The organism is Acinetobacter sp. 'aerobic (ED)' (assembly GCF_904886855.1).
In the GTDB taxonomy this organism is placed as follows: domain Bacteria; phylum Pseudomonadota; class Gammaproteobacteria; order Pseudomonadales; family Moraxellaceae; genus Acinetobacter; species Acinetobacter courvalinii.
Genome location: NZ_CAJHGI010000009.1, coordinates 115,343 through 158,676 on the forward strand (window position 1 = coordinate 115,343; position 43,334 = coordinate 158,676).

At 45.5% G+C, this 43,334-nt stretch carries 41 protein-coding genes (1 of these 41 cut by a window edge); 26 read left to right on the plus strand and 15 right to left on the minus strand.

Annotated elements, in window-relative coordinates; all coding sequences use genetic code 11:
• Positions 1-86, plus strand: partial view of a LysE family transporter gene (locus JO943_RS16615; protein ID WP_009510468.1) — the 3' portion only. It extends 538 nt beyond the left edge of the window; 86 of the gene's 624 nt are visible here — the last part of the coding sequence; the start codon falls outside the window, past its left edge; it ends in the stop codon at positions 84-86.
• Between the two features lie 8 nt (positions 87-94).
• Here JO943_RS16615 and znuB read toward each other — a convergent pair whose 3' ends face one another.
• The 3 genes from znuB to JO943_RS16630 are packed head-to-tail and all read right to left on the minus strand — an operon-like array spanning position 95 to position 2,166.
• Positions 95-904, minus strand: a complete 810-nt coding sequence (znuB, locus tag JO943_RS16620; RefSeq protein WP_202741352.1) for a zinc ABC transporter permease subunit ZnuB — start codon at positions 902-904, stop codon at positions 95-97.
• 3 nt (positions 905-907) lie between these two features.
• Positions 908-1,696 carry a zinc ABC transporter ATP-binding protein ZnuC gene (gene znuC / locus JO943_RS16625; protein WP_202741353.1) on the minus strand — a complete coding sequence of 263 codons (789 nt, stop codon included), beginning with the start codon at positions 1,694-1,696 and terminating at the stop codon, positions 908-910.
• Positions 1,669-2,166, minus strand: a complete 498-nt coding sequence (locus tag JO943_RS16630) for a transcriptional repressor (RefSeq protein WP_005228375.1) — start codon at positions 2,164-2,166, stop codon at positions 1,669-1,671. The genes znuC and JO943_RS16630 overlap by 28 nt, the downstream gene beginning before the upstream one ends.
• Before the next feature lie 220 nt (positions 2,167-2,386).
• On the opposite strand from JO943_RS16630, the gene JO943_RS16635 reads away from it, so the two are divergent.
• The 11 genes from JO943_RS16635 to JO943_RS16685 all read left to right on the plus strand — a co-directional run bounded on the left by JO943_RS16635 (position 2,387) and on the right by JO943_RS16685 (position 11,181).
• Entirely contained in the window at positions 2,387-3,226 is an 840-nt protein-coding gene (locus JO943_RS16635; RefSeq protein WP_005281233.1) for a metal ABC transporter substrate-binding protein, read from the plus strand.
• 170 nt (positions 3,227-3,396) lie between these two features.
• The gene (locus JO943_RS16640; protein WP_004773236.1) at positions 3,397-3,795 is read left to right on the plus strand and encodes an ATP synthase subunit I; all 399 of its coding nucleotides are present in this window, start codon (positions 3,397-3,399) and stop codon (positions 3,793-3,795) included.
• Positions 3,796-3,894: 99 nt separating this feature from the next.
• Positions 3,895-4,770: a F0F1 ATP synthase subunit A gene (gene atpB, locus JO943_RS16645; protein WP_004773235.1), complete on the plus strand. Its 876-nt coding sequence runs from the start codon at positions 3,895-3,897 to the stop codon at positions 4,768-4,770.
• Between the two features lie 82 nt (positions 4,771-4,852).
• Positions 4,853-5,098: a F0F1 ATP synthase subunit C gene (gene atpE, locus JO943_RS16650; protein WP_000424060.1), complete on the plus strand. Its 246-nt coding sequence runs from the start codon at positions 4,853-4,855 to the stop codon at positions 5,096-5,098.
• Positions 5,099-5,137: 39 nt separating this feature from the next.
• Complete coding sequence (locus tag JO943_RS16655; protein WP_005228377.1) at positions 5,138-5,608, plus strand: F0F1 ATP synthase subunit B; 471 nt, start codon at positions 5,138-5,140, stop codon at positions 5,606-5,608.
• 11 nt (positions 5,609-5,619) lie between these two features.
• On the plus strand, positions 5,620-6,156 hold the full coding sequence (locus JO943_RS16660; protein ID WP_004773231.1) for a F0F1 ATP synthase subunit delta: 537 nt from the start codon (positions 5,620-5,622) through the stop codon (positions 6,154-6,156).
• Positions 6,157-6,198: 42 nt separating this feature from the next.
• On the plus strand, positions 6,199-7,743 hold the full coding sequence (gene atpA, locus JO943_RS16665; RefSeq protein ID WP_004773229.1) for a F0F1 ATP synthase subunit alpha: 1,545 nt from the start codon (positions 6,199-6,201) through the stop codon (positions 7,741-7,743).
• Between the two features lie 77 nt (positions 7,744-7,820).
• A complete protein-coding gene (atpG, locus tag JO943_RS16670) occupies positions 7,821-8,690 on the plus strand; it encodes a F0F1 ATP synthase subunit gamma (protein WP_004773227.1) in 870 nt (289 codons plus the stop codon).
• 30 nt (positions 8,691-8,720) lie between these two features.
• Positions 8,721-10,115, plus strand: a complete 1,395-nt coding sequence (atpD, locus tag JO943_RS16675; RefSeq protein WP_004930535.1) for a F0F1 ATP synthase subunit beta — start codon at positions 8,721-8,723, stop codon at positions 10,113-10,115.
• Positions 10,116-10,143: 28 nt separating this feature from the next.
• On the plus strand, positions 10,144-10,563 hold the full coding sequence (locus JO943_RS16680; protein WP_005228378.1) for a F0F1 ATP synthase subunit epsilon: 420 nt from the start codon (positions 10,144-10,146) through the stop codon (positions 10,561-10,563).
• 132 nt (positions 10,564-10,695) lie between these two features.
• A complete protein-coding gene (locus JO943_RS16685) occupies positions 10,696-11,181 on the plus strand; it encodes a DUF2846 domain-containing protein (protein WP_150956757.1) in 486 nt (161 codons plus the stop codon).
• A 61-nt stretch (positions 11,182-11,242) separates the two neighbouring features.
• Here JO943_RS16685 and JO943_RS16690 read toward each other — a convergent pair whose 3' ends face one another.
• From JO943_RS16690 to JO943_RS16710, 5 genes are all read right to left on the minus strand, one after another.
• The gene (locus JO943_RS16690) at positions 11,243-11,839 is read right to left on the minus strand and encodes a hypothetical protein (RefSeq protein WP_005228381.1); all 597 of its coding nucleotides are present in this window, start codon (positions 11,837-11,839) and stop codon (positions 11,243-11,245) included.
• A 173-nt stretch (positions 11,840-12,012) separates the two neighbouring features.
• On the minus strand, positions 12,013-12,558 hold the full coding sequence (locus JO943_RS16695) for a glutathione peroxidase (RefSeq protein ID WP_005281224.1): 546 nt from the start codon (positions 12,556-12,558) through the stop codon (positions 12,013-12,015).
• A gap of 118 nt (positions 12,559-12,676) precedes the next feature.
• Positions 12,677-13,450, minus strand: coding sequence for an AraC family transcriptional regulator (locus tag JO943_RS16700; protein ID WP_032871001.1), 774 nt, complete (start codon positions 13,448-13,450; stop codon positions 12,677-12,679).
• Between the two features lie 16 nt (positions 13,451-13,466).
• On the minus strand, positions 13,467-14,681 hold the full coding sequence (locus tag JO943_RS16705; protein ID WP_202741354.1) for an MFS transporter: 1,215 nt from the start codon (positions 14,679-14,681) through the stop codon (positions 13,467-13,469).
• 321 nt (positions 14,682-15,002) lie between these two features.
• Positions 15,003-16,223: an MFS transporter gene (locus JO943_RS16710; RefSeq protein ID WP_202741355.1), complete on the minus strand. Its 1,221-nt coding sequence runs from the start codon at positions 16,221-16,223 to the stop codon at positions 15,003-15,005.
• Positions 16,224-16,359: 136 nt separating this feature from the next.
• Between JO943_RS16710 and JO943_RS16715 the strand changes: the two genes are divergently transcribed.
• Entirely contained in the window at positions 16,360-17,013 is a 654-nt protein-coding gene (locus JO943_RS16715; protein WP_165569319.1) for a TetR/AcrR family transcriptional regulator, read from the plus strand.
• Between the two features lie 104 nt (positions 17,014-17,117).
• Positions 17,118-18,038 carry a DMT family transporter gene (locus JO943_RS16720; RefSeq protein WP_202741366.1) on the plus strand — a complete coding sequence of 307 codons (921 nt, stop codon included), beginning with the start codon at positions 17,118-17,120 and terminating at the stop codon, positions 18,036-18,038.
• A gap of 393 nt (positions 18,039-18,431) precedes the next feature.
• Here JO943_RS16720 and JO943_RS16725 read toward each other — a convergent pair whose 3' ends face one another.
• Genes JO943_RS16725 through JO943_RS16735 form a run of 3 tightly spaced genes read right to left on the minus strand, consistent with a single transcriptional unit; the run spans position 18,432 to position 21,329 of the window.
• On the minus strand, positions 18,432-19,001 hold the full coding sequence (locus JO943_RS16725) for an L-threonylcarbamoyladenylate synthase (protein ID WP_032871008.1): 570 nt from the start codon (positions 18,999-19,001) through the stop codon (positions 18,432-18,434).
• Between the two features lie 37 nt (positions 19,002-19,038).
• Positions 19,039-20,169, minus strand: coding sequence for a DNA-processing protein DprA (gene dprA, locus JO943_RS16730; RefSeq protein ID WP_032876250.1), 1,131 nt, complete (start codon positions 20,167-20,169; stop codon positions 19,039-19,041).
• 8 nt (positions 20,170-20,177) lie between these two features.
• Positions 20,178-21,329, minus strand: a complete 1,152-nt coding sequence (locus tag JO943_RS16735) for a LysM peptidoglycan-binding domain-containing protein (protein WP_005228394.1) — start codon at positions 21,327-21,329, stop codon at positions 20,178-20,180.
• Positions 21,330-21,452: 123 nt separating this feature from the next.
• Between JO943_RS16735 and def the strand changes: the two genes are divergently transcribed.
• The 4 genes from def (at position 21,453) to JO943_RS16755 (ending at position 25,886) form a co-directional block, all read left to right on the plus strand.
• Positions 21,453-21,983 carry a peptide deformylase gene (def, locus tag JO943_RS16740; RefSeq protein ID WP_005228396.1) on the plus strand — a complete coding sequence of 177 codons (531 nt, stop codon included), beginning with the start codon at positions 21,453-21,455 and terminating at the stop codon, positions 21,981-21,983.
• Positions 21,984-22,002: 19 nt separating this feature from the next.
• Positions 22,003-22,440, plus strand: a complete 438-nt coding sequence (locus tag JO943_RS16745; RefSeq protein WP_202741356.1) for a DUF2946 family protein — start codon at positions 22,003-22,005, stop codon at positions 22,438-22,440.
• A 73-nt stretch (positions 22,441-22,513) separates the two neighbouring features.
• Positions 22,514-24,634: a TonB-dependent copper receptor gene (locus JO943_RS16750; protein ID WP_202741357.1), complete on the plus strand. Its 2,121-nt coding sequence runs from the start codon at positions 22,514-22,516 to the stop codon at positions 24,632-24,634.
• 64 nt (positions 24,635-24,698) lie between these two features.
• Positions 24,699-25,886: a hypothetical protein gene (locus JO943_RS16755; protein WP_202741358.1), complete on the plus strand. Its 1,188-nt coding sequence runs from the start codon at positions 24,699-24,701 to the stop codon at positions 25,884-25,886.
• 47 nt (positions 25,887-25,933) lie between these two features.
• Here JO943_RS16755 and JO943_RS16760 read toward each other — a convergent pair whose 3' ends face one another.
• Positions 25,934-26,695 (minus strand): hypothetical protein, encoded by a 762-nt coding sequence (locus tag JO943_RS16760; protein ID WP_005228405.1) that lies wholly within the window; start codon positions 26,693-26,695, stop codon positions 25,934-25,936.
• A 315-nt stretch (positions 26,696-27,010) separates the two neighbouring features.
• Positions 27,011-30,505, minus strand: coding sequence for a PAS domain-containing hybrid sensor histidine kinase/response regulator (locus JO943_RS16765; RefSeq protein WP_171067680.1), 3,495 nt, complete (start codon positions 30,503-30,505; stop codon positions 27,011-27,013).
• 184 nt (positions 30,506-30,689) lie between these two features.
• Between JO943_RS16765 and JO943_RS16770 the strand changes: the two genes are divergently transcribed.
• A complete protein-coding gene (locus JO943_RS16770; protein ID WP_005228407.1) occupies positions 30,690-31,022 on the plus strand; it encodes a DUF485 domain-containing protein in 333 nt (110 codons plus the stop codon).
• Position 31,023: 1 nt separating this feature from the next.
• Positions 31,024-32,739 carry a cation acetate symporter gene (locus JO943_RS16775; protein WP_032876238.1) on the plus strand — a complete coding sequence of 572 codons (1,716 nt, stop codon included), beginning with the start codon at positions 31,024-31,026 and terminating at the stop codon, positions 32,737-32,739.
• A gap of 50 nt (positions 32,740-32,789) precedes the next feature.
• Here JO943_RS16775 and JO943_RS16780 read toward each other — a convergent pair whose 3' ends face one another.
• The gene (locus JO943_RS16780) at positions 32,790-33,998 is read right to left on the minus strand and encodes an oxygenase MpaB family protein (RefSeq protein ID WP_202741359.1); all 1,209 of its coding nucleotides are present in this window, start codon (positions 33,996-33,998) and stop codon (positions 32,790-32,792) included.
• 85 nt (positions 33,999-34,083) lie between these two features.
• Here JO943_RS16780 and JO943_RS16785 point away from each other — a divergent pair, with 85 nt between their 5' ends.
• Together JO943_RS16785 and JO943_RS16790 are read left to right on the plus strand one after the other, a co-directional pair.
• Entirely contained in the window at positions 34,084-34,680 is a 597-nt protein-coding gene (locus JO943_RS16785; RefSeq protein WP_202741360.1) for a TetR/AcrR family transcriptional regulator, read from the plus strand.
• A gap of 46 nt (positions 34,681-34,726) precedes the next feature.
• Positions 34,727-35,410 (plus strand): ion channel, encoded by a 684-nt coding sequence (locus tag JO943_RS16790; protein ID WP_005228414.1) that lies wholly within the window; start codon positions 34,727-34,729, stop codon positions 35,408-35,410.
• Here the strand turns inward: JO943_RS16790 and JO943_RS16795 are convergent.
• Positions 35,404-36,360 carry a LysR family transcriptional regulator gene (locus JO943_RS16795; RefSeq protein WP_202741361.1) on the minus strand — a complete coding sequence of 319 codons (957 nt, stop codon included), beginning with the start codon at positions 36,358-36,360 and terminating at the stop codon, positions 35,404-35,406. The two genes, JO943_RS16790 and JO943_RS16795, sit on opposite strands and share 7 nt — an antisense overlap.
• A 229-nt stretch (positions 36,361-36,589) precedes the next feature.
• Here JO943_RS16795 and JO943_RS16800 point away from each other — a divergent pair, with 229 nt between their 5' ends.
• The 4 genes from JO943_RS16800 to JO943_RS16815 all read left to right on the plus strand — a co-directional run bounded on the left by JO943_RS16800 (position 36,590) and on the right by JO943_RS16815 (position 42,788).
• Positions 36,590-37,798, plus strand: coding sequence for an acyl-CoA dehydrogenase (locus JO943_RS16800; protein WP_005228422.1), 1,209 nt, complete (start codon positions 36,590-36,592; stop codon positions 37,796-37,798).
• A 225-nt stretch (positions 37,799-38,023) separates the two neighbouring features.
• The gene (locus JO943_RS16805) at positions 38,024-39,340 is read left to right on the plus strand and encodes an MFS transporter (protein WP_202741362.1); all 1,317 of its coding nucleotides are present in this window, start codon (positions 38,024-38,026) and stop codon (positions 39,338-39,340) included.
• 16 nt (positions 39,341-39,356) lie between these two features.
• The gene (locus JO943_RS16810) at positions 39,357-40,577 is read left to right on the plus strand and encodes a CaiB/BaiF CoA transferase family protein (protein WP_202741363.1); all 1,221 of its coding nucleotides are present in this window, start codon (positions 39,357-39,359) and stop codon (positions 40,575-40,577) included.
• 234 nt (positions 40,578-40,811) lie between these two features.
• Positions 40,812-42,788 (plus strand): BCCT family transporter, encoded by a 1,977-nt coding sequence (locus JO943_RS16815; protein ID WP_202741364.1) that lies wholly within the window; start codon positions 40,812-40,814, stop codon positions 42,786-42,788.
• The last annotated feature ends 546 nt before the right edge of the window (positions 42,789-43,334 follow it).

Here is a 43,334-nt window from a genome sequence, read left to right on the forward strand (position 1 = left end):
CACAACAAAAGTATTTAAATCGTGGGTTTGCCGTGATGTTTAGTGGTGCAGCACTCCTATTAAGTGCGATCCAACAATCAGGTTAACAGCCTGATTAGGCTGTTTGAGTCTGGCTTTTGAGTTTTTGCACAATGAAAATCGCGGCGAAGCATAGCGACATACATAGCACAATGCTTAAGCCGGTGGAAATATTCAGGGCCGCACTCGACCAGAGACCGACGGTCACGCCGATCTGAGCCATTACAAAGGCCCAGATCACCATTTGTTTTGGAGAGTGGGCCAGCAGGCGAGCGCTTAATGCTGGAATCACCAATAGGGCGCCCATCAGTAAGGAGCCCACTGCACGTAACGCCAGAACGGTAAATAAAGCCAGTAATAACATAAAGATCAGGCGCTGCCAGTTGGCACTGACGCCTTCACTCATGGCAATATCGGGGTCAATCGCAATCTGGATCTGCGCTGACCATGAACGGTACAGCACGACCAATGCAGCTGCAATGACCACAACGAACATCGGCAAGTCAGCCCATTCGATACTAAGCAGATCACCAAATAAATAGCTCAGTAACTCTGGGCGCAAGCTTGGCACCTGCTGGATCAACAGCAGGCCAGAACAGAGCAGGGTGGCAGAGCTTAAAGCCAGCAGTGCGTCATTGGGCAGGCGCGAGTCGTGCAATACCCATAAAATCGCCACCAATAAGCCTGCCAGAAAGGCCACGCCCAGCCACAACGGTAAATTCAGGATACCCGCAATCGCGACTCCAAGCAGGGTGCCGTGGGCCATGGTGTCGGCAAAGAACGACATTCTGCGCCACAGCATCAGGCAGCCGAGTGGCGCGGTCAGGAACACCAGCAATGACCCCATGATCCAGGCGGGTAACAGGAGTTGTAACCATTCCATCATGGCTTAGACCTTTGGCTCAGGGTGAATATGGGGGCGTGGATCATGTGAGCAGGGCTCGGCATGGTCGCTGTGTCCGCAATGATTGTGATGATGCTGATAGAACATCCGTTGGGTGCCAAAAATGGCCTGGTATTCGGGATGTTGCTGAATGCTTTCAGGTAAACCGCTACAGCAAATATGTTTATTCAGGCAGACTACACGATGCGTACCTTGCATGACCCACTGTAAATCATGCGACACCATCAATACGGCACAGCCATAGCGTTCTGGCAGGCTGCGTACATATTCGTAGAGTTCCGCCTCAGACTGGATATCCAGACCTTGCATCGGTTCATCCAGTACCAGAATGTCAGGCTGGCGTAATAGCGCCCGTGCCAGTAAAACCCGTTGCCGTTCGCCGCCAGATAGTTGCTGTACTTTAGATGACTGTAATTTCTGGATGCCCGTATCATGAATAATTTCTGCACGAAGCGATGCCTCGCAAATTTCTAGATCCAGTAAGTCCTGTACCCTTAAAGGCAAGCTGGCAGAAGGATTAAACTTTTGCGGCACGTAAGCCAGCTTTAATTTCTTTGAGAAATGTATTTTACCTTTGGTCGGCGACATGATCCCGAGTAGCACTTTAATTAAAGTCGACTTACCTGCGCCATTGGGACCAATCAGCGTCACAATTTCTTTTGGATGCAGCGAAAAATCGACATTTCTTAAAATATCCCGTTCATCACGTTGAACTGAGATACCCTCCAGTTGAATAAGTGGAGTGCTTACTGAAGTGTGCTGCACTGATGACATTTTCCAGAAATTTCAATAATGCTATGTTGAGCAGAAAACTGGTCTGAGGCAGCAAGTTGATCCAGTTGTTGAATCAGTCCCTGCGCAGAAGCTTCTTTGACAGAATGGCATTCGGTGCAAATCAGAAAGGCAGCCTGGTGTCCTTCTCGCGGATGACAACAGGGAATATAGGCATTAATAGAGGTCAAACGGTGAATTAGACCTTTTTCCAATAAGAAGTCTAAAGTGCGGTACACCGTTGGCGGTGCAGCAGGGCGGTCGGCCTGACCTTTTATCTTGGCCAATAAGTCATAGGCACCCATTGGTGCAGAGGCATTCAAAATGAGTTCAAGCACTTCTTTACGCAAAGGTGTCAGGCGTGCGCCAACCGCAGTACATAAAATCTCTGCTTCAGCAAGTCGCGCTTTAATATCGTGATGACCGTGCACACCATGTAAAGCATTGTCATGTTCGTGTGAACAAGAACTCATAGATTGACCTCATTATTTTTGTAGAGCCTATTGATTCTTCACTGGCACCTAATGGCTCGCTGATGTTTCAATAGCCCTATTATCATAACATGCAATTTAGGATAACTAGCTATATAAGTGAAAGGCACGACGGATCGTACGGCAAATCTGAAAATAGACATAGGTATTTTACAACTTTTGTTATATTATAACATGCTTCGCCAAACTGAGTAATCTTGTGATGTCCCGCCTAATCGTTCTCGTCTTGTTTTCAATGTTAAGCACATGGGGCTGGACACAAAGCTTGGTGGTTTCAACACATCCCATTTACCTGATTGCAAAAGAAGTCACAGAAGGAGTAGAAGAGCCGGTTCTTCTGCTAAAAGACCAAAGTGGTCACGATGTACAACTGACCCCGGCGCACCGTAAAGCAATTCAGGATGCCTCTTTGGTGATCTGGCTTGGCAAGTCGCACGAAGCACCACTGGAAAAGATGTTGAGTCACAACCGTAAGGCGATTGCCTTGCTGGACTCGGGGATCTTGACGGTGTTGCCGCAACGTAACCTGCGTGGCGCATCATTGGCCAATACCGTAGATAGCCATGTCTGGTTAGAACCGAATAATGCAGTGCGGATTGCTTTCTTTATCGCGACCTTGCGTTCACAGCAAAATCCGGAAAATAAAGCCAGATATATGGCCAACGCCAAAGCATTCTCACAGCAGATGCTGCAGGCATCACAACAATATGAAAGCTCAAGCAAGGCCAAAAGCTACTGGTCTTATCATGATGCCTATCAATATCTGGAAAGAGCGTTAAATCTGAAATTTGCAGGGGCTTTGACCGATGATCCGCATATTGCACCGACCGCAGCGCAAATTAAGTACTTAAGAGACAATCGTCCGCAGAATAAAATGTGCTTATTGGCCGAAACGACAGCAAGTTCGAGTCAGTACCAAAAAATGAACCCGGTAGTTTTCCAGTCCGTTGATGAAAGCATGCGCGGTGAGGACAATTTTGTAACAGCGTGGAAAAAATTGGCTTCAAAAACCGATAAATGCGTAATAAGTGCACAAAATTGATGAAAAAAATAAAAATCAATTGACTCTAGCGTCAAAAAATATGGTAACGAAAAAACCAGACTTAAGTCGAGAAAAGATTGCATGTTCAGGGGTGTAACTCTATAATGCCTGCGATTCGAAACGATCATGATTAAAACTTGTCAAGCAGTTCTGCTGTAAGTGGGTAAAAAATGAGCCAAACTAGTCGCATGATTGACCGACGATTAGCAAAAGCTTTGGTCTTCTTACAAGCATGTATGATTCCCGTTGCCGCTTTGCTGGCATGGGCAATGAAAGACACAACTGCTGCTTTGAGTGCTGCGCTTGGGGCTTTGGTATGTTGGTTGGCACATTGTTATTTTGCTTGGCAGTCGTTTAGAACGGCAGGCGCAAGAGCATCAAAACAAGTCATGCTGAATATGTACCGAGGGATGCTCGGTAAGTTTGCGATTGTGATCGTGGGTTTTATATTAATTTTGAGCAATGTTAAACCGCTGTCACCGGTTGCATTGTTTTGTGGATTTATTCTCGTACAAGCGATGTCGTGGGTCGCGCCATTTTGGGTGGCGCGTCTACAAAAGCGAGTGTAAGACACATTTTAAGATTTTTGGAAGTAGAAGCGGAATCATTGCCATCCGCACGATTCGTTTCTCTTCTTTTTAATGATTGACATTGACCAGGTGTGATTTATGGCTGCTGAAGAACATGCCCTGACTTCGACCGAGTATATCAAGCATCACTTGACCAATATGACCTATGGCAAAATGCCTGATGGTACATGGAAATTGGCTGAGACTGCTGAAGAAGCTCAATCGATGGGGTTCACTGCAATTCACTTGGATTCAATGGGTTGGTCTATCGGACTTGGTGTTATTTTCTGTTTGATGTTCTGGATTGTTGCCAAAGCTGCTAACGCAGGTGTGCCAACAAAATTCCAGTCAGCAATTGAAATGATTATCGAGTTTGTTGACTCAAGTGTTCGTGATACTTTCCACGGCAAATCACGCTTAATTGCGCCATTGGCATTAACCATTTTCGTGTGGATTTTCCTCATGAACTTAATGGACTTAATCCCGGTTGACTGGGTTCCTTACCTAGCTCAACAAATTGGTGCAAGTGTGTTTGGTATGGACCCTCACCACGTGTATTTCAAGATTGTTCCATCTACTGACCCTAACATTACTTTAGGTATGTCTTTGTCAGTATTTGCCTTGATCTTGTTCTACAGTATTCGTGAGAAAGGGATCGGCGGTTTCGTCGGTGAATTGGCACTTAACCCATTCAACCCAAGTAACAAATTTGCAAAAGCGTTATTGATTCCAGTGAACTTAGTTTTGGAATTAGTAACTTTCCTTGCTCGTCCAGTTTCGTTGGCTCTACGACTGTTCGGTAACATGTATGCGGGTGAGTTGATCTTCATCTTGATCGCATTATTACCGTTCTGGATCCAGTGGGCGTTATCTGTGCCTTGGGCTATCTTCCACATTCTCGTAATCACGCTGCAAGCATTTATCTTTATGATGCTGACCATCGTTTACTTGAGCATGGCAAGCGAAAAGCATTAATGGTATTGCCTAACTGTCACCTGATGGTTGGGCTTAAATTTTAGTTTAATTTGGTAATAACCTAACCTCTGAGGAATTTTTCATGGAACTCACTTTAGGTCTAGTTGCAATTGCATCTGCTATCTTGATCGCTTTCGGTGCTTTAGGTACTGCGATTGGTTTCGGTCTTTTAGGTGGTCGCTTCTTAGAAGCTGTTGCTCGTCAACCAGAATTGGCTCCACAACTTCAAACTCGTATGTTCTTAATCGCGGGTCTTCTTGATGCTGTGCCTATGATCGGTGTTGGTATTGGCTTGTTCTTCATCTTCGCTAATCCATTTGTAGGTTAATAGCTTAATTCCTAAATCCACATATTGAGGAATAGCGAAATGAATATCAACCTCACATTGATTGGCCAAGCGATTGCATTTGCGTTCTTTGTCGCATTCTGCATGAAGTTTGTTTGGCCACCACTAATCAATGCGATTAGTGAGCGTCAGCGTAAAATCGCTGATGGCTTAAATGCTGCTGAAAAAGCTAAAGCTGACCTTGCTGATGCGCAAGCACAAGTTAAGGCAGAGTTAGACGCAGCAAAAGCACAAGCGGCTCAATTGATCGAACAAGCGAACCGTCGTGCAGCACAATTGATCGAAGAAGCGCGTACCCAGGCATCTGCTGAAGGTGAGCGTATCCGTCAACAGGCGAAAGAAACTGTTGATCAGGACATCAATTCTGCTCGCGAAGAATTACGTCAACAAGTTGCTGCTTTGGCAGTTGCTGGCGCAGAAAAAATTCTGAACCAACAAGTTGACGCAGAAGCTCATAATGCCATGCTGAATCAGCTGGCTGCTAAACTTTAAGCGAGGCGAATATGGCTGAACTCTTGACGTTAGCACGCCCGTACGCCAAAGCAGCATTTGCTTATGCATCTGAGCAGAATGCAACTGACGCTTGGTCAAATGCGTTACAACTGCTCGGTGCTGCGGTGCAAGACGAAGCATTTTCCGCTTATTTAAATCGCCCTGAGCTGACTCCTGCGGAACAAGTAGGTCTTTTTGCAAAGGTTTTAGGTGAAGATCAATCACAATCAGTGTCTAACTTTTTGACATTGCTTGCGGATAACGATCGTTTGGTTTTATTGCCTGAAATCGCTGCAGAATACGAATTACTTAAATCGCAGAACAACAACACCTTGGAAGTAGAGATTGAATCTGCTTTCCCAATGGATGCGACACAAGAGCACATTTTGGCTCATGCGCTTGAAAAACGTTTTAACAGAACCGTTCAGGTCACTGTTAACGTTAATCCGGCGCTCATCGCAGGTGTTGTGATTCGTGCAGGCGACCAAGTGATAGATGACTCTGCGCTTAACAAGCTTGAAAAAATGCGGACTCGTCTTCTTGCCTAACAGCAAAAAGACTGAACTTAAAAAAGATTGAGGAATAGCGCAATGCAACAACTGAATCCATCCGAGATCAGTGCGCTCATTAAACAGCGTATCGGCGATCTGGACACCAGCGCGACCGCTAAGAATGAAGGTACCATCGTCATGGTATCTGACGGTATCGTGCGTATTCACGGTCTTGCGGATGCAATGTACGGTGAAATGATCGAATTCGACGGCGGCTTATTTGGTATGGCACTGAACCTAGAACAGGATTCAGTGGGTGCCGTTGTTTTAGGTAACTACCTAAGCCTTCAAGAAGGTCAAAAAGCTCGTTGTACAGGTCGTGTATTAGAAGTTCCGGTTGGTCCTGAACTTCTTGGCCGTGTCGTAGACGCTTTGGGTAACCCGATTGATGGTAAAGGCCCTATTGATGCAAAACTTACTGATGCTGTTGAAAAAGTAGCACCAGGTGTAATTTGGCGTCAGTCTGTCGACGAACCTGTTCAAACTGGTTATAAATCAGTTGATACCATGATCCCTGTAGGTCGTGGTCAGCGTGAGTTGATTATTGGTGACCGTCAAACTGGTAAAACAGCAATGGCGATCGATGCGATCATCGCTCAGAAAAACTCTGGCATTAAATGTGTATACGTTGCGATTGGTCAAAAACAATCAACAATTGCAAACGTGGTACGCAAGCTAGAAGAAACTGGCGCTATGGCGTATACCACTGTTGTCGCAGCTGCGGCCGCTGATCCTGCAGCAATGCAGTATTTGGCTCCGTACTCTGGCTGTACAATGGGTGAATACTTCCGTGATCGTGGTGAAGACGCGTTAATCATTTATGATGATTTGTCTAAGCAAGCTGTTGCTTACCGTCAAATTTCATTACTTTTACGTCGTCCACCAGGTCGTGAAGCGTATCCAGGTGACGTATTCTATCTTCACTCGCGTCTTCTTGAACGTGCTTCGCGCGTTTCAGCTGATTATGTTGAGAAATTCACGAACGGTGCAGTAACTGGTCAAACTGGTTCTTTAACTGCATTACCGATCATTGAAACTCAAGCTGGTGACGTATCTGCATTCGTACCAACGAACGTAATTTCGATTACTGACGGTCAGATCTTCCTAGAAACATCATTATTCAACGCAGGTATTCGTCCTGCTGTGAACGCGGGTATCTCGGTATCTCGTGTTGGTGGTTCTGCGCAAACCAAGATCATCAAAAAATTGTCAGGTGGTATCCGTACCGCTCTAGCGCAATACCGTGAATTGGCTGCGTTTGCTCAGTTTGCTTCTGATCTTGACGAAGCAACGCGTAAGCAACTTGAGCATGGTCAACGTGTAACTGAGTTAATGAAGCAAAAACAATATGCTCCTTACTCAATCGCTGACCAGGCTGTATCTGTTTATGCATCTAACGAAGGCTATATGGCTGACGTAGAAGTGAAGAAAATCGTAGACTTTGATGCTGCGTTAATCTCTTACTTCCGTTCTGAATATGCTGCGTTAATGCAACAGATCGATGAAACTGGTGATTACAACAAAGACATCGAAGCAGCAATCAAATCAGGTATTGAGAGCTTCAAAGCGACTCAAACTTACTAAGTTTATCTTTAGTTAAGTTTGGTTCACGGATCAACCTTCGGAAGCTCGAAAGAGCTTTCGACTACTAGGTTAAGCGTATGGCAAATTTAAAAGAAATTCGCGCCAAAGTAGCTAGTATCAAGAGCACGCAAAAGATTACTCGCGCGATGCAAATGGTAGCTGCTTCGAAAATGCGTCGTGCGCAAGAGCGCATGGCTCAGGGCCGTCCGTATGCCGATAATATGCGCCGTGTAATTGCTCACTTGGTCCAAGCAAACCCTGAATACAAACACCGTTATATGGTTGAACGCCCGGTTAAGCGCGTTGGCTATATCGTGGTGTCTTCAGATCGTGGCTTGGCGGGTGGCTTGAACATTAACTTGTTCAAGAAAGTTGTGCAGCATGTCAAAGCACAACAACAGCAGTCAATTGAAGTTGAATTTGCTTTGATTGGTCAAAAAGCGGTTTCGTTTTTTAAGAATTACGGCGGTAAAGTGCTTGGTGCAACCACCCAACTTGGCGATGCGCCGAGTTTGGAACAGTTAACGGGCTCAGTACAGGTAATGCTTGATGCATTTGATAAAGGCGAACTAGATCGTATCTATCTCGTTTCAAATGGCTTCATCAATGCAATGACTCAGCAGCCTAAAGTAGAACAACTTGTTCCTTTAGCACCGGCAGAAGAAGGCGATGACCTCAACCGTACTTATGGTTGGGACTATATCTACGAACCAGAAGCAGAAGAATTGTTAAATGGTTTGTTGGTTCGCTATATCGAGTCTATGGTTTATCAAGGTGTGATTGAAAACGTTGCATGTGAGCAGTCAGCTCGTATGGTCGCGATGAAAGCAGCGACAGACAACGCAGGACAACTGATTAAAGACCTACAACTCATTTACAACAAGCTGCGTCAAGCCGCGATTACTCAGGAAATTTCCGAGATCGTTGGCGGTGCCGCTGCCGTTTAACATTATTAAGTTTGAATTGAGGAGACAGCAATGAGTAGCGGTCGTATCATTCAGATCATCGGCGCGGTTATCGACGTCGAGTTTGAGCGCAATAGCGTTCCTAAGATCTATGACGCTCTCCAAGTTGACGGTACTGAAACTACTTTAGAAGTTCAGCAACAGCTTGGCGATGGTGTTGTTCGTACCATCGCAATGGGTTCTACAGAAGGTCTTAAACGTGGCCTTAATGTAACTAGCACAAATGCACCGATTTCTGTTCCAGTAGGTCCAGCGACTCTTGGTCGTATCATGGACGTATTGGGTCGCCCAATTGATGAAGCAGGTCCTGTAGCGACTGAAGAGCGTTTGCCGATTCACCGTCAAGCACCTTCTTATGCTGAACAAGCAGCTTCGACTGACCTTTTAGAAACTGGTATTAAAGTCATCGACTTACTTTGCCCGTTTGCGAAAGGTGGTAAAGTTGGTCTGTTCGGTGGTGCCGGTGTTGGTAAAACCGTTAACATGATGGAGTTGATCAACAACATCGCGAAAGCTCACTCAGGTTTATCTGTGTTTGCTGGTGTTGGTGAGCGTACTCGTGAAGGTAACGACTTCTATCACGAAATGAAAGATTCTAACGTTCTTGACAAAGTAGCAATGGTCTACGGTCAGATGAACGAGCCACCAGGTAACCGTTTACGCGTAGCGTTAACTGGTTTGACCATGGCTGAATACTTCCGTGATCAAAAAGACGAAAATGGTAAAGGTCGTGACGTATTATTATTCGTCGACAACATCTACCGTTATACACTTGCAGGTACTGAAGTATCAGCATTGTTAGGTCGTATGCCATCTGCAGTAGGTTACCAACCGACACTTGCAGAGGAAATGGGTGTTCTTCAAGAGCGTATTACGTCGACTAAATCTGGTTCGATCACATCGATCCAGGCAGTATACGTACCTGCCGATGACTTAACAGATCCATCGCCTGCAACAACGTTTGCTCACTTGGATGCTACCGTTGTATTGAGCCGTGACATCGCATCTTCTGGTATTTACCCAGCGATCGATCCACTTGACTCAACTTCACGTCAGTTAGACCCATTGGTTGTTGGTCAAGAGCATTATGAAATTGCACGTTCTGTACAGAACGTATTGCAACGTTATAAAGAGCTTAAAGACATCATCGCAATCTTGGGTATGGACGAGTTAGCTGAAGAAGATAAATTGGTTGTTTACCGTGCGCGTAAAATCCAACGTTTCTTCTCTCAACCGTTCCACGTCGCTGAAGTCTTTACGGGTGCACCTGGTAAATTAGTACCACTTAAAGAAACGATTCGTGGCTTTAAAGGTCTATTAGCTGGTGAATACGATCACATCCCAGAACAAGCGTTCTATATGGTTGGTGGTATTGACGAAGTGATTGCTAAAGCCGAGAAACTTTAATTAGCAACTCTAATTTAAGGAGATTCTCATGGCGACGATGCAATGTGATGTTGTAAGTGTTAAAGAGTCGATTTACTCTGGACAAGTTACGATGTTAATCGCAAAAGGTGCGGGCGGTGAGCTTGGTATTTTACCAGGACATGCGCCACTCGTAACTTTGCTCCAACCGGGCCCGATTCGTGTTCAGTTGGAAAATGGTACAGAAGAAATCGTTTATGTATCAGGCGGTGTGTTAGAAGTTCAACCTCACGTTGTGACCGTACTTGCAGATACTGCAATTCGCGCTGACAACTTGGATGAAGCGGCAATTATGGAAGCTCGTAAACAAGCTGAACAATTGCTAGCCAACCAAAAGAGTGACTTGGATTCTGCTGCTGCGCTTGCTTCGCTTGCAGAAACTGCAGCTCAGCTTGAAACGATTCGTAAAATCAAAAACCGCGCACTTTAATTATTGCTGGTTCGAGATTAAAAAAAGCCACCGTCAGGTGGCTTTTTTTATTTTTAAGGTATTGAATAATTATAAATTTTCTATAAATTACCAAGCATATTTAGAATTATTAAACCAAAGAGTAAAATCATCATGAAAATGATAAAAAGTCTTCCATTCTTGATTGTTGCGGGTTTTGTCGGGTGTGCATCGGTACCACCAGCGAACGATCAACTGAATGAACAAGCCAAGAAGCTTGCAGCGCCTTCAGAGGGCAAATCCGCAATTTATGTTTATCGTTCAAATAGTATTGTCGGTGCGGCGCTCAAGAAAGATGTATGGGTGGATGGGGAATGTTTAGGTGAAACTGCTCGTGGTACATTTTTCTTAAAGGAAGTTTTAGGAAATCAAGAGCATACAATTTCGACTGAATCAGAATTTTCACCCAATCATTTAGTATTGAAAACAGAAGCAGGTAAAAATTATTTTGTTCAGCAATTTATGAAACCTGGCGTAATGGTTGGTGGAGCAAATTTAAAACAAGTCGATGCCTTAACAGGTGAAAAAGCGGTGAGTGAATATAAACTTGCCCAAGCGGGTAAGTGTAGTAAAGCAACGATCACGCTGGATAAAAAGTAAAAAACAAAGCCACCGTCAGGTGGCTTTTTTATGCTGCATCGAAAATTAAAATAAATATAGTTTAAGCGTTTGAATCATCTTTATTGCCGAGTACCAAGGTTGCCAGTTTCACCATATCCATTTGAATGGTGTTGAACTGTTTCTCGATCTTGGCGAAATCAATTTTGGAAAGATCGGTTTGACCATGTAATAACGGCATATTGAGCAGTTGCTGATTTGCACTCAATAAACTTTGGCGGATCTGATCGACTTCATTACTTTTCAAATTTAACGATAATAAAGCGTCATGTAAGCCATGCAGTTCCTGGTTTAAATCGCCTGTTGTATGCTGTAATTTCTGAACATTTTTATCCTGAATCGCTTGTTCAAGATTGCTTTGTGATTGCTTGAGCAGGGTGACATAGTCATCAGTTTCAATTTGCAACTTGGCCATATCACGCGCGATATTCAACATATTACCCTTACTCAGGTTTTGAGTGTCCTGAGCAATACTTGCTTCACGTTCTGTATTTTCAGAAGTTGTTATTGATTGTTCAATCTCAGTGTTTTGCTCAGCTTGCTCATTGTCATGAGGGACCTGATCGCAACCTACCAGTGTGAATAGGCTCACCAAGGTGGTTACTGAGAGAATGGCTTTGATAGAGAAACGTTCCATCATGGCTGAACTACACCAGATTATGAGAAGAGCGTCACTATAATGAGAAAATGTGGAGAAAAAAGTGATTTTTGCAATTCATCAACAGTTTGATCTAAGAAAATAATAGAAGGAACTGTCTAGGAAGTTAAAAGAAAAGAACAGATAAACTATTCTTTTCTCTATAGTTTTAATGCTTATTTTGCTAGTTCAGCTTCAATCGCGCTGACAATGCGTTCATCGTCTGCCGTGATATCAGGTGCAAAACGTGCAACCACTTCACCCTTCTTATTGATGAGGAATTTTTCAAAATTCCATAATACTTCAGGTGGGTTGTTTGGTGTTAAACCGTAATCAACCAGATCTTTCCACCAAGGGCCTTCACCTGTACGCTCAGGAATGGCTTGAGTCAAGGTTTGATATAAAGCATGCTTATCATCACCCGCAACCGAAATTTTGGCGAAGAGTGGGAAATGCACGTCATAATTTAGTGAACAGAATTGCTGAATTTCCTCATTGCTGCCCGGTTCCTGTTCCAGAAAGTTGTTGGCAGGGAAGCCAAGAATTTCCAGACCTTGATCTTTCTTGGCCTGATAAAGTTTTTCCAAGCCTTCGTACTGTGGGGTTAAGCCGCATTTAGATGCAACATTGACGATCAAGAGCACTTTGCCTTGATATTGATCAAGATCAACATCCTGACCTTTAATGTCCTTAACAGGAATGTGATAAACCGACTGACTCATGAGATAGGTCCTAATTTGTTGTTGTGACAATACCCGATTGTTTTAACTGCTATTGCTGCAGAGTGCAATGCTCTTGATATGAATCCATACAAATAATCAGAAAAACCAATCCTTTATTCTAGAGAGAAGCATTCTTTAGCTGAATCGGAGTTTGTCCGGTATAGCGTTTAAAGAACTCAATAAAGCTGGAACTGTGGTGATAACCCAAAGCAAAAGCCAACTGTTTAATGGTCATCCCTTGGCGGATCTGATTGATCGCAAAAATGATTTTTGCCCGATTACGCCATTCTGATAATGACAGTTGCAGCTCTTGCTGGCTGAGACGGAGTACGTGACGCTCACTGACCGCAAAATTTCCTAAGACTTTCTGCAGGCTGAGTTGAAATAAAGCTGGATCTGACAGTTGCTCCAGAATTGGCGCGAGAACGGGATGGGTACTTTGCGGAAGATAATGCGAATAAGCAGGCGCCTGTTTGAGTTGATCATATAAAACTTGCAGCAGGTGCTCCAGATACTCGGGTGCAGCAGCCAGTTTTTGCTGTTCCAGAATATGGATCACCAGCGCACGGAAAAAAGGTTCAATACTAAAACATCGGCAAACATCGCCTAAAAAAGCGCCGAGCCGCGGATGTAAGCGAATACAGATATAGTGAATTTCATGCTCGACGGGCAGCGACTGATGCTCGGTACGCGGTGGCAGCCACAATCCATAGCTAGGCGGAGACAAGTAATATTGCCCTTCAATATCAAACTCTAAAGTCCCGTTTAAACTAAAGTTAAAATCTCCCCAGATGGAAGAATGCGGGCTGACAATATCATCCTTTTGATATAAAAATTCATGGACTTCTATATCACGTAACAAGGGAAATTGTTCAGCAACATTCTGCTTCATCCGGAGAGACTCACTGTTAGTTTTCACATGTCATTTTAGGATTATTTAAGCCTTTGGCTAAAGTAAAGATACTGATCAATGCCAGGGCCACAAAGCTGATGACGCCATAAATCAGGATATTTTCATTGAAATGGTCGACCACATAACCGCCGAGTAAGGAACCGGTCGCAATCATGACCTGAAACATGCCGACAAACAAAGGCATGCCTTTTTCTACCGCATGCGGCGCATGCACAAACATCCAGATATTGGCTGAGGTAGGGAAAGCGCCGAAAGCAAAGCCCCACAGTGCGGTTAATACAATCGCACCAAACTCATGAATCGCAAAGATCGGGAAGCCAAAGAACACAATCGCAAAACAGATCCCGACAAAGGCAAGGGTATAGCGTACATTCAGGTTACCACTATAGCCTGCAAATGCATTGCCGAAAATACCTGCAATTCCATAGAGTAATAGCAGCGAGCTGATGGTGGTACCGTTAAAGCCTGCAATGTTTTTAAAGAAGGGTGCCAGATAGCTATACGCACAAAAATGCGCGAGACCAATCAGTAATACGATTAACATGCCACTACGTGCTTTTGGCGTGCGCAATAACGCAGGTAAATCACGGAAATGAATGGCAGACTCTGGTTTCAGTGTAGGCAAGCAAATCAGCTGGACCACCAATACAATTAAACCAATAGCAGCGGTAATACCGAATGCACTGCGCCAGCCATAAAACTCGCTGAGCCAGGTGCCGATTGGAACACCAAGCACAGTGGCAAAAGTCACGCCTGCCATGACGATGGCAGTTGCTTTAGCGATGGGTAAATGAGGCGGTGCCAGTTTGCCACTTAAAGCAATCGCAGTTGCCCAGAAGCCACCAATGGAAATGCCTAATACTAAACGGCTCAACAGCAGCACATGGAAGCTCTCTGCAAAGGCGGTAATGGTATTGGCAATCACCATGATTGCGGTGAGCAAGATCAATACATAGCGTCGATCGAGCTGTTTTACCGATACGGGTAACAGTGGTGCTGCAATCGCAGCCATCACCCCGGGAAGGGTAATGATCAGACCTGCTGTACCGACTGAGATCTGTAGATCGGCTGCGACACTGTTGAGTACGCCGACAGGTAAAAATTCGCTGGTGACCAATGCAAAGGCTGCAATGGCAACAGCCAAAATGGCGTACCAGCTTCCTTGTGTGGTTTGCGTGGGCTGCTCGTCTGATGAGATGGATGCTTGCATGGGATTTTCCTGATTTGTCAGCACAAGGATAAAAGCTAAAGATCAAATTTTATTTTATAACGATCGTTATGAAACAAAATAAAGAATAAAACCAGATCCGTCAATTAATTTTATAGTGATCGTTATAAAAATATCTGGGTCACTTATGCAAATTGTGCATGAGCTGCCATAATACGTACGCAGGAGATGATTCAAGAAAAATACAGTCGCCCTGAATCATGGGAGTGGGCGAACTGTAAAAGAGGAAAAGCAAATTTCTGGATTGTTCTCACAGATCAAACAGAAGTCGTTTAATTTCCTGTTTGATCTGTAGCTTAAGGATTAATTTTTATAAGTGACTTTGGGATTATTTAAGCCCCGTGCCAGTGTAAAGATCAGCACGAGCGAACAAAGTACCAGTGGGAGCATGGCAAAAAATAAGATGGTGCCATCAAAATGGTCAACAATCAGGCCACCGAACATGCTGCCCAACGCAATCAGGATTAAAAAGGTTAAAGTCACCATCGGCATGCCTTTTTCAACCGCTTCAGGCGCATGAGTAAACATCCAGATATTCACCGCAGTTGGAATAATCCCGTAGGCGAAGCCCCATAAAGCCGTTAATACAATCGCAAGCATGATATTTGCCCCGACTAGCGGAAGCGCTAAAAATGCCAGCAAGAACGCAGCGCCACTGACTGCAAAGGCATAACGGATATTGATCTGGCCGAGGTAGCCTGCAAAAACATTCCCAAAAATTCCCGCAATGCCATAGACCAGCAGTAAACGGCTAATCAGGCTATCCGAAAAATCGAGCTCATGTTTAAAGAAGGCTGAAAAGTAGCTATACGCAGCAAAATGCGCAAAGCCCATAAACAGAAAAATGATCAGGCCTTTACGGGCGGCAGGGTGTTGCAGCAGAATCGGCAGTTCTTTCCAGCGCAAAGATGAAGACGGTTTGAGTTGAGGCAGATAAAGGTACTGGAAGATCAAAAGCAGGACACCTATAAGGGAAATCGCCGTGAAAGAGGTTTGCCAGCCATTATATTGAGCCAGCCATGTCCCCATCGGTACCCCTAATACGCTGGCTAAGGTCACCCCGAAAGCCACCCAGGCAGTCGCTTTGGCAATGGGTAAATGCGGTGGTGCCAGTCGACCGCTTAATGCCACGGCTGTTGCCCAGAAGCCTCCCACTGCCACACCCAGGATGATACGCCCGAACAATAAAATCATGAAATTAGGTGCAAATGCCGTCAGCAGATTGGCAATAATCATCAACAGGGTAAGCATCAACAGCAAGGTACGCCGATCGAGTGTCTTCGCCGAAACTGGAATCAGTACCGCAGCAAACATGCCGACGATCGCAGTTAAAGAAACGGTAAGACCAGCTGTTCCAACCGAAATCTGAAAGTCACGTGCGATGTCATTGAGGACACCAATGGCCAGGAATTCACCTGTCACCAAGGCAAATGCACTAAAGGTGACGGAAAGTAAGGCAAACCAGTTCCCTTGAGATGGATTGGATTCAAGCGCACTGAGGTCTGCCGGAGTGGAGTTTTCCATAATAATTCCCTTTATTGTTATAGGGATAACAATAAAATTGAAAAAACATTAGTTTTTATAACGATCGATATAAAATAAAATAGTTGATTAAAGTTGAGTCGTCAATTAATTTAATAGTGATCGTTATGAAATATTTGTGACAGCTATGACTAATGCACATGAGCCAACAGTAGCACCCTGTGATGACAGCTTGAAAAAAAAGCGTGGTCGTCCGAAGTGTTTTGACGAACAGCAGGCACTGGAAAAAGCGATGTTATTGTTCTGGGCACATGGCTATGAAGCGACCTCGATCAGTGATTTGACTCAGGCTCTGGAACTGACTGCGCCGAGTCTATACAGTAGTTTTGGTGATAAAGCCGGGCTGTTTTATAAATGCATTGATTATTATCTGGCCCATGAAGCCTGTCCGATAGTTCCTATCTTTTTAGAAGCCAAAACCGCCAAAGTTGCATTTGAGCTGTATCTATATGACAACGTCAAGCGTTTGGCGCAACCCAATAAACCTGCAGGTTGTATGCTAGTGGTGGCGACTATGAACTGCTCGGATAATGCTCAGGCAGTGCAACACAATATTCTGGAAAAACGTTTACAGACCAAGCAAAAACTGTTGGAGCGTTTAGAGCAGGGGGTCGCGGATGGTGATCTGGCGGCAACCGCGCCTTTACAGGAAATGACCGACTTCTATGCAACGGTTGTGCAGGGGCTAACCATTCAGGCTCGAGATGGGGCAACGGTTGAGCAACTGCATAAAGTGGTGGAGCATGCGATGCGAGCCTGGGAGCTGTTCTAAGCAGCAATGTCGTGAGCGCGATATAAATGTCTGAAATACGATATTTCAATTATTTTGGACATCTACCACAATATATCCATTGCTGAGATATTGTGAGAAAAATGATGGGTCAGTTTAGCAAATACCAAAAATGGGCATTTGTATTGCCTTTGATTGCGGTGTTGATTTGGTCACTTAACATCGCGGTAACGCGCTATGTGGCCGATTATATTTCACCGGTCAGTATCAGTTTTTATCGCTGGTTTGTGGCTTTCCTGATCTTGACACCATTTATGTTGCCCAAGGTCTGGAAGCAACGTGCTTTGATCCGCCCCTTCATCCCCAAGCTGGCGGTACTCAGTGCATTTGGTATGGTGCTTTATCAAGGTTTGTCTTATACCGCAGCACATTATACCACCGCGACCAATATGGGCATTGTGAATGCCTTTGTGCCTATTTTTACCATCTTTATCTCCTATCTCATTTTAAAAGATGCACCGAATCGCTTTGCAATTTTTGGCAGTTTGCTGTCTTTTGCCGGTCTGATTTATGTGATGAGCCAGGGCCGTATTGCCAGCCTGTTTGAGCAGGGCGGTCACTGGGGCGATGCAGTCATGGTCTTGGCGGTAGGATTTTATGCTTTCTATGGGGTATTTTTGAAAAAATGGCAAGTGCAGCTGCCATTGATGACCAGTCTCTATGTACAGATTGCTTTTGCTTTGTTGTATCACGTCCCATTTTTACTGTGGCTGGGGCTAGATGGCATCAATGCTGAGAATGCCGCCAGCGTGCTCTATGCCGGTGTGTTCCCGTCATTAATCGCACCTTTATTGTGGATGGTTGCTGTGCAGGCGATCGGGCCAAACCGGACCAGTATTTTTATGAACCTGATGCCGGTATTTACTGCCATTATTGCCAGTCTGTGGCTGTCGGAACACTGGACCATTTATCATACCATTGGTGGGGTGATGATTCTGGTGGGCATTATCATGGCACAGAAGAAAACCGTAAAAGCTTCGGTGAAATTGGCAGAGTCTGCTTCGTAAAGATGAACTTAAAAGGTGTGTTTGTTTAAAAAATAGACAAACGCACCAATTTATTTTTTAAATGATTGTTCTTTGTGTCTGATTTGCAACTATATTTTCAAAGATCAGCGAAGTTTATGCTCAAAAAAAGCTGAATAAAAATAAAAATATAATTTTATTAAAAAGGCGAAAGTGACAAAAAAGGTACGCTTTTCACCTTTTTTGTTAGATAAATAATATATTTGTATAAATGAAATGATTAGCTCATAATACCAGCCACAGCAAGATCATTCATTTTAGAATGAATAAGTTGCTCACCGAATTGATGAACCCTCTGGATGTGATTATACACATCCTTTTTATGCTCAGTTATCCCTATATAACTGAGCTTTTTTTTGTCCGCTATTCACCTAATCAGGCGCGAACAATTTCACCCGTGAGCGCGTTTAAAATGCGACTCGGTTCACGGCTGAGACCCAGATCGCCTTCAAGATAATGTAATGCATCGCCAAAATAGGCTTGGGCCTCTGCCAGACCATGGGCTGGTGTCTGACCTGCGGGATTGGCACTGGTCGAGACAATAAACCCACCAAAATCCTGACACAGTTGCATACATAAAGGATGCGTGGTGACACGCACCGCCACCAGCGGATGCTGGCCTTTGATCCAGGTCGGGATGTGCTGATCGGCAGGCAGTAGCCAGGTGGTGGCACGTTCAGTTGGCTGGCGGTTAGACCAGCTATTGATCACTTGCTGACGAAGCTCGGAAGCTAAACCCTGTAGTAAATGTTCGACCTGATCTAAATGGCCGGCCAGTAAAATCACGCCTTTTTCAACGGGACGATGTTTGAGTTCCAGAATATCCTGAAAAGCCTGCTCATTGTAGGGATCACAGCCCAGTCCCCAGACCGCTTCGGTCGGGTAAGCCAGAACCTGTCCTTGTTGTAAAAGTTGTGCTGCTTCAGCAATAGAGGACGTCATCATAGGGAGAATGAAACGATAAAAGGGAGATGTGAGTAGTTTAATGCATTGGGCGGCAACGTAAATAGCGTCCTGCCTGTTGCATGCTTAAACCGAGTAATTCCAGTTCCATTAATTGGGCAGTTAATTCAGCAATAGGTGCAGAATAGCGTTGCGCCAGCTGATCCAGATCCTGTCCGACCCAGTCTAAAACCTGATACAGCTCAATTAAATGTGCGGGTAGTGTTGGCGGTGCCGAGCTGCTTTCTGTTGCTGGCTGCTGCTGTGCTTGCCATTGCGTCGGCAAAGCCAGATCTTCAATCACCTGTTCAGGATGATCGACCAGAATCGCGCCTTCGCGAATCAATTGATGACAGCCCTGATGATGTTCACTATAAATATGTCCAGGAATGGCGAATACCATTTTGCCCTGAGTGGCTGCTTCATTGGCGGTAATCAATGAACCGCTTTTGAGCGCGGCTTCGACCACCAATACCCCCAGACTCAAGCCACTGACAATCCGATTGCGTCGTGGGAAATGTTGTTGTAAAGGCATGGTGGTGGGTAGAAATTCAGTCACAATCGCGCCTGACTGGCGAATCTGTTGCGCGAGTTGTTTATGCTGGGCAGGGTAGACACTGTCGAGTCCTGTACCCGTCACTGCGATAGTGCGCTGATGCGCCAGTCCACCCTGATGCGCGGCCTGATCAATCCCATGTGCCAGACCACTACTGATATAAAAACCCTTTTCACTTAAATAGTAAGCAAAATCATAAGCCACTTGTCGCCCATGAGGACTCGGCTTACGACTGCCGACCATGGCAATCTGGGGTTGTAATAGCGCTTGGGCTTGACCCTGTCCAAACAGGATCGGTGGGCGGTCGCTATAAGGCAGTAGCTGCGTCGGATAGCCAATATCGTCGGGCGTTAAAATAAAATCACTATGACGGCAAATCAGTTGTAGCAGTTGTTCAAACTGTTGCTGGCCTTGTGCGGTCTGAAATTCTTTTAGACGTTTTAAATGGTTGGCATGCAGACCCAGTTGCTCCCATTCCGAAAAACGCTGCGGTTGGGTTGCCTGTTCACAGCTGCCAAAATATTGCTGAATTTTGTGAAAGCTGGAAAGCGAATGTTGAACCAAGTACCACACCAGCACGGTAGGGTAGTGATGAGGCGATAATTGATTCAACATTTGAGACCTTAATCGTCGAGACGTGGTGGCTTGATGTCTGAGCCCAGCTTGATCGGTAATTCGCTTTCAAGTACGTAGGCATAGCTGATACGGTCAAAGCTTTTAAAGATCATGGCACTCCCTAAATACTGGCCGGGTAGTTTCACTTGCTCTTTGGTTTTTGGATCACGAACGGTTTCGCCATCTTGATAGATACTGAATACCTGACCGACCTCAATCCCATCCACAGTGCCACGATCAACAGTCACGACACCATTTTTTGCGGCTGTACCGATCGAACCCATCACCCGGATGATTTTACCGCCGTCTTTGACCTGATTGGCATCGGTCGGGTAGAACAGGGTTGGCAGCATGGCATCCTGTTCAAGCATAACACGGTCACCGCGACGCACTTCGCCGTTATAGCTGTCGGTCAGTTCAACCGTGGTGATGTCATTTTCACTACGAATGGCCACACCTGAAGCGACTTGGGTCAGCTCAATGCCAAGATTCTGCTTCTTGCCATTCTGATCCAGAACGATATAAGGCTCGCCTTCACGGAATACGCCATAGCGTTGACCATTTTCAAGGCCTTGGCCACGCACATAAACACTTTGACCTTTACCGGCCATAACACGGTTATCCGCGGTGCCCAGGATATAAGGGGTGTTGGCAATCGCCTCTGCAGGCAGTACCGAAGTGCGTTCCAGCCATTGCTGAATATGGGTCAAGGGGATAACTGGGACGCTATTGTTCAGTGCTTCAATACGGACTTGCGGGCGCAAGGTCGCGGTATTGCCGGTATAGCGACGAATGATACCGTCACAACCGTCACCTTCATCTTTACCAATCAATGGTTTACCGTTCAGGCTACATAACAGCAGGCGATCACCCGGATAAATCCAGTGTGGATTCTTCACATGTTTGTTGCTTGCCCAGATTTCAGGCCAGCGCCAGGGCTTCTTTAAAAATTTGCCGGAAATATCCCACAGCGTATCGCCTTTTTTCACCACATAAACATGCGGAGCGCCTACTTTAACTGCAGGTGGGCTGACATTCGGGCTGGCAGCATGAGCAAAATTGACAGTCATTCCCAATCCCGCACAAATTGCAGCCGCAATCAGTTGTTTTTTTAACCCCAAGGCATGAAAAGATGGTATGCCGTTTAAAACCTTTTTCATTATCATAATTCCTAAAAATTATGTGTGTAGTTGCGCTATAATAACGACTTTACACACAATTTTTTTGATCAAGCATTCCCTTCAGTTGGTTTTTTGATCAATGGCATAAGTGAGGACGACAGTATGGCCTTATTACCTATTTTAAGTTTTCCTGATCCCCGCCTTCGTACCATTGCCAAGCCAGTCGAAGAAGTCACTGATGAAATTCGTCAGCTTGCAGCAGATATGTTTGAAACCATGTATGAAGCACCAGGTATCGGTTTGGCGGCAACTCAGGTTGATCATCATATTCAGCTTATTGTTATGGACATCTCGGAAGAGAAAAACCAACCGATGGTGTTCATTAACCCCAAAGTCATTCCACTGACCGAAGAAACTCAGCCTTATGAAGAAGGCTGTCTCTCTGTGCCTCAAATATACGACAAAGTTGAGCGTCCGTCACGCGTAAAAATCGAGGCAATTAACCTTGAAGGTCAAGCATTTGAGTTAGAAGCTGACGAACTTCTCGCTGTTTGTATCCAACATGAAATGGATCACTTAAATGGCAAACTTTTTGTCGATTATTTATCGCCTTTAAAACGTCAGCGTGCCCGTGAGAAAGTGGAAAAAGTGGTGCGCCAGCGTGATAAAGACAAAGTCGCTGTTAAACGTTAAGTGATCGATACTGTTTAAGATGTTGTCTTTGTTTCGTTGTGGTTTGCTGCTGGCTTTGACCGCGGTCTGTTTACAGATTGCGGTTTTCTTGCAGCCGCTGCTTCCGAAGCAATACCAGATTGCGCCGGTGTGTGAAACCATCACCCAGGCGCTGCTGTTACCCAAATTACAAAGCACACAGAGCCATTCGGCACATAGTTCACATTCGTATGAACACCAGCTTGAGCAAGCTCAGGCCCCGCTGCCGCATCATGATCATCATGATCCTAATCACCAATGTCAGTACTGTACGGTCTATGCCAATCTGGTCTTGCCGCCTGAATTGGGTGTGAAAGAAGTACTGGTCCGGATTCAAATCCGTTTAGTGGCTTATCAGCAAGCGTTTAAGCATGTTTATTTTGCACTACAACGCTTATTTCTATTGCCCCAAGGGCGTGCCCCACCACTCTTTGCATAAATAAAACGTTATTTTTATTAGGGTTTTTTAAAACTCTAGCCCAGTTTTACTTATGTTTTAAGAGAGACCACTCATGGCTCAACCTAAATTTTTATTACAACCGCTCACGGTTGCGATTCTTGCTGCCTCAAATACTGCAATGGTGTGGGCAAATCCAGTCGATTCGTCTGTATCTGCACATGCCCATGTGTCACTGGCACCAATTGTAGTGACGGCTCAACAACCGAATGAGCGCAATGGTCTGGTGGTGCAAGCCGATCCCAAACAACCGATTCAGCCGATTCCTGCAACGGATGGTGCCGACTATCTGCAAAGTATTATGGGCTTTAACGCCATACAGAGTGGCGGAACCAATAGTGATGTGACCTTCCGTGGCATGTTTGGTTCACGCATCAAGATCCTGACTGATGGTACAGAAAATCTGGGTGCCTGCCCAAGTCGTATGGATGCACCGACTTCTTATATTTCACCTGAAAGCTATGACCGTATTTCGGTGATTAAAGGACCACAGACCGTTCAATATGCCAATACCGGTTCAGCGGCAACCGTGATTTTTGAACGTCAACCTGAGAAACTGACTCAGGCCAAACCGTATCGTGGGCAGGCCAGTGTACTGTGGGGTTCATTTGGACGTTTAGACCAGAATGTTGAAGCTGCGGTGGGGGATGAGAAAAAATATATCCGTTTAAATGCCAATCGTTCCGAGTCGAACAGCTATCAGGATGGTGACGGTAAAACCGTGCCGTCTTCATGGGAACGCTGGAATGCCGATGTGGCATTGGGCTGGACACCGGATGAAAATACCTGGGTAGAACTGACCGGTGGCAAGGCAGATGGCGAGTCTGAATATGCAGGCCGTGAGATGGACGGTGCTCAATTCGCGCGTGAAAGTTTAGGTCTACGCTTTGAAAAGAAAAATATCACCGATGTGATCAAGAAAATTGAAGGTCAGGTGAACTATAGCTATAACGATCACATCATGGATAATTTCAGCCTGAGAACCCCGCCTATGGTTGAAATGAAGCATGGTGATCATGTCATGAAAATGCCGATGCCAATGGACATGCAAGTGACGCGCCGTACCTTGAACTCACGTCTGGCCATGACCTCTGAATGGGATCAGTGGAGCCTGATCACCGGGGTTGACTCGCAGTTCAATAAACATGGCGGCAGTATGTCATCACCGACCATGCCATCCATGAATATTCCATTCCGTCAGGATATGCGTTTCCAGTCTTATGGTGCTTTTGGTGAGTTGAGCTATCAACTCAATCCGCAAAACAAGATCGTGACAGGTGCTCGAGTAGACCAGGTCAAGGTGGATGATGAGCGTGCTGACTCTAAGGCCAAAGGTTTCAATACCCAGCTGGAAAAAACCTTGCCGAGTGCTTTTGTGCGTCTGGAAAATGAAAATGCCGAGCATGGCCTCAACAGCTATGTCGGACTGGGCTATGTCGAACGTATGCCTGATTATTGGGAGCTATTCAGTCCTGAGCACGGCAATGCGGGTTCGAGCAACACCTTTAACGGTGTGCGTCCGGAGAAAACTTTACAGCTCGATCTTGGTTTTACCCAACAACAAGGCGCATTTAATTCATGGGTGTCTGCTTATGCCGGACTGATCGATGACTATATCTTGATGAACTACCACGATCATAGCCACTTACATGCAGGTGGACATGGCGGGCATGGTAGCGGCGGAATCACCGCAGGTGCCAAGAATGTCGATGCCACCATTGCAGGGGCTGAGGCTGGCGTTGGCTATCAGTTTACCGATCATATTCAGGCCGACCTGAGTGCGATGTATGCCTGGGGTAAAAATACCAGCGACAATACGCCATTGCCACAAATTGCACCTTTAGAAGGCCGTGTGAATCTGCGTTATGTTGCTGATAAATATACACTCGGTATGTTATGGCGTGTGGTGGATCAACAAAATCGTGTCAGTTTGCATCAGGGCAATATTGTGGGATATGACCTGAAACCAAGTGCAGGTTTCTCAACCATTTCTTTGAATGGCAGTTATAGTCTGAGTAAAGATGTCGATCTTTCAGTGGGCGTTGATAACCTGCTCGATAAAACCTATACCGAACACCTCAATAAAGCGGGCAGTTCAGGTTTTGGTTTTGCCAGCGAAGAGCAATTCAATAATACCGGTCGCAACTACTGGATGCGGATGAGCATGAAGTTCTAAGCTGAGTTAGAATCAGTCAGCTCAATGATCTGCATTGAGCTGATTGCGTTTTGACGAGGCTTACATGCATCATCTTCAGGATTCCAATACAATTATTCAAGAATTACAACAACAAGGTTATGTCCGTATTCAGGTCACCGAATGGACAGAACAGACGCGTAACAGTCTGGAGCAACGCTTGTTGCAGGCAGGTATTCAAGATTATCAAATACATAAAATCAAGAATGAAGCATACGATTATCTGATTGTACGCAAAGGCACTGACACCCCGCTTCCTTTTCAGTTAGAAAAAGTTTATCCATCCAGAACTTCTTTTGTCATGGTGTTGCCTTTAATTGTGGCGATGGGCCTGATCGCAGTGACAGTACTGTTAAGCAGTTATTCGCAAGATCTGATGTCCTTTGTGATTGTCTTGGTTATTCCTGCACTATTGGGTGCATTATTCGAATACTTTATGATTCGAAAACAGCCCAATCCTATTTTCCTGACCAAGCTTTTCAAGATTCAGCCGCTGGTTTTTGTGATCGTGATTGTGTTTTGCGTGATCGTGTTAAGAGAAGGGATTATCTGTCTGATCATGCTGTTGCCGATTTTACTGATCGGCCTGCTGTTAGGTGCAGGTTTTATGCGATTAATTTGTCATTATTTATGGAAACCCAGCGCCAAAATCTATTCTTTTGCACTGCTGCCGTTGATTTTATGGTTGTTATTACCTGATTTTAGTCGTACCGAATATGGTCAAACCCAGCGCTCGGTTGTGATTCATGCGCCAGCACAGCAAGTATTTCAGGCCATTAACCAGATTGGCACGATACAACCCGAGGAAGTTAAAGACAGTTTTATTTTTACCATGGGCTTTCCCAAACCTGTTTTTGGCATGACCGAGCAGCGTCAGGGTGAGCTGGTCCGCACCATCCAGTGGGAACGTGGCATCAAGTTTGAAGAAAAGGTGACCGCATCGCATGCGCCGTATCTATTGTCCTGGACATACCAGTTTGCGCCAGATTCGTTTCCGAAGGGGTCCTTGGATGATCATCTGGAAATGGGCGGGAAATATTTCGATTTGCTGAAAACAGATTATCAACTGGAACAAATCGATGCAAACACTACCAGGTTGATTCTGAGCATTGATTATCGGTTATCCACCGAATATAACTGGTATAGCCGTTTATGGGTGCATTATGTTTTAAATGAATTTAGTGATGTGGTGATGCAGATTCATAAACAGCGTTTAGAAAAAAATGCTTCTTAAGCTCAATATCAAAGTGAAGCCACAATCTTGATTGTGGCTTCGACTGCTTAGGCCAGACAGTCCTGTTTTGGCATCAGGCTATCGCAATATAAAGGATTTAATGCGCATTGCAGATCATCAATCTGTTCTTGGGTGACATAAGCTTTACTTTTGAGGTATTCCGCCACGCGGTCGTCACGCAGACTTAAAAAGGCGGCATCGTAAACGCCTAAATCAACAAATAAAGCAGCGGTTTCCAGACTATTAAAATGATCGAGGAAAACATCATTATCATGCATCAGGAAAATGTGGGTGAATGGTGCATTGACTTCGACTTTTAAACGTTGCGCCAATTGCTCAGGACGTGTCTTGATAAACAGTAAATCGGAAAGTTCATCAAACTGGCTTTTGTCCAGTTGGTTTGCATCACCTTTGACATGGCTTAACCAGGCTTTAAAGACCAGAACCGCACCGCCACGTAATAGCATGCTCCAGATCTGATGACGTGTTTCATGGTCGAGATGGGCAGACTCTGCCTCAAGTACATCTAAAAACTTCTGTTCTTGTTGAGCCAGTTTTTCAAATAAGCCCAACCCTTGTGGATGGTAGGCTGCAGGCGTAAACACATCAAAATTCAGTTCATGGAATACATTCAGGGCCAGCGGGACCGCCGCCTGATAAAGCGCATCCAGGGCACGTAAATGTGTATCTTCAAGTTTGCTATGTACAAAAATATGTTGCCAGTCCAGTTGTGGTAATAAGGCGTTGGCACTGTATTGGCGATAAAACTGTTGCGAGCTATGGTCGGTGGTGGGGTGACTATTATTCATGATCAATGTCCTTTTCGACAGTCTGTTGCAAGAAACCCAACACGATGAGACACAGGTTTCCATTTATGCATCAATTTATGCGGGATCAACAAAGCAAGTAGAATACGACTAAAGTTGTAGACTGGTTTTTAAGGGTAAAATTTATAAATAAAAACAAATGTTTAATTAATTGTAAGTAAGTGTACAAACGTTCACTAATGTAAGTGAACGTTTTTGCCATAGTCAAAAATCATTTGAGCATTTTGGTCAATTTATCAGCACTCAAAGTGCTACTTTTTGATGATTTTTGCCTATGGCTGCAAAATATTTGGTCATTTATTGCATCGGCATGATTTTTAAACCGGATAACCAGGCCCGTAAACCGGCAGGCTTGAGCGGCTTTTTCAGCAACACAATATTCTGCTGTTTTAAGTATTGCGGTAACTCCGGATCAGAATCTGCGGTAATTAATGCCACAGGAATATGGGCCAGTCGGTGTTGTTCAATAAAGTCCAGACCCCGTTGATCATGATTCAAATGCTGATCGATCAGCCAGACCTGAATGTCTTCCTGCTCAATTAAGCGTAGTGCTTCTTCCGGTTCGGTTGCGGTGAAGATCTGATAGCCCCATTTGCTTAGCAAGGTTCGCATGCCTTCCAGAATGGTTTCATCATTGTCCAGACATAGCACTTTATAGGCCGTATGCTGCAATGCCGTTACCTGAGGTGTTGCCATTTGAATTTTGGGTGCTTCGGCTAAAGGCACTTCGATCATGAAACAGGAGCCTTTGCCCAGCTCGGAATAGACATGCACGGGGAAATCCAGCAGGCTGGTCATCCGTTGTACGATGGCCAGTCCGAGACCCAGACCCTGTTCACCCCAAGGCGAGGTGTGTCCACAGCGCTCAAATTCCTGAAACAGTTTCAGGCGTTGCTGTTCATGAATACCCGGGCCGGTATCCCAGACCCCGATGCGAATATGATGAGGGCGCTGAGCTGAACGTAGCACACCGACCACGACACGGCCCCGTGCGGTATAGCGTAAAGCATTGCTGACAAAGTTCTGGATAATCCGCCGCATCCATTGCGGATCGGTGTCGACCCAGAACTTGGTATCGTGCACGGACAATTGAATATCACGCTGGGCTGCAATGGATTTGAACTGTAACTCCAGATCATTCAAGAGATCATGCAAGGAATAAGCCTGACGTTTGGGTTGGATGGTGCCACCTTCTAAACGGGCAATATCGAGCAGGGCAGAGAGCATACTTTCCGCGCCGTACAGTGCCCGATCCAGCTGTTGTAAGGTCTGCTGATCTTCTGCCGAATGGACACTTTGTTCTAGCGCAGTACTAAACAGACGTGCTGCATGCATGGGCTGGAGTAAATCGTGACTGGCGGCTGCCAGGAAACGGCTTTTCGATTGATTGGCTTTATCCGCCTGTTCCAGTGCCAGTTGCTGTTCGGTCAGGGCATTGGCAAGCTGCTGGGTGCGGTCACTGACGCGCTCTTCCAGCACCGCTTCATTTTCACGGAACGCGGTAATATCGGCAAAGGTGGTGACGAAACCACCGCCTTCAATAGGATTCCCCCGCATCTGGATCACCAGACCATCTTTACGAATTCGCTCGAACTCATGGGCGCTACCCACTTTCATCCAGTGCAGTCGTTTACGCACATGTTCTTCGACTGGGCCCGGACCACACTCACCACGTTCCGCGTTATAGCGAATCAGGTCTGCGATCGGGCAGCCGACGTAAACCAGATCTTTTGGATAATCAAACAGTTTCAGGTATTGATTGTTCCAGGCCACCAGACACATATTTTTGTCTACCACACTGACGCCTTGGGTCATATGGTCGATCATGGTCATCAACAGATTCTGGTTAAAACGCTGCCATTGCGAGGCCTGGTCGAGAATATTGGCGACTTGTCCCAAGGCCAGACCATTGTTAATCATGGCAGTGGTCAACAAGGTACGGGCAGAGGCTGCCCCAATAATCCCGGCCAGATACTGCTCGGTAAAGCGCCACCACATGCCATTGGCCACATGATTTTCATTTAAAACCACATGATTCTGTTCACAAAATTGCTGAAAAGCCTGTAGCGTCGGTTTATCGCCTGTGACCCGTTTGGCTAGCGCCAGTAAGTCGCCGACTTTCAGGCGGGCGGCATTCAGGTGCAGATCAGTAAGATCGGTATTGGACTGGGCTGATGGCAGCGGTTTGCTTTCATAATAGAAGAAGCTTTCCGCCTGAATTTGTTCCGCCACGCTGGGCCGGTACAGACGTGATACCCAGATATACAGCACCACATTCAAACCTAAAGACCACAATACCCCATGTGTCAGCGGAGCAAAGGATTCAAAACCCAGTAAGGCCTCTGGACGCAAGCCATTAATATCAAACGGTCCAAACAGTAAAATATGCTGTGCCAAATCCTGATATTGGTCGGGCAGGCTACGCAGGACCGTCGGGAACAGTAAGGTGTAACTCCACATGGCGAAGCCCATCAATAGCCCGACATACACACCCTGACGGCTTGCACCACGCCAGTATAGACCGCCAATCAAGGCCGGTGAAAACTGTGCCACGGCGCTAAAAGCCAGTAAGCCAAATACCGAGAGCTGATTGATATCATTAAAGAAATGGAAAAATAAAAAGCCCAGTAACATCACGCTAATAATACTAATGCGCCGGGTCAGTTTGAGCACGCGCGGTAAATGCTGGTCATGCCGTGAAATAATTTTAAACCGCCACAGAGCTGGCATGATCAGGTCATTACTGAGCATGATCGATAAGGCCACTGAGGCGACTAACAGCATGCCAGTTGATGCGGAAAAGCCTCCGAGAAAGGCCAACAGCGCTAACCAATCCTGCTGATAGCTCATCGGTAAGGCCAGTACGGCAATATCTGGTGTGCCCAGCGATTCGGGTAGAGAATGCAGCGCCCAGCTGGCAATTGGAATAATTGCCATGACGGTCAGGATCAGATAGGCCGCAAACCAGCGCCGTGCGCCACGGATATGTTTTTCATCGCGTAACTCCACCACCGCCACATGGAACTGGCGTGGCAGGCAGATCATGGCGAGACCTGCCAGTAATGTTTGCACCCAGAAAGTTTCAGGCACACCCAGTTGTTGCAGGTCATGAAAATGCTGATGTACGTCGGTACTGACCTGTTTAATATTGTCGGGTGACTGTAATAAGAAGAAGGCTGCCACACAGAGCAGGGCAAACAGTTTAACAAAGGACTCAAAGGCCACGGCTAACATTAACCCACCGTGCTGTTCGGTATGGGCAATATGCCGGGTCCCAAAAATCATCGCCAAAATCGCCAGTACCGCAGTCAGTACCAGAACACTATTGGTGGTGGTATGGATATGCGCGTTTTGCTCCAGAATCACCGAGGCACTCAGTGCAATGGCGCGTAGTTGCAACGCCAGATAGGGCACAATCGCAATCACGGCGAGAATGGTCACCAAGGCGGCCAGACTTCCGCTTTTACCGTAGCGGGCAGCCACGAAATCGGCAATTGATGAAATGGCATGATGCTGGCGGATACGACCCAATCGTTTCCAGATATCATAACCAAACCAGATAAACAGCAATGGTCCCAGATAAATCGGCAGGAAAATCACGCCTTGGCGAACAGCAGCACCGGTGGCGCCATAAAAGGTCCATGAAGAGCAATATACGCCCAGGGTTAAGCTGAACAGCAGCATTCGACCACGCATACTTAAACGGCTGGCGTGCTTTTCACCAAAAAAGGCACAGCCAAATAGCAGCACGATGTACAGGGCCAATACCCCGAGAATAAGCCAACTGTTCATATTGCTCACGTGATCAACTTCCATTTTTAATCATACCCGAAGCACAGGTACAGCAAGGAGTAGAGAATTGCATTTAGAGACCAAAGTCTAAGTTACGAGTCAAGCATAATCTTGTTAAGTTGGATAATGAAAAATCCCACGTAAAAAGGGGTCCATGGTTGGACACAAAAATAAGGAGTTGATTATGGATGATTCTCAGGTAGATCGAATTCTACATAATCCAAAGTTTCAGGAAATGGTCAGCAAAAAGCGTACATTAAGTTGGACATTAACAGCAATCATGCTGTTTATCTACGTTGGATTTATGCTTTTGGTTGGCTATAACAAAGAATTTTTAGCAAGTTCATTTAGCGGTGGTGTGACCACTTGGGGTATTCCCCTCGGTTTAGGCATTATTGTGTTGTCATTTGTGTTATGTGGTGTGTATTCCTACATTGCCAATAACAAGCTTGACCAGTTGAATGAAGCAGCCCTCAAGGAAGTTGAGGCCATTGCACGTGAAAAAGGGATGCACTGAGATGAAAGGGACCTCATTCAAAGCGGTACTGTTCACACTGTTGAGCTTTTGCTGCACAAGTATTGCCTTCGCAGGCCCGGATCTAGGTACCGCTGAACAGCAAGCGACCAACTGGCACGCGATCATCATGTTTACGATCTTTGTCGGTTTTACCCTGTTCATTACCAAATGGGCAGCCAAGCAAACCCAGTCTGCACAAGATTTCTATACTGCTGGTGGCGGAATTAGCGGTTTCCAAAACGGTTTGGCGATTGCGGGTGACTATATGTCTGCCGCATCGTTCCTGGGTATTTCTGCACTGGTATTCAGTTCGGGCTTTGACGGCCTGCTCTATTCACTGGGTTTCATGGTCGGTTGGCCAATCGTACTGTTCCTCGTTGCGGAGCGTTTACGTAACCTGGGTAAATATAACCTGTCCGATGTGGTGTCGTTCCGTCTGGAAGAAAAGCCAGTGCGTACCTTGGCGGCTTTCAGTTCACTGGTTGTGGTGGCGTTCTACCTGATTGCACAGATGGTCGGTGCAGGTCAGTTGATCAAATTGTTATTTGGTTTGAACTACAACATTGCGGTGGTGATCGTGGGCCTGTTGATGATGGCGTATGTGATCTTCGGTGGCATGTTGGCAACCACTTGGGTACAGATCATTAAAGCGGTGATGCTACTCAGCGGTGCGACCTTCATGGCCTTTATGGTGATGAAAGCGGTTGGCTTTAGCTTCACCAATATGTTTAACCAGGCGATTGGAGTGTATAGCCAGGCGCATAGCATGAGCTGGGATGAGGCTGCCAAGATCATGGGGCCAGGTAAACTTGCCGCCAATCCGATTGATGCGCTTTCACTCGGTCTTGCCTTGATGTTTGGTACCGCGGGCTTGCCGCATATCCTGATGCGTTTCTTCACGGTAAAAGATGCCAAAGAAGCACGTAAATCAGTTGTGGTGGCAACAGGCTTTATTGGTTACTTCTATCTGTTAACTTTCATCATTGGTTTTGGTGCGATCCTGTTTGTTGCCAACAACCCGCAATTCCTTGATCTTGCCAAAGCAGCAGTGACAGGAAAATTAGAGTTGGTAGGCGGTAACAACATGGCCGCGGTTCACCTGAGTGATGCGGTGGGCGGTGACTTGTTCATGGGCTTTATCTCGGCAGTAGCATTCGCAACGATCCTTGCGGTTGTTGCTGGTTTAACACTGTCAGGTGCCTCTGCAATTTCACATGACCTTTATGCCAACGTATTCAAAAAAGGCCAAACCACACCTGCGTCTGAGTTAAGAATGTCAAAAATCGCAACTTTAGGTTTAGCGATCTTTGCCATGATCTTGGGTATCTTGTTCGAGAAACAAAACGTGGCCTTCATGGTTGGCTTGGCATTCTCGGTAGCCTGTTGTGCAAACTTCCCGGTGTTGGTGTTATCCATGTTCTGGAAAGGCTTAACCACACGTGGTGCAGTGATTGGTGGTGTCGTAGGTTTGGTCGGTGCAGTCAGCCTGATCATTCTGTCGAAAGCAGTTTGGGTAGATACGCTGGCGATTTCTGAAACTGCGCCAAACCCATTCAATGGCCCAGCATTATTTGCAATGCCACTGTCATTCTTCTGCTGCTGGTTCTTCTCTATAACCGACAAGTCAGCACGTGCAGAAAAAGAGCGTAAAGCCTTTGATGCTCAGTTTGTTCGCTCAATGACCGGGATCGGTGCTTCTGGCGCGTCAGATCACTAATTCGCTTGAGCTAAAAAAAGCCCTCATTGATTGAGGGCTTTTTTTATGGCTTATTGATGCATGCTGGCCAGCTGCTGCGACTGATTGCGATACAGTGACAAGCCAATACGTTGCAAATGACGTCCATTTTGCTCAAGAAAACGATTCAATTTTGGAATATATCGGGCACTGCTATACAACGCTAAATTTCGACCAATCAGATAGTAGGCAAACCATGAGGCCGATTGCGGAGCTAAGCCGAGTTTCTGCATTTTCTTACGACCAATAAAAAACTGGGTAATTTCCAGATGTTGCTTATAGGCCAGTTTTTGCTGGAAAGTGCGGAGATAGCGGTATTTGCGTTCGAATGGCTCCTTGGAAAGACTTGAACCAAGTGAAATACTGCTGGCATCGGACTGTGGATGGGCAAATTGCATCCAGTACATCAGTTTCCAGCCCTCTGCCTCATGATCAACCAGCCATTTCTCTTCAACGCCCATCAACCAGCCTGCATATTTCCAGAAATGTAAAAAGCTGTCGACTTCTTGCTTGCTTGGAAAAATTCCCAAAGCGCGAATGCCGATCAGCACTACACCACTAAAGGCAATATTGGTCATGGCCTGATCATATTGGTTAATCGGGATTCCCCAAGTTTCGGCATCCCATTTCTCGGATTTTTGCAATTGGTGACGAACCAAGGCATGGATAAAACGGACAAAAATGGTAGAGGTAAAGCCTTTGCTAAAACGGTCAAAACCATCCGGTTCAGTAATATCGACCCACCATTTGGTGGTTTCCGCCAGCCGTGTGCCTGCCTGTTTTTTTAATGCGCCGGTCAGGATTAAGGGCTGGTTGAAACCCGGATACAGGTAGCCGGTCATTAAGGATAAATCCCGCAGGATCAGGCCATTATTGATGCCGAGACGATAGGTAAACTTGAGTGCTTCATCAATTTTGTTTTGATCATACCAACCAGGTTTTTGTTCAACGAATTTGAAGAAGGTCGTGAGTTCAGGAATTTCATGTGGCAGTTTATCGAGGCCTTGATATAGCGCGGTTTCAAAGTATTTACGGTGTTGTTTTGGATTCTGGAGCACCCAAAGCAGCAGTTGATCCATGGGTTCATCACCACTTTGCAGAGCGGTATTCAGTGCTTGATAGTCTTGATAACTGGGCTGAACCTGCTGATGGGACATATAACTCAGAATTTTGGTTTTGATATTGGACTGACTCATATCTTCAAACGCCGCCAAGCGTTTAGGTTTAACGATGCCGTGCATTGCATAAAGCCTATGATTGTTATTTAATCAAAGCTTAATATGAATAATTATTCGCATTCAATTCGCATTTCAATTGAGGCTGAGCATGAGAAAACGACCGCAGCAGCAACGCGCCAAAATGATCGTTGAAAGTATTCTGGAAGGGGCACAGCAATGTATTTCTGAACATGGGGTTTTGCAGGTGACCACACCTAAAATTGCTGAAAAATCAGGGGTCAGTGTCGGATCGATTTATCAGTATTTTGAAAATAAAGAGCAAATCATTGCGGAATTATTACTACGTAAAAGCGAAAACTTGGGACAGGCGGTAAAGCAACTGGTGATGCTACAACAGCAAACTACTATTCAGGACATCATCACATTAAGTATTGCCTTTGGCTTTGAATCGTTAAAATCTGATCAGGGTTTTTTGATCGAAATTTTAAAAAACTGGCATGCCTATAGTGACTCGGAAGCGGCACAAGTGTTAGAGCAGCACTTTTTAGAAGTCGGCATGTATTTATTCGGACGTTATTATCCGCACTGGGATTTTGAAACCTTAAAACATAAGTCGTTTGTGATTATTAACAGTACCTTATTTACCATGATGCGTTATGCCAGTAAAAATACTTTTCTGATCGAAGAACAACGCCTGCAACAAGAACTGTCTAAAATGATTGTTTCTTTTTTAGATGCAGTATGATGCACTCAACAAAAATGAAAAGCATAACAAGATTCAGGAAAAGCACATGCAAAGCTTAAAACAATTCTGGCGTACCTTTCGTTTGCTGCCATCCGCATGGTTGTTGCTGGTTCAACTGGCCTTATTAATTCTGTATATGCTGACCTATGGTGATAGTGAATATCGTGCCTTGACTTGGTCATTGGGTGTTTTGGCGCTGTTAATTATTGCCAAGGTGATCCGGCAAACCCCGGTATTTACCTTTTGGGGGCTCATCTTTGTCAGTGGTGCATTTGTCTTTTCGATTATGCTGTTTAATGGCTATAGCACACCGACCATCCAGATCATGGCCTACAGTTTTGAAGCAATGGCCTATTTCTATGCAGCTTATGGCTTGCTTCGTTATATGTTTGCCGACCGCTATCTCACCAAAGATGAATTGTTTGCTGCAGGTGCAGTATTTACCCTGATCGCCTGGGCCTTTGCCTTTTTATACAGTATTTGTCAGCTACTTTTGCCGAACAGTTTCCTGAATCCCAATCAGCCCCAAGCGCTGCAAAGCTGGCTGGATTTGCTGTTTCTGAGTTTTAGTTTGCAATCGGCAACCGGTTTATCGGACTTGATGCCGATGAGCCCAGCCGCCCGCGTGCTTGCCATGCTGCAAATGTTTGGCGGAGTGATGTATCTGGCCGTGGTGGTCTCGCGTCTGATTGCACTGCAATATATTGCGCATTTACCCAAAAATCAGTAATTCGTTGTAGCATTGGAACGGGTTGTGGTTTCCTGTTCCAGCCATTCGATGAATTTCAGCATAATCGGATTATGCGGCTGTTCGGCATAAACAAAATAATAGCAACGTGAACCACTGAGTTTGTGTGATGACACGATCATCAATTCTCCTCGACTCAGTTCTTTCTCGATCAGCATTTGTGGAATCAGGGCCACACCAAGATGGTGGGTTGCCGCCACGGCCAGCATGGAAAATAGTTCATGGCGTTGACCTTCCATCGCATAAGGTGCGTTATAGGCCAGACTGTCGAACCATTCTTTCCAGATCGCTGGGCGAGTGGTTTGTTGTAATAAGGGCAGTTGTGAGAGCTGTTCTGGAGACAAATCCAGTGTCGAGCTTGATTGATTTTGAATCAAATCAGGGAAGAACTTTCTAATCAGCGTCGGCGAGCAAACGGCAACCACGTCTTCCTGCATCAAAAAATGTGCAGTCGTGCCAGGCCAGTTTTCTACCTGAGCGGGTGTACCTGCATAGATGGCAGCATCGAAAATCTGCTCACTGAACAGAAAAGGTTTGGTGCTGGTTTCCAGATGGATGGTAATTTCTGGATATTTTTCATTAAAACGATGCAGGCGTGGCAGTAGCCAGCGTGTCGCAAAGGTGGGTACTACGCCCAGTTTGAGCGTACCGCCTAAACCTTGATGTGACATCAGGTCGAGTGTGCTATGTTCCAGCCCGAGCAAATGCGTCTTGATATTTTTCAGATATTGTTCGCCCGCAACGGTCAGTTCGACACCATGTCGTACCCGATGAAACAGCGGCAGATTCAGAAACGCTTCCAGTTGCTGAATCTGTCGGGAAACGGCACTTTGGGTCATGCTCAGTTCCTGTGCCGCATGGGTGTAGGTTTTATGTTTGGCAGCGGCTTCAAAACAGATCAATGATTGCAGTGAAGGAATCATACGTCGCATAACAGCGTCCTTGTGTTGCGTGCGAAAACCAGTAATGAGGTTCGGATAATTCATGTTTTATAAATTATTCTCTGCTTTATTTTTAACAGAAGCATGCCACGGATTGCAATTGAGCTATGCATAAAACGCATAGCTGTATGAAAAAACATCGTTTGCCTGAGGGCATAATCTGGCCTAGCATCAAGAGCAGAACGTATATCAAGATTAATCAACAGGAAGATAACAAGTCATGGCAAATCAAGGAAAGCGTGTCTCTTTTAACTGGCAAGATCCCTTTTTACTCGAACAGCAACTCAGCTCGGAAGAACGCATGATTCGGGATAGCGCTCAGGCCTATTGTCAAGACAAACTCATGCCACGGGTACTGGAACAATTCCGTCATGAAAAAACCGATCCAAGTATTTTTCGGGAAATGGGTGAGCTAGGTCTATTAGGCCCAACCATCTCGGAGCAGTATGGTGGTGCGGGGCTAAACTATGTCAGTTATGGTTTGATTGCACGCGAGATTGAACGCGTAGATTCGGGCTATCGTTCGATGGCCAGTGTGCAAAGTTCACTGGTGATGGTGCCGATTGCCGAATTTGGTACCGAAGCACAAAAACAGAAATACCTGCCTAAACTGGCGACAGGTGAATACATTGGCTGTTTCGGATTGACCGAGCCGGATCATGGCTCTGATCCGGGCAGTATGCTATGTCGTGCCAAAAAGGTTGCAGGCGGTTATCGCCTCAGTGGTAGCAAAATGTGGATTACCAATAGCCCAATCGCAGATGTATTTGTGGTGTGGGCCAAAGAAGTCTCGGAAACTGGCAATGTCGGGGAGATTCGTGGTTTTATTCTGGAAAAAGGCTGGGAAGGGCTATCTGCGCCTGCGATTCATGGCAAGGTCGGGCTGCGAGCATCGATTACCGGTGAAATCGTGATGGATCAGGTCTTTGTGCCGGAAGAAAATGCTTTTCCTGAAGTGCGCGGCCTAAAAGGGCCATTTACCTGCCTGAACAGTGCCCGTTATGGCATAGCTTGGGGCGCAATGGGGGCCGCTGAATTTTGTTGGCATACTGCCCATCAATACACCATGGACCGTAAACAGTTTGGTCGACCACTGGCAGCCAATCAGCTGATTCAGAAGAAACTGGCGGATATGCAGACCGAAATTGCGCTGGGCCTGCAAGCGGCTTTGCGTTTTGGGCAAATGAAAGATGCAGGCATTGCTTCAGTAGAAGGGACTTCGCTGATCAAACGCAATAACTGTGGTAAAGCGCTGGAAATTGCCCGTTTGGCGCGTGACATGATGGGTGGCAATGGCATCAGTGATGAGTTTGGTGTGGCCCGTCATCTGGTCAATCTGGAAGTGGTGAATACCTATGAAGGCACCCATGATGTACATGCCCTGATTCTCGGGCGTGCACAAACCGGTATCGCTGCATTTTCTAACTAAAACTTCTGCATTGTTTAAACGCAAAGATACGCTTGCGGGCGTATCTTCGGGCAAACTCATGCCTAAAAAATTGACTTATAGCAATTAAAATCGTCAAGGATTCATCAAGCACATTTCCGGTAGAAAATGACACTTTGCCAAAACAATAAATAGCACTGTCGCAAAGGATTCATCACTTGAATGGTTGATGAAAGACCAGACCCATTTGAGAAAATGAGGTGTCAAATGAACAATGATGTTCAAACGGTAGCAAGCTCAGCGATGAGCAAATGGCCTTCTAATCTGGGAACCTATGCGCGGATTACGCCACACACATGGAAATTTGCCTTGCTGTTTGCCTACTTCGCCATGGTGGTAGATGGTATAGATATCATGCTGCTGTCATACAGTCTCACCAGTTTAAAGGCAGAATTTGGATTATCAACCTTTCAGGCGGGTGCGCTGGGGAGTGCCTCTCTCGCCGGGATGGGAATTGGCGGTATTCTGGGTGGCTGGGCCTGTGATAAATATGGACGGGTCAGAACCATTGCCCATTCTGTGACTTTCTTTTCAATTGCCACCTGTCTATTGGGTTTTACCCAAAGCTTTGAACAGTTTATGTCGTTACGTTTTATTGGGGCTTTAGGGATTGGCGCCCTTTATATGGCCTGCAATACCTTAATGGCGGAGTATGTTCCGACCTCCTATCGCACCACAGTACTGGGCACCTTGCAAACCGGACAAACGGTTGGCTATATCGTGGCAACCTTACTTGCTGGTGCCATCATTCCGGAACATGGCTGGCGTATTTTATTCTTTATTACCGTAATTCCAGCAGCGATCAATATCATCTTACAGCGCTTTGTGCCTGAGCCTAAATCCTGGCAGCTGACGAAAATGAAGAGTTTGACTCCGCAAACGCAGCAAGTTATTACGACGCAACCACAACCGAAAAGCCAAAGTATTTATCAACAGATTTTTGCCAATTTCAAACATCGCAAAATGTTCCTGCTCTGGATGATGACAGCTTTCTTTTTACAGTTCGGTTATTACGGCATTAACAACTGGATGCCGAGTTATCTGGAAACCGAAGTGAATATGAACTTCAAATCGCTGACCAGTTATATGGTGGGTTCGTATACGGCAATGATTCTAGGCAAGATTCTGGCGGGTTATCTGGCAGATAAATTTAACCGCCGTGCCATTTTCGTGTTTGGAACACTGGCCAGCGCAATCTTCCTGCCGATCATTATCTTCTTTAATACCCCTGACAATATTCTGTATTTACTCATTACCTTTGGATTTCTTTATGGGATTCCATATGGGGTCAATGCCACCTATATGGCGGAATCTTTTTCAACGGATGTTCGCGGTACTGCCATTGGCGGAGCCTATAACATTGGTCGGGTTGGGGCGGCGATTGCACCGGCCACCATCGGTTTTTTAGCCTCTGGCGGAACATTCACCATGGCTTTTATTGTCATGGGTGCCGCTTATTTTATTGCGGGTGTGTTACCGGGGCTTTTTATTCGGGATCGCCAATACGATCCACAACAATCATAAGCAAGGAGGATAGAACATGGGTGCATTAACAGGCTTACGTGTACTGGATCTGAGCCGGGTGCTGGCAGGACCGTGGTGTAGCCAGATTCTGGCGGATCTGGGGGCTGAAGTGATCAAGATTGAACGTCCTCAAACCGGCGATGATACCCGGATGTGGGGTCCGCCGTGGATGAAGGATGATGCAGGACAGCCCACGCGCGAGGCGGGCTATTATCAGTCTGCCAACCGGAATAAATATTCGGTTGCCATTGATCTTGCCTCAAAACAGGGTCAGGCCTTGTTACGGGAAATGGTCAAGGACAGTGATGTGCTGATTGAAAATTATAAAGTCGGTTCACTGCATAAATATGGTCTGGACTATGCCAGCCTGCGTGAGATCAATCCGGGACTGGTCTATTGCTCGATTACCGGATTTGGGCAAACCGGACCTCGTGCGTCTGAGCCGGGTTATGATTTTGTCATTCAGGGCATGGCCGGATTGATGAGTATTACCGGTGAAAAGGATGATTTGCCGGGTGGCGGCCCACAAAAGGTGGGGGTTGCAGTCACGGATTTACAAACCGGATTATATGCCACCATTGCGATTCAGGCAGCGCTCTGGTCGCGTCAACGTACAGGCAAAGGACAACATATTGATCTGTCCTTACTAGATGTACAGGTTGCGGGTTTAGCCAACCATGGCATGAACTATCTGATTACCGGTCAGGCACCGCAACGCTGGGGCAATGCGCATGCCAATATTGTGCCTTATCAAACCTTTAGGGCAAAAGATAAGGACTTTATTATTGCCTGTGGCAATGATGCCCAGTTTAAAGCCTTGTGTCAGGCCATCGGTCAGGCGGAATGGGCAGCGCATCCCAAGTTTAGATTCAATCAGGACCGGATTGCGCATCGGGGTGAATTGACCACGTTAATGGATCAGCATTTTCTCACGCAATCTGCACAATACTGGGTAGAACGCATTCATGCGGTCAAAGTGCCGGTCGGCATGATCAATAATGTGGAGGAGGCATTACAAGAACCGCAGGTACAAGCAAGAGAAATGGTGGTGTCGATTCCACATCCACAATACCGTCACTTTAAAATGATAGCCTCGCCATTAAAGTTGTCTGCCACACCTGTGGAATACCGTCTTGCTCCACCCCGTTTGGGAGAACATACCCAACAGGTCTTAGCACAATACTGTTCCACAGAGCACTTGGCGGAGTTAGCCGAGCAAGGTGTGATTGGGCATTGATCAACAATGCCCAAAGTGATTGCGATGACCAAGAACTTAAACTTTATTTTTATTAAATCAAATATTTATAATTTGTTTCATATCCTGTTACAGCATTACAACTGCGTTATTGTTGATATTTTTTATACTAGAGCTCGAGTTTTACATTGCATGAGCTCGCTTTTATTCACGCTGTGAATGTCTTATTTGACCCTTGCGGTCTATCCACTATCATTAAAATAACGTGAGGGAATTATGCCTTCCAAGCCATCTTCGCAGTTTGCGAATGTGAATCCAAACGTGTTTTTAAGCACGGTCATTATTATTGCGATTTTTCTCGCAATCGTCATTGTCGCACCCAGTTCCTTTGAACTTTTGACCCAACAGCTTAAACAATGGATTACTGATTCATTTAGCTGGTTTTATGTTTTATCCGTCGCTGTCTTTTTGATTTTACTGATTTATATTGCCTGTTCTGCCAGCGGAAAAATCAAGTTAGGGCCTGATCACAGCCAGCCTGAATACAGTAATGGTTCATGGTTTGCCATGCTGTTTACGGCCGGGATGGGGATTGGTTTGATGTTCTTTGGTGTGGCAGAGCCAGTGATGCATTATGTCAGCCCGCCCAGTGGTGACCCTGAAAGTGTAGAGTCGGCTCAACAGGCCTTACGCATCACCTTCTTCCATTGGGGATTACATGCCTGGGCGATTTATGCCGTTGTTGGTTTGGCACTGGCCTACTTTGCCTATCGTCATAATCTCCCCCTAAAAACCCGTTCCGCACTTTATCCGATTATTGGTAAGAAAATTTACGGTCCTATAGGCGATGGTATTGATACCTTTGCCACCATTGGTACGGTTTTCGGTGTTGCTACCTCTTTAGGCTTTGGGGTAACCCAGATTAACTCAGGTCTCCATTACTTATTTGGTGTTGAACAAAGTAGCTATATTCAGGTTGGCCTGATTGTCTTTGTCAGTATCTTGGCATCAATGTCTGTCTTTTTGGGGTTGGACAAAGGCGTGAAACGTCTTTCCGAGCTGAACCTGATCTTGGCACTGGTGTTGTTGGCCTTTGTCTTTATTGCTGGGCCAAGTATCTATTTGCTACAGACCACTATTCAAAATGCGGGTTCTTATTTCTCCAACCTATTCAGCATGACCTTTAACTTATATGCTTATCAACCGAATGGCTGGATTGGTGGTTGGACCATTATGTATTGGGCATGGTGGATTTCATGGTCGCCATTTGTGGGGATGTTTATTGCACGTGTGTCACGTGGCCGGACCATTCGTGAGTTTATCGTCGGTGTATTACTGATCCCAACCGGTTTTACCATTATCTGGATGGGTTTCTTAGGCAATGCTGCCTTATTCAGTATTATGCAAGAACACAATGTGACCTTGCTGCAAGCTGTACAAAATGATTCATCCGTGGCGTTGTTTGAATTTCTGAATCACTTGCCCTTGGCTGGCGTGATGAGTTTGTTGGCAACCGTACTGGTGATGCTATTCTTTGTGACTTCAGCTGATTCCGGCGCCTTGGTGACAGATTACCTGACGGCTAAAACAGAAAACTCACCGACATGGCAAAGACTGTTCTGGACCGTATTGATGGCTGTTTTGGCGATTATTCTACTCCTGGTGGGTGGTCTGGCTGCTTTGCAGGCCTCAATCATTATGAGCGCCTTGCCATTTACATTCGTCATGTTACTGATGAGTTGGGGGCTGTTAAAAGCCTTAAAGATCGATGTGACGAAAATGCAGGCGATTCAGGAAGCGCGTATTACACCGCGAGCAATTCATAATCCGCGTAGCTGGCAGCAACGTTTGGGGCTAATCATGCATTACCCGCATACTGAAGCTGAGGTCAGGGAATATATAGAGACACAGGTCAGAAAAGCGTTTGAAAGTATTCAGAAAGAGTTTAAACGCCGTCATCTGGAAGTGAACATTCAAAATACTGAACAAGGCTTGCAACTGCGCGTCGATCATCATCATGAGATTAACTTCATCTATACGGTCTATGCGCATGAAACCGTACCGCCAAGTTTTATGCTGGGGCAGGGCGATGCTGATGAAGCGCAATATTTCCAGGCTGAAGTATTCTTGAGAGAAGGCGGACAAAACTATGATGTTATGGACTGGACTCAGGAAGACTTGATTCAGGACATTATTGATCAATATGAACGTCATCTTTACTTCTTGAATATTGTAAGAGGCACATCGTCCTAACAGGGGATGTCGACTGAAAACAATAACAACACCGGTTTTGAGCACCTCAAAACCGGTGTTTTGCTTTTTGGAGATATTTTTTTCAATAAAATTTTTAGTTGGAACCCAGTTTATTGATAAAAAAAGTGAGCTTGTGAGAAAGAAATGATCAAAATCAAAAAGATTTTCGCTGATAATTAAAACAAATATAGATAAAAATTTATAAATAACAGTGATTTGAGCGATTTAAATGTTGGCTAAATTAATTTTTAAGATAATGAATAAATTTTAAATTATATAAATCAGTAAATTAGATAAGTTAAAGTTTAAAAATAAAACAACCGAATAATTTAATTTTTAAAAGTGCTTGCGTCTGGTCTGAAATACTGTAGAATGCACATCCATCGGCGGTGATGCAGATAAAAACTTGTTGATAAACAAGGATTTGGCTAAAATGGTTAGATTCTTGAGTTGGTTGATAAGTTTGCTAAATATCTAAATTACCTGTTGACTTTTAAGAAATTGAGAGTAATATAGCCGACCTAGCTTGATGATGACGAATCATCG

Coding starts and splice junctions, on each gene's coding strand:
- znuB (WP_202741352.1), bottom strand. CDS start 904: ATGATGGAATGGTTACAACTCCTGTTACCCGCCTGGATCATGGGGTCA.
- znuC (WP_202741353.1), bottom strand. CDS start 1,696: ATGTCATCAGTGCAGCACACTTCAGTAAGCACTCCACTTATTCAACTG.
- JO943_RS16630 (WP_005228375.1), bottom strand. CDS start 2,166: ATGAGTTCTTGTTCACACGAACATGACAATGCTTTACATGGTGTGCAC.
- JO943_RS16635 (WP_005281233.1), top strand. CDS start 2,387: ATGTCCCGCCTAATCGTTCTCGTCTTGTTTTCAATGTTAAGCACATGG.
- JO943_RS16640 (WP_004773236.1), top strand. CDS start 3,397: ATGAGCCAAACTAGTCGCATGATTGACCGACGATTAGCAAAAGCTTTG.
- atpB (WP_004773235.1), top strand. CDS start 3,895: ATGGCTGCTGAAGAACATGCCCTGACTTCGACCGAGTATATCAAGCAT.
- atpE (WP_000424060.1), top strand. CDS start 4,853: ATGGAACTCACTTTAGGTCTAGTTGCAATTGCATCTGCTATCTTGATC.
- JO943_RS16655 (WP_005228377.1), top strand. CDS start 5,138: ATGAATATCAACCTCACATTGATTGGCCAAGCGATTGCATTTGCGTTC.
- JO943_RS16660 (WP_004773231.1), top strand. CDS start 5,620: ATGGCTGAACTCTTGACGTTAGCACGCCCGTACGCCAAAGCAGCATTT.
- atpA (WP_004773229.1), top strand. CDS start 6,199: ATGCAACAACTGAATCCATCCGAGATCAGTGCGCTCATTAAACAGCGT.
- atpG (WP_004773227.1), top strand. CDS start 7,821: ATGGCAAATTTAAAAGAAATTCGCGCCAAAGTAGCTAGTATCAAGAGC.
- atpD (WP_004930535.1), top strand. CDS start 8,721: ATGAGTAGCGGTCGTATCATTCAGATCATCGGCGCGGTTATCGACGTC.
- JO943_RS16680 (WP_005228378.1), top strand. CDS start 10,144: ATGGCGACGATGCAATGTGATGTTGTAAGTGTTAAAGAGTCGATTTAC.
- JO943_RS16685 (WP_150956757.1), top strand. CDS start 10,696: ATGAAAATGATAAAAAGTCTTCCATTCTTGATTGTTGCGGGTTTTGTC.
- JO943_RS16690 (WP_005228381.1), bottom strand. CDS start 11,839: ATGATGGAACGTTTCTCTATCAAAGCCATTCTCTCAGTAACCACCTTG.
- JO943_RS16695 (WP_005281224.1), bottom strand. CDS start 12,558: ATGAGTCAGTCGGTTTATCACATTCCTGTTAAGGACATTAAAGGTCAG.
- JO943_RS16700 (WP_032871001.1), bottom strand. CDS start 13,450: ATGAAGCAGAATGTTGCTGAACAATTTCCCTTGTTACGTGATATAGAA.
- JO943_RS16705 (WP_202741354.1), bottom strand. CDS start 14,681: ATGCAAGCATCCATCTCATCAGACGAGCAGCCCACGCAAACCACACAA.
- JO943_RS16710 (WP_202741355.1), bottom strand. CDS start 16,223: ATGGAAAACTCCACTCCGGCAGACCTCAGTGCGCTTGAATCCAATCCA.
- JO943_RS16720 (WP_202741366.1), top strand. CDS start 17,118: ATGGGTCAGTTTAGCAAATACCAAAAATGGGCATTTGTATTGCCTTTG.
- JO943_RS16725 (WP_032871008.1), bottom strand. CDS start 19,001: ATGATGACGTCCTCTATTGCTGAAGCAGCACAACTTTTACAACAAGGA.
- dprA (WP_032876250.1), bottom strand. CDS start 20,169: ATGTTGAATCAATTATCGCCTCATCACTACCCTACCGTGCTGGTGTGG.
- JO943_RS16735 (WP_005228394.1), bottom strand. CDS start 21,329: ATGAAAAAGGTTTTAAACGGCATACCATCTTTTCATGCCTTGGGGTTA.
- def (WP_005228396.1), top strand. CDS start 21,453: ATGGCCTTATTACCTATTTTAAGTTTTCCTGATCCCCGCCTTCGTACC.
- JO943_RS16745 (WP_202741356.1), top strand. CDS start 22,003: ATGTTGTCTTTGTTTCGTTGTGGTTTGCTGCTGGCTTTGACCGCGGTC.
- JO943_RS16750 (WP_202741357.1), top strand. CDS start 22,514: ATGGCTCAACCTAAATTTTTATTACAACCGCTCACGGTTGCGATTCTT.
- JO943_RS16755 (WP_202741358.1), top strand. CDS start 24,699: ATGCATCATCTTCAGGATTCCAATACAATTATTCAAGAATTACAACAA.
- JO943_RS16760 (WP_005228405.1), bottom strand. CDS start 26,695: ATGAATAATAGTCACCCCACCACCGACCATAGCTCGCAACAGTTTTAT.
- JO943_RS16765 (WP_171067680.1), bottom strand. CDS start 30,505: ATGAACAGTTGGCTTATTCTCGGGGTATTGGCCCTGTACATCGTGCTG.
- JO943_RS16770 (WP_005228407.1), top strand. CDS start 30,690: ATGGATGATTCTCAGGTAGATCGAATTCTACATAATCCAAAGTTTCAG.
- JO943_RS16775 (WP_032876238.1), top strand. CDS start 31,024: ATGAAAGGGACCTCATTCAAAGCGGTACTGTTCACACTGTTGAGCTTT.
- JO943_RS16780 (WP_202741359.1), bottom strand. CDS start 33,998: ATGCACGGCATCGTTAAACCTAAACGCTTGGCGGCGTTTGAAGATATG.
- JO943_RS16785 (WP_202741360.1), top strand. CDS start 34,084: ATGAGAAAACGACCGCAGCAGCAACGCGCCAAAATGATCGTTGAAAGT.
- JO943_RS16790 (WP_005228414.1), top strand. CDS start 34,727: ATGCAAAGCTTAAAACAATTCTGGCGTACCTTTCGTTTGCTGCCATCC.
- JO943_RS16795 (WP_202741361.1), bottom strand. CDS start 36,360: ATGCGACGTATGATTCCTTCACTGCAATCATTGATCTGTTTTGAAGCC.
- JO943_RS16800 (WP_005228422.1), top strand. CDS start 36,590: ATGGCAAATCAAGGAAAGCGTGTCTCTTTTAACTGGCAAGATCCCTTT.
- JO943_RS16805 (WP_202741362.1), top strand. CDS start 38,024: ATGAACAATGATGTTCAAACGGTAGCAAGCTCAGCGATGAGCAAATGG.
- JO943_RS16810 (WP_202741363.1), top strand. CDS start 39,357: ATGGGTGCATTAACAGGCTTACGTGTACTGGATCTGAGCCGGGTGCTG.
- JO943_RS16815 (WP_202741364.1), top strand. CDS start 40,812: ATGCCTTCCAAGCCATCTTCGCAGTTTGCGAATGTGAATCCAAACGTG.